General features: G+C 61.5%; 55 protein-coding genes (2 of these 55 running past the window's edge). 29 read left to right on the top strand and 26 right to left on the bottom strand.

All coding sequences use genetic code 11. The features are described from left to right. Positions 1–425, top strand: the 3' portion of a protein-coding gene (gene qatD / locus ACEK02_RS31315) for a Qat anti-phage system TatD family nuclease QatD (protein WP_211374472.1). 331 nt of this gene lie to the left of the window's left edge; 425 of the gene's 756 nt are visible here — the last part of the coding sequence; its start codon lies off the left edge, out of view; it ends in the stop codon at positions 423–425. A gap of 49 nt (positions 426–474) precedes the next feature. On the opposite strand, the gene ACEK02_RS31310 is transcribed toward qatD, so the two are convergent. Beyond that, on the bottom strand, positions 475–1,029 hold the full coding sequence (locus ACEK02_RS31310) for a hypothetical protein (RefSeq protein ID WP_371425475.1): 555 nt from the start codon (positions 1,027–1,029) through the stop codon (positions 475–477). Positions 1,030–1,220: 191 nt separating this feature from the next. Next, complete coding sequence (locus ACEK02_RS31305) at positions 1,221–2,279, bottom strand: site-specific integrase (protein WP_211374474.1); 1,059 nt, start codon at positions 2,277–2,279, stop codon at positions 1,221–1,223. A gap of 111 nt (positions 2,280–2,390) precedes the next feature. On the opposite strand from ACEK02_RS31305, the gene dusA reads away from it, so the two are divergent. Then, complete coding sequence (gene dusA / locus ACEK02_RS31300; protein ID WP_371425472.1) at positions 2,391–3,389, top strand: tRNA dihydrouridine(20/20a) synthase DusA; 999 nt, start codon at positions 2,391–2,393, stop codon at positions 3,387–3,389. On the opposite strand, the gene ACEK02_RS31295 is transcribed toward dusA, so the two are convergent. From ACEK02_RS31295 to ACEK02_RS31280, 4 genes are all read right to left on the bottom strand, one after another. Then, positions 3,390–3,902 carry a TIGR02281 family clan AA aspartic protease gene (locus tag ACEK02_RS31295; protein WP_371425470.1) on the bottom strand — a complete coding sequence of 171 codons (513 nt, stop codon included), beginning with the start codon at positions 3,900–3,902 and terminating at the stop codon, positions 3,390–3,392. A 10-nt stretch (positions 3,903–3,912) separates the two neighbouring features. Beyond that, positions 3,913–4,131, bottom strand: coding sequence for a DUF1289 domain-containing protein (locus ACEK02_RS31290; protein ID WP_371425468.1), 219 nt, complete (start codon positions 4,129–4,131; stop codon positions 3,913–3,915). 45 nt (positions 4,132–4,176) lie between these two features. After that, positions 4,177–5,778: a sensor histidine kinase gene (locus ACEK02_RS31285; RefSeq protein ID WP_371425466.1), complete on the bottom strand. Its 1,602-nt coding sequence runs from the start codon at positions 5,776–5,778 to the stop codon at positions 4,177–4,179. 184 nt (positions 5,779–5,962) lie between these two features. After that, the gene (locus ACEK02_RS31280) at positions 5,963–6,832 is read right to left on the bottom strand and encodes an NAD(P)-dependent oxidoreductase (protein WP_371425464.1); all 870 of its coding nucleotides are present in this window, start codon (positions 6,830–6,832) and stop codon (positions 5,963–5,965) included. 314 nt (positions 6,833–7,146) lie between these two features. Here ACEK02_RS31280 and ACEK02_RS31275 point away from each other — a divergent pair, with 314 nt between their 5' ends. Further along, the gene (locus tag ACEK02_RS31275; protein ID WP_371425462.1) at positions 7,147–8,313 is read left to right on the top strand and encodes an Mrp/NBP35 family ATP-binding protein; all 1,167 of its coding nucleotides are present in this window, start codon (positions 7,147–7,149) and stop codon (positions 8,311–8,313) included. 216 nt (positions 8,314–8,529) lie between these two features. Further along, a complete protein-coding gene (locus tag ACEK02_RS31270; protein ID WP_371425460.1) occupies positions 8,530–9,618 on the top strand; it encodes a TRAP transporter substrate-binding protein in 1,089 nt (362 codons plus the stop codon). Positions 9,619–9,713: 95 nt separating this feature from the next. Here the strand turns inward: ACEK02_RS31270 and ACEK02_RS31265 are convergent, their stop codons facing one another. Continuing rightward, a complete protein-coding gene (locus ACEK02_RS31265; RefSeq protein WP_371425458.1) occupies positions 9,714–10,469 on the bottom strand; it encodes a hypothetical protein in 756 nt (251 codons plus the stop codon). Between the two features lie 291 nt (positions 10,470–10,760). On the opposite strand from ACEK02_RS31265, the gene ACEK02_RS31260 reads away from it, so the two are divergent. Then, positions 10,761–11,504: a 2-keto-4-pentenoate hydratase gene (locus tag ACEK02_RS31260; RefSeq protein ID WP_371425456.1), complete on the top strand. Its 744-nt coding sequence runs from the start codon at positions 10,761–10,763 to the stop codon at positions 11,502–11,504. Positions 11,505–11,518: 14 nt separating this feature from the next. Here the strand turns inward: ACEK02_RS31260 and ACEK02_RS31255 are convergent, their stop codons facing one another. The 5 genes from ACEK02_RS31255 to ACEK02_RS31235 form a co-directional block, all read right to left on the bottom strand. Next, positions 11,519–12,928 carry a TRAP transporter large permease subunit gene (locus tag ACEK02_RS31255; protein ID WP_371425454.1) on the bottom strand — a complete coding sequence of 470 codons (1,410 nt, stop codon included), beginning with the start codon at positions 12,926–12,928 and terminating at the stop codon, positions 11,519–11,521. Between the two features lie 68 nt (positions 12,929–12,996). Next, positions 12,997–13,533, bottom strand: coding sequence for a TRAP transporter small permease subunit (locus ACEK02_RS31250; RefSeq protein ID WP_371425452.1), 537 nt, complete (start codon positions 13,531–13,533; stop codon positions 12,997–12,999). Positions 13,534–13,767: 234 nt separating this feature from the next. Beyond that, entirely contained in the window at positions 13,768–14,799 is a 1,032-nt protein-coding gene (gene moaA / locus ACEK02_RS31245; RefSeq protein ID WP_371425450.1) for a GTP 3',8-cyclase MoaA, read from the bottom strand. A gap of 112 nt (positions 14,800–14,911) precedes the next feature. Next, positions 14,912–15,358, bottom strand: a complete 447-nt coding sequence (locus tag ACEK02_RS31240) for a hypothetical protein (protein ID WP_371425448.1) — start codon at positions 15,356–15,358, stop codon at positions 14,912–14,914. Between the two features lie 149 nt (positions 15,359–15,507). Further along, the gene (locus tag ACEK02_RS31235) at positions 15,508–16,200 is read right to left on the bottom strand and encodes an HAD-IA family hydrolase (protein ID WP_371425446.1); all 693 of its coding nucleotides are present in this window, start codon (positions 16,198–16,200) and stop codon (positions 15,508–15,510) included. Positions 16,201–16,391: 191 nt separating this feature from the next. On the opposite strand from ACEK02_RS31235, the gene rpiA reads away from it, so the two are divergent. From rpiA to gor, 3 genes are read left to right on the top strand one after another with little or no spacing between them, the layout of a single operon-like run. After that, complete coding sequence (gene rpiA / locus ACEK02_RS31230; protein WP_371425444.1) at positions 16,392–17,090, top strand: ribose-5-phosphate isomerase RpiA; 699 nt, start codon at positions 16,392–16,394, stop codon at positions 17,088–17,090. A gap of 23 nt (positions 17,091–17,113) precedes the next feature. Beyond that, the gene (locus ACEK02_RS31225; protein ID WP_371425442.1) at positions 17,114–17,653 is read left to right on the top strand and encodes a DUF2059 domain-containing protein; all 540 of its coding nucleotides are present in this window, start codon (positions 17,114–17,116) and stop codon (positions 17,651–17,653) included. A 54-nt stretch (positions 17,654–17,707) separates the two neighbouring features. Then, a complete protein-coding gene (gene gor, locus ACEK02_RS31220) occupies positions 17,708–19,093 on the top strand; it encodes a glutathione-disulfide reductase (RefSeq protein WP_371425439.1) in 1,386 nt (461 codons plus the stop codon). 118 nt (positions 19,094–19,211) lie between these two features. On the opposite strand, the gene ACEK02_RS31215 is transcribed toward gor, so the two are convergent. Beyond that, positions 19,212–20,117, bottom strand: coding sequence for an alpha/beta fold hydrolase (locus ACEK02_RS31215; protein ID WP_371425437.1), 906 nt, complete (start codon positions 20,115–20,117; stop codon positions 19,212–19,214). A 175-nt stretch (positions 20,118–20,292) separates the two neighbouring features. On the opposite strand from ACEK02_RS31215, the gene ACEK02_RS31210 reads away from it, so the two are divergent. From ACEK02_RS31210 to ACEK02_RS31200, 3 genes are read left to right on the top strand one after another with little or no spacing between them, the layout of a single operon-like run. After that, positions 20,293–21,681, top strand: coding sequence for a class II 3-deoxy-7-phosphoheptulonate synthase (locus ACEK02_RS31210; protein ID WP_371425435.1), 1,389 nt, complete (start codon positions 20,293–20,295; stop codon positions 21,679–21,681). A 2-nt stretch (positions 21,682–21,683) separates the two neighbouring features. After that, positions 21,684–22,037 (top strand): diacylglycerol kinase, encoded by a 354-nt coding sequence (locus tag ACEK02_RS31205; protein WP_371425433.1) that lies wholly within the window; start codon positions 21,684–21,686, stop codon positions 22,035–22,037. Positions 22,038–22,080: 43 nt separating this feature from the next. After that, a complete protein-coding gene (locus ACEK02_RS31200) occupies positions 22,081–23,835 on the top strand; it encodes an NAD+ synthase (protein ID WP_371425431.1) in 1,755 nt (584 codons plus the stop codon). 12 nt (positions 23,836–23,847) lie between these two features. Here the strand turns inward: ACEK02_RS31200 and ACEK02_RS31195 are convergent, their stop codons facing one another. After that, positions 23,848–25,035 (bottom strand): DUF2865 domain-containing protein, encoded by a 1,188-nt coding sequence (locus ACEK02_RS31195; RefSeq protein WP_371425429.1) that lies wholly within the window; start codon positions 25,033–25,035, stop codon positions 23,848–23,850. A gap of 225 nt (positions 25,036–25,260) precedes the next feature. Beyond that, positions 25,261–25,566 carry a hypothetical protein gene (locus tag ACEK02_RS31190; protein ID WP_371425427.1) on the bottom strand — a complete coding sequence of 102 codons (306 nt, stop codon included), beginning with the start codon at positions 25,564–25,566 and terminating at the stop codon, positions 25,261–25,263. Positions 25,567–25,852: 286 nt separating this feature from the next. Here ACEK02_RS31190 and cysS point away from each other — a divergent pair, with 286 nt between their 5' ends. From cysS to ACEK02_RS31170, 4 genes are all read left to right on the top strand, one after another. Continuing rightward, positions 25,853–27,247, top strand: a complete 1,395-nt coding sequence (gene cysS / locus ACEK02_RS31185; RefSeq protein ID WP_371425425.1) for a cysteine--tRNA ligase — start codon at positions 25,853–25,855, stop codon at positions 27,245–27,247. A 115-nt stretch (positions 27,248–27,362) separates the two neighbouring features. Continuing rightward, the gene (locus tag ACEK02_RS31180) at positions 27,363–27,857 is read left to right on the top strand and encodes a GNAT family N-acetyltransferase (RefSeq protein WP_371425423.1); all 495 of its coding nucleotides are present in this window, start codon (positions 27,363–27,365) and stop codon (positions 27,855–27,857) included. Positions 27,858–27,887: 30 nt separating this feature from the next. After that, positions 27,888–28,277 (top strand): VOC family protein, encoded by a 390-nt coding sequence (locus ACEK02_RS31175; RefSeq protein ID WP_371425420.1) that lies wholly within the window; start codon positions 27,888–27,890, stop codon positions 28,275–28,277. Between the two features lie 258 nt (positions 28,278–28,535). Further along, on the top strand, positions 28,536–29,729 hold the full coding sequence (locus ACEK02_RS31170) for a Fic family protein (protein ID WP_371425418.1): 1,194 nt from the start codon (positions 28,536–28,538) through the stop codon (positions 29,727–29,729). 318 nt (positions 29,730–30,047) lie between these two features. On the opposite strand, the gene ACEK02_RS31165 is transcribed toward ACEK02_RS31170, so the two are convergent. Beyond that, positions 30,048–30,653, bottom strand: a complete 606-nt coding sequence (locus ACEK02_RS31165; protein WP_371425416.1) for a TIGR00730 family Rossman fold protein — start codon at positions 30,651–30,653, stop codon at positions 30,048–30,050. A 209-nt stretch (positions 30,654–30,862) separates the two neighbouring features. Between ACEK02_RS31165 and ACEK02_RS31160 the strand changes: the two genes are divergently transcribed. The 12 genes from ACEK02_RS31160 to ACEK02_RS31105 all read left to right on the top strand — a co-directional run bounded on the left by ACEK02_RS31160 (position 30,863) and on the right by ACEK02_RS31105 (position 44,967). After that, the gene (locus tag ACEK02_RS31160; RefSeq protein WP_371425414.1) at positions 30,863–32,818 is read left to right on the top strand and encodes an ABC transporter ATP-binding protein/permease; all 1,956 of its coding nucleotides are present in this window, start codon (positions 30,863–30,865) and stop codon (positions 32,816–32,818) included. 51 nt (positions 32,819–32,869) lie between these two features. Then, positions 32,870–33,568 (top strand): phosphatidylserine decarboxylase, encoded by a 699-nt coding sequence (locus ACEK02_RS31155; protein ID WP_068730577.1) that lies wholly within the window; start codon positions 32,870–32,872, stop codon positions 33,566–33,568. A 109-nt stretch (positions 33,569–33,677) separates the two neighbouring features. Further along, positions 33,678–34,553, top strand: a complete 876-nt coding sequence (pssA, locus tag ACEK02_RS31150) for a CDP-diacylglycerol--serine O-phosphatidyltransferase (RefSeq protein ID WP_371425492.1) — start codon at positions 33,678–33,680, stop codon at positions 34,551–34,553. A gap of 158 nt (positions 34,554–34,711) precedes the next feature. Next, a complete protein-coding gene (locus tag ACEK02_RS31145) occupies positions 34,712–35,431 on the top strand; it encodes an RraA family protein (protein WP_371425412.1) in 720 nt (239 codons plus the stop codon). A 131-nt stretch (positions 35,432–35,562) separates the two neighbouring features. Then, on the top strand, positions 35,563–36,309 hold the full coding sequence (locus ACEK02_RS31140) for a class I SAM-dependent methyltransferase (protein WP_371425410.1): 747 nt from the start codon (positions 35,563–35,565) through the stop codon (positions 36,307–36,309). A gap of 209 nt (positions 36,310–36,518) precedes the next feature. Continuing rightward, on the top strand, positions 36,519–37,292 hold the full coding sequence (locus ACEK02_RS31135; protein ID WP_371425408.1) for a motility protein A: 774 nt from the start codon (positions 36,519–36,521) through the stop codon (positions 37,290–37,292). A gap of 30 nt (positions 37,293–37,322) precedes the next feature. Then, on the top strand, positions 37,323–38,147 hold the full coding sequence (locus tag ACEK02_RS31130) for a flagellar motor protein MotB (protein WP_371425406.1): 825 nt from the start codon (positions 37,323–37,325) through the stop codon (positions 38,145–38,147). Positions 38,148–38,297: 150 nt separating this feature from the next. Then, positions 38,298–40,199 carry a potassium transporter Kup gene (locus ACEK02_RS31125; protein WP_371425404.1) on the top strand — a complete coding sequence of 634 codons (1,902 nt, stop codon included), beginning with the start codon at positions 38,298–38,300 and terminating at the stop codon, positions 40,197–40,199. Positions 40,200–40,326: 127 nt separating this feature from the next. After that, a complete protein-coding gene (locus ACEK02_RS31120; RefSeq protein ID WP_371425402.1) occupies positions 40,327–42,249 on the top strand; it encodes a potassium transporter Kup in 1,923 nt (640 codons plus the stop codon). 90 nt (positions 42,250–42,339) lie between these two features. Next, positions 42,340–42,696 (top strand): rhodanese-like domain-containing protein, encoded by a 357-nt coding sequence (locus ACEK02_RS31115; protein ID WP_371425400.1) that lies wholly within the window; start codon positions 42,340–42,342, stop codon positions 42,694–42,696. A 7-nt stretch (positions 42,697–42,703) separates the two neighbouring features. Further along, positions 42,704–43,858, top strand: coding sequence for an aminotransferase (locus tag ACEK02_RS31110; RefSeq protein WP_371425398.1), 1,155 nt, complete (start codon positions 42,704–42,706; stop codon positions 43,856–43,858). 14 nt (positions 43,859–43,872) lie between these two features. Continuing rightward, positions 43,873–44,967, top strand: a complete 1,095-nt coding sequence (locus ACEK02_RS31105; protein ID WP_371425396.1) for a polyamine ABC transporter substrate-binding protein — start codon at positions 43,873–43,875, stop codon at positions 44,965–44,967. Between the two features lie 3 nt (positions 44,968–44,970). Here the strand turns inward: ACEK02_RS31105 and ACEK02_RS31100 are convergent, their stop codons facing one another. The 7 genes from ACEK02_RS31100 to ACEK02_RS31070 form a co-directional block, all read right to left on the bottom strand. After that, positions 44,971–45,906 carry a lipid A biosynthesis lauroyl acyltransferase gene (locus tag ACEK02_RS31100; RefSeq protein WP_371425394.1) on the bottom strand — a complete coding sequence of 312 codons (936 nt, stop codon included), beginning with the start codon at positions 45,904–45,906 and terminating at the stop codon, positions 44,971–44,973. Beyond that, a complete protein-coding gene (locus tag ACEK02_RS31095) occupies positions 45,906–46,928 on the bottom strand; it encodes a zinc-binding dehydrogenase (protein WP_371425392.1) in 1,023 nt (340 codons plus the stop codon). The genes ACEK02_RS31100 and ACEK02_RS31095 overlap by 1 nt, the downstream gene beginning before the upstream one ends. A 103-nt stretch (positions 46,929–47,031) precedes the next feature. Further along, positions 47,032–48,312, bottom strand: coding sequence for a beta-ketoacyl-ACP synthase (locus tag ACEK02_RS31090; protein ID WP_371425390.1), 1,281 nt, complete (start codon positions 48,310–48,312; stop codon positions 47,032–47,034). A gap of 115 nt (positions 48,313–48,427) precedes the next feature. Further along, positions 48,428–49,630 carry a beta-ketoacyl-ACP synthase gene (locus ACEK02_RS31085; protein WP_371425388.1) on the bottom strand — a complete coding sequence of 401 codons (1,203 nt, stop codon included), beginning with the start codon at positions 49,628–49,630 and terminating at the stop codon, positions 48,428–48,430. After that, positions 49,623–50,096, bottom strand: coding sequence for a 3-hydroxyacyl-ACP dehydratase FabZ family protein (locus tag ACEK02_RS31080; RefSeq protein ID WP_371425386.1), 474 nt, complete (start codon positions 50,094–50,096; stop codon positions 49,623–49,625). The genes ACEK02_RS31085 and ACEK02_RS31080 overlap by 8 nt, the downstream gene beginning before the upstream one ends. A 9-nt stretch (positions 50,097–50,105) precedes the next feature. Next, positions 50,106–50,387 carry an acyl carrier protein gene (locus ACEK02_RS31075; protein WP_002711294.1) on the bottom strand — a complete coding sequence of 94 codons (282 nt, stop codon included), beginning with the start codon at positions 50,385–50,387 and terminating at the stop codon, positions 50,106–50,108. A 188-nt stretch (positions 50,388–50,575) separates the two neighbouring features. Then, on the bottom strand, positions 50,576–50,920 hold the full coding sequence (locus tag ACEK02_RS31070) for a hypothetical protein (RefSeq protein WP_371425384.1): 345 nt from the start codon (positions 50,918–50,920) through the stop codon (positions 50,576–50,578). A gap of 175 nt (positions 50,921–51,095) precedes the next feature. On the opposite strand from ACEK02_RS31070, the gene ACEK02_RS31065 reads away from it, so the two are divergent. Beyond that, positions 51,096–51,722, top strand: a complete 627-nt coding sequence (locus tag ACEK02_RS31065) for a ParB-like protein (protein WP_371425382.1) — start codon at positions 51,096–51,098, stop codon at positions 51,720–51,722. Here ACEK02_RS31065 and ACEK02_RS31060 read toward each other — a convergent pair. The 3 genes from ACEK02_RS31060 to ACEK02_RS31050 form a co-directional block, all read right to left on the bottom strand. After that, positions 51,683–52,192, bottom strand: coding sequence for an MgtC/SapB family protein (locus tag ACEK02_RS31060; RefSeq protein WP_371425380.1), 510 nt, complete (start codon positions 52,190–52,192; stop codon positions 51,683–51,685). The genes ACEK02_RS31065 and ACEK02_RS31060 overlap by 40 nt on opposite strands. A gap of 21 nt (positions 52,193–52,213) precedes the next feature. Next, positions 52,214–52,792 carry a peroxidase-related enzyme gene (locus ACEK02_RS31055; RefSeq protein WP_371425378.1) on the bottom strand — a complete coding sequence of 193 codons (579 nt, stop codon included), beginning with the start codon at positions 52,790–52,792 and terminating at the stop codon, positions 52,214–52,216. A gap of 89 nt (positions 52,793–52,881) precedes the next feature. Then, complete coding sequence (locus ACEK02_RS31050; protein WP_371425376.1) at positions 52,882–54,642, bottom strand: ATP-binding protein; 1,761 nt, start codon at positions 54,640–54,642, stop codon at positions 52,882–52,884. Positions 54,643–54,946: 304 nt separating this feature from the next. On the opposite strand from ACEK02_RS31050, the gene ACEK02_RS31045 reads away from it, so the two are divergent. Next, positions 54,947–55,807, top strand: partial view of a LysR family transcriptional regulator gene (locus tag ACEK02_RS31045; RefSeq protein ID WP_371425374.1) — the 5' portion only. It continues 36 nt past the right edge of the window; only the first 861 of its 897 coding nucleotides appear in the window; the start codon lies at positions 54,947–54,949; the stop codon falls past the right edge of the window.

Genomic DNA, 55,807 nt, shown 5'->3' with positions numbered 1-55,807 from the left:
GAGTCTTGAAGGCTTCGGCAGATGCTAGGAACAAGATACTCACCGTCCACAGCGTCAGGGCGGCCAAGGTCGTGCTCGATATGGTCGAAGCGCATCTGCCACCCACACGCGGTCGCGTGGTGTTGCACTGGTTCACCGGCACCGCAGCGGAGGCCAGGCGTGCCGTCGATCTGGGTTGTTATTTCTCAATCAACACGGAAATGCTAGCGAACGAAAAACGTAGTGCGCTCGTAAAGGCGTTGCCTCTCGATCGTCTCCTCACCGAAACCGACGGACCGTTCACCCAAACCGACAACCGGCCAAGTCGTCCGAGTGATGTCGGACGCGTCCTCGACGGCTTGGCGCTTCTGTTCGGTCAGGAACGCGGGACGGTCACCGCCGCCGTGCTCGACAATCTGAAAGTCCTGCTGTCCGATCGAGAATGAAGCAACTGACGTCAAAGCGTTGGCGTGATCGCGCGAAAGCAAAAACAAATCAGCGGATCGAAGCCACGCGTTTCCGTATCGCGAGCGCGTGGCCTTGGTAGATTCCGCAATCTAGCGCCAACTTGTAGAATTCCTCGGCGACTCCATCAGGACCGATGTGAACCGCAAGATGATATTTTCGGGTCATATCCCTGCTTAAGGTTCCGAGTTCCGACGCATCGCTCGGACCCACGTGACCAAATGAAAGCGCTTTGCCTGAGAATGCCTCGATGATGTCGTCCGGGAGCTCCGCGCCAAAAAGGAAATATCGGAGGTGTTGGAGGAAATTGGGGTGCCGAAAGATGTCGTCTCCGACAGTCTTGTTGCGCTCGAACAACTGCCGATATGACCCCTTGATGCGTCCGGTGCGGTAGGTCGGGTCCTCGAAATATTTCAGGCGCACCTCGGGAATAGCGGCACGCGCCAACAGCGACGTCATCAACGCCAACGCGAGTTCGCCATTTCTTTGAGCGCCGTCACTCTCATGGAAGAGCTCCTCCTGACGGAGCTTCGTCGCTGCCAGGATCGCGCCTTCGTCCGGCGTCAATGCAATGGGGCCGATCAACGGTCTTGGCGCTTCCATGCTGTGGATCACATCTGTCGAGAGTTTCACGATCGGACGTCGACCATTCTTGTATTCCAGCTTACATCAATTGAGCGAGTGCGAGACGTGCCAATCCAATTGCGACAGTTGAATGCGTCCATTGTTCGGTGGCCCGCGGCTCACGGCGCAGCAAGGTCTGGAGCCGTTCCTGGTCACGCCGCTCTCGTTCTTAGAACAGTATGCAATTTCTCGGGCTTCAGGTGAGTATATCGACGCAACATCTTCCAATCCTTGTGGCCGGTTACCAGCGCGACCTGTTCAATCGTGAAGCCGGCTTCAAATAGTCGACTCGTGCCTTCATGGCGAAGGTCATGAAAATGGAGGTCTTGTATCTTTAGATCTTTGCATTGACGGCGAAATGCGGTGCCGACCGAACGTCCGTTGTAAGGAAAAATGCGACCCTCTCGAATGTTTGAAAAGCGTCCTTGTTCTTCAATGATCTTGCACGCGTCATATCCCGACACGTCCAGTAGCGGGATGCGTTGATCGTTGCCTTTCTTCTTCCGAGGGTCCTTGCGATCTCGAATGAGGAGCATCTTGCCCTCGGGATCAAAGTCGCTCCATTCAATTCTAGCAATTTCGTCCTGCCGCATTGCCGTTGCGACGGCAAATCGAATGATCCGGTCAACGGGGATTTGTTGCCGATCATTGGCTTCGAGCCTCGCGATGATGAGATCGAGCTCCTTTTGTGTTGGACGACGGTCGCGCTCGTTGCCCTTGCCGACAAGACCAAGGCGTCCGAGAGCAATACGTGCGAGATTGATTGGTTCGATCGAAACGGTCACGCCATGCACAGCGGCGGCATGCGAGAGGATCGTTTTGATGTATCCCAAATCGATGCCAACCGTTACAGGACCCGCGCCCTCTTGCGCGCGCTCCTTTCCGAACTTGATGAGACGCTCGCGATCGAGTTCGCCCAAACGGAGAAGCCCGAGTCTCTCGTCAAGGAATTTTAGACTCGCGTCCTTCGACCGCCCGATTTTCCTGCTGACCTCTTCTAGGTCTTGGCGGTGTAGAGCGATGAGATCGCCAAAAAGCTTGGCCTCTCGGGCTCGCGAAGTTGCGGGCTCCTGACGATCAATTCTTCGCTCGATATCCAGTGCCCATTCCTCGGCGTCCTTACGGCGGACGAACGTCTCATTGACGTATTTTCCTTTACGCCGGACCTGCGCACGCCACGAACCCGACTTTAATCTGCTAAAGGTAGCCACGCGTGTGCGCTCCGTGTGCACTGAGGCGTCGAAAAGCCGGAAAAAACGTCGTGTCATGGCGTAAGATAGAGTGCACACAACGCGACCTAACGATTTGAATGTACTTGAAAAATGCAGCTAAATCAATCACACAGATTTGCCGTGGCGCCTATGATGGACTGGACTGACCGGCATTGCCGCGTCTTCCATCGTCTGCTGTCGCGGCGGACGCGGCTCTATACGGAGATGCTGACGACGGGCGCCGTGATCCATGGCGACCGCACGCGGTTGCTTGGCTTTGACGCCAGCGAACATCCGGTGGCGCTGCAACTCGGTGGCTCTGAGCCGGCACATCTTGCGGAAGCGGCGAAGATCGGCGTGGATTTCGGCTATGACGAAATCAACATCAATGTCGGTTGTCCCTCGGATCGGGTGAAGGACGGCCGCTTCGGTGCCTGCCTGATGGCGGAGCCGGATCTGGTCGCGCGCGGTGTGGCCGCGATGAAGCAGGCCGTGGACGTGCCGGTCACCGTCAAGTGCCGTATCGGCATCGACGATCAGGATCCCGAAGTGGCGCTCGATACGCTGGCGCGCGCGGTGGTCGCAGCCGGCGCTGACGGTCTCATCGTGCATGCGCGGAAGGCGTGGCTCAATGGTCTGTCGCCGAAAGAGAACCGCAACATTCCTCCGCTGAACTACGACCGCGTCTATCGCCTGAAGGCGGCAATGCCCGACGTGCCGATCATCATCAATGGCGGCATCGCGGGTATCACTGAAGCCGCTGCTCATCTCGCGCATGTGGATGGCGCGATGCTTGGCCGCGCGGCCTATCAGGAGCCATGGCGGCTATTGTCGGTCGATCCCGAACTGTTCGGCGAACCGGCGCCGCACGCGACGATGAAAGACGCCTTCGCGGCGATGATGCCCTATATCGAGGATCAGCTTGCGCAGGGCACGCGGCTGCATTCGATCACCCGGCATTTCGTCGGCGCATTCCACGGCGTGCGCGGCGCGCGCGCGTTCCGGCGCTATCTGGCGGAGAATGGCGTCAAGCACGGTGCGGGCATCAATGTGTTGCGTGAGGCAATTGCGCAGGTCGAGGATGAACCTGCGGAGTCGGTCGCGGCCTAGCTACGGATAGCCACGCAGCATCAGTCTATCTGCGCGCACTTCCCAGCTTTCCAGACGGTCGAGAAAGCTCATGCCGAGCAGGTTGGTTTTCATCTGTCCGCGCGGCACCACCAGTGCCGGGACGGATCGTTCCACCAGCTTGCCAACGGCGAGACGATCCAGCGTCAATCGCGCAGCCTTGGTACGACCGCCCGCAGTCTCGACGTCGACATTGTAGTCGAGCAATTCGAGCGGCAGACCCGCAGCCTTTGCGGTTTCATAAGTCAGCACCACCGAGGTTGCGCCCGTATCGATCACCATGGCCGTCTTCACGCCGTTGATCTTGGCCTGAAGTCCGAACTCGCCGGTATTGCCGCGCGGCACATCGACCAGCCGCAATGGCGGCGGGCTCTGCCTGCGCAGGATTTCCGTGACGAGATTGCCGGCCTTGGAGATCTGCTTGGGGTCGCCATAGGCGAGGGCGGCGCCAGCCGTCGCAACGATGACGATGACCAAAAGGAAGACCCGGCTCATGGCGAGCCTCTCAGGTCGTCGCTGCGGTCTTCCTTGCGGCGTATGTGGACGAAGGCTCCAGCCCGGCGTCGGCCATGCGGGCCGGCAGCAGCGCCATCGTATCCAGACGCTCCGCGCTGGCCATTTTTCCCCAGCGCGCGATCTCCGGCAGCGTGCGTCCGCAGCCGAGGCAGAGCTTGGTCTTGGGGTCGATGAAGCAGACGGCGATGCACGGTGTTTCTTTGCTCATCCATTAATATTGAAGCGGATAGGCTTGCTTGCGCAAGCGTCGAAATCACAGCCCGGTTCCTGCATTCATGATGGGCTTGTTGCGGGCCCGGCGTTTCTCATCGGCGACGTTCATCTCGTAATCGGGCTGCAACGGCGGCGCATCGGGCGCCATCGGAGCTAGTGCGGACATCACACGCTCCGGCGGGAAGGTGACGATCACCTCGGTGCCGATCCGCAGTTTGGATTTCAGCGTGAATGTGCCGCCATGCATGTCGATCAGGCTCTTGGCGATCGGCAGACCGAGACCGGCCCCCTGTTCGGCCGATTTGATTGAGTTCGATCCCTGGCCAAATGACGCCAGCACGATCGGAATCTCGTCTTCGGCGATGCCGGAACCGGTGTCCTTGCAGCTCAGATACTGGCCGCCGGAGGCGGTCCAGCCGACCTTGAGCCAGATCTCGCCGCCCTGCGGTGTGAATTTGATCGAATTGGACAGCAGGTTCAGCACGATCTGCCGGCAGGCGCGCTCGTCGCCCCAGACCCGCGGCATGCCGTGTTCGAAGACTTCATGGATGGTGATGCCGCGGCTCGATGCGCGCAGCTTCAACAGGTGATGGCAGTCGGCCACCACATGCACCAGCGAGACGGCTTCTTCGTTCAATTCGTAGCGGCCGGCTTCGATGCGTGACAGATCGAGGATCTCGTTGATGAGATTCAGAAGATGCACGCCGGAGTTATGGATGTCAGCAGAGTAGTCCTTGTAGACCGGCACGGCATGGCCGCCGAAGATTTCGCTCTTCATCACTTCGGAGAAGCCGAGAATGGCGTTCAGCGGCGTGCGCAACTCATGGCTCATCTGCGCGAGGAAACGCGACTTCGCGACATTGGCGGCTTCGGCGCGGTGGCGCGCTTCGTCGGAGATTGCCTTTGCCTGTTCGAGTTCGCCGATCAGTGCATCTTTCTCGGCGCGGGCTTCCAGTGTTGCGAGCGTGGTCGAATGCAGACGTTGCGCCAGCAGCGCGAAATAGCCTTCGGCTGCGACAGCCAGAACGGCCAGCACGTAGTTGTCGAAGTTGCCGCGCAGGATGAAGCTCAGCGCCACGCCCAGCGTCACCGGCGCGGTGGCGGCAAAGGCTGCTATGGGCAGGCTGGCGGCGAGCATGCTGGAGACCGCGACCACCAGCAGCATCAGGAACATCATCAGCGAATTGGAGACGACGTCGACACCGGTCGGATGCACGAGGATGACCGTCCAGGACAGGCCGTAGAGCAGGTCCAAAAAGATAAAGCGCAGCCGCCATTTGTGCGTGCTGCCGGGTGTCGGTGTTTCCGTTAGGTAGCGATTGCAGGCGCGCAGGATCACCGCGTGAATGCACAGCATTCCGCAAGACCATGCGGCGGCCGGCAGCGGCTGCATCCAGAACCCGAACAGGATGCCGGTGCCGACCACCAGCAGCATGATGACGAGCGAGGCGGAGAGGCGGGTCTGAGCGTATTGGCGGAGCAGTTCGCGATCGAAAGCGGGGCGCGTTCCCGAGGTCGAGGTCAGCCGGTCGCGCGCTTCGCGCACCCGCTGTTGTGCCGCCCGGCGATTGCGCGGCGGAACAGCGACGGGCGTTTCAGCCGGAAGCTGGACGACCTCGGGCCTGGCGGCGGGCTCACTCATCACTCGTACACAAATCCTGCACGCAAACGCGGGCGGTTTTTCACAGATCCTATCTGTGCCGCACAATCATTAAGAGGTGCCTTAGAGAACGAGGTAATCCGGTTAATATTCGATAAAAACAGAGGCGGCGGAGAATGCCCGGCCAGCATCACTCCGCCGCCTTTTATATTGCGAAATTAGATACTTAGCGCTGCAATCTTGCCAAAAGACTGGAAGTGTCCCAGCGCTTGCCGCCCATGGTTTCCACTTCTGCATAGAAGTTATCGACCACAGCCGTGACCGGCAGGCTGGCACCGTTGCGGCGGGCCTCCGCGAGACAGATCGAGAGGTCCTTGCGCATCCATTCGACAGCGAAGCCGAAATCGAACTTTCCGTCATTCATGGTCTTGTGGCGGTTCTCCATCTGCCACGATTGCGCGGCGCCCTTGGAGATCACCTCGACCACCGCATTGACGTCGAGACCGGCCTTCTTGGCAAAGTGGATGCCTTCGGACAGCGCCTCGACGAGGCCGGCGATGCAGATCTGGTTGACCATCTTGGTCAGCTGGCCGGAGCCCGCGGGGCCGAGCAGCTTCTGCATCTTGGCGTAGGACGTGATGATCGGCTCGACCTTGGCATAAACCTTCGAGTCGCCGCCGCACATCACAGTCAGGGCGCCGTTTTCGGCGCCGGCCTGGCCGCCCGAGACTGGCGCGTCGATGAAGTGGAAACCGGCCTTGGTGGCGGCGGCGTCGAGCTCACGGGCCACTTCGGCTGAGGCAGTGGTGTGGTCGACGAAGGTCGCGCCCTTGACCATGCCGGCGAAAGCGCCGTCGGAGCCGATGGTGACCGACCGCAGGTCCTCATCATTGCCGACGCAGGCCATCACGAAATCCTGGCCTTCGGCAGCCGCTTTCGGGGTCGGCGCGGACTTGCCGCCGAACTTCTCGACCCATGCTTTGGCCTTGGATGCGTTGCGGTTGTAGACGGTGACCTCGTGGCCGCCCTTGGTGGCAAGGTGACCGGCCATGGGGAAACCCATGACGCCGAGACCGATGAATGCAACTTTGGCCATGTCCGTACCCTTTGGATTCTGTCGGCTTTGCTGCCGAACGTCGACTCTTGGAAAGTGAGGGCGCCGCCCTGGTTGGTGGCGGCGAGATCGCTGGTGATGAGGAGCGTCAGCATAGTCGCTGCGCAGGACGCGGCAAAGCCCCCGTCACCACTCATGGCTGCAGCCGCTTATGGTGCGTTGCAAAACAGAATCCGGTGCGGGTCTTGCGCCAGAGCAATCTCGGAACTCTCAACATCGCCTCGAAACGCCATGGACTTAGGGCGGAAGTTCTCTATCTGTGCGGTTTGAATTGTCCGTCGATCGGGAGACACGCATTGAGCGTTTCGAAGCAGCAAATTCTGGATGGCCTGGCCAAGGTGACATCGCCCCGCGGCGTGCCGCTGATCCATGCCGATGTCTTGTCCGAGATCGTGGTGACCGACGGCAAGGTGCTGTTTTCGATCAATGTGGACGCCGCCGAAGCGCGGGCCTGGGAAAGCGTGCGCGCGCAGGCGGAAGCCGCGGTGCGCGCGCTCCCGGGTGTCACGGGCGCGATGGTTGCGCTGACGGCGGAGCGCAAGCCCGGCAGCGCGCCGGCCGCCACACCCGCGCATAGCCATGGTCCCGCTGCGCATTCGCGCGGTCCGCAGTCCGGCGGCGTACAGCCGGTCTCGGCGCATCGCCCGCACGCCAACCCGGCCAACTCGCCAATGTCAAAACAGGCTGAGATTCCTGGCGTTGCCGCGATCATCGCAGTGGCCTCGGGGAAGGGTGGCGTCGGCAAGTCCACGACGGCGCTCAACCTGGCGCTGGGCCTGCGCGATCTCGGCCTGAAGGTCGGTCTGCTGGACGCCGATATCTATGGTCCGTCGGTACCGCGGCTGACCGGTATCCACGAAAAGCCTGTTCTCGACGACAACAGGAAGATGATCCCGATCGCGCGTTTCGGCCTGTCCATCATGTCGATCGGCTTCCTGGTCGAGGAGGAAACCGCAATGATCTGGCGCGGACCGATGGTGATGTCGGCGATCACCCAGATGCTGCGCGATGTCGCCTGGGGCACGCTCGATGTCCTCATCGTCGATATGCCGCCGGGCACCGGCGATGCACAGCTCACGCTGGCGCAGAACGTGCCCCTGAAGGGTGCGGTCATCGTCTCGACGCCGCAGGATCTGGCGCTGATCGATGCGAGGCGCGGCCTTGCGATGTTTACCAAGGTCAATGTGCCCGTGCTCGGCATCATCGAGAATATGAGCTATTTCCAGTGCCCGGAATGCGGCACACGCTCCGACATCTTCGGCCATGGCGGCGCCCGTCACGAGGCTGAGCGGCTCAAGGTGCCGTTCCTGGGTGAAGTGCCGTTGCATATGTCCATCCGCGCGATGTCGGATGCCGGCACGCCCGTGGTGGTGAGCGAGCCCAACGGCCCGCACGCGGCGATCTATCGGGCCATCGGCACGCAGATCCGCGACCGGTTGCAGGGCGTTATTGCAGCTGCGTAAGCGGGCCGGTGGCCGGGGCCGGGATTAAGGCCGAGATGCCGCATAGAACTTTCGTTCAATTGGGCGGGCAACGACCTTCGTCGTGTTTTCCGCGGCTGAATAACCGTGTTAGACAGCCTCTGCACCAGAGCGTCTTCGGTTGAATCGCGCAACGATTTGCCGTCGAACATGCTCAAAGGAATTCTAGGGAAAACGCCCGCAAAAAGGAGAGCTTGAATGAAGCGTCGTGAGTTTTTGAAGGTTTCGACGGCAGGCGCCGCGGTGGCCGCCGTTGCCTCGCCGGCGATCGCGCAGTCCGCGCCCGAGATCAAATGGCGCCTCGCATCCAGCTTCCCGAAGTCGCTCGACACCATCTATGGCGGCGCCGAGATGATGGCGAAGCAGGTCGCCGAAATGACCGACAACAAATTCCAGATCCAGGTCTTCGCGGCCGGCGAACTGGTCCCCGGTCTGCAGGCGCTCGATGCGACCTCCAACGGCACCGTCGAAATGTGCCACACTGTGTCGTACTACTATGTCGGCAAGGATCCGACCTTCGCGATCTACGCGTCGGTGCCGTTCGGTCTGAACGCACGCCAGCAGAATTCCTGGTGGTACCAGGGCGGCGGCGAGCAGCTCGGTAACGAGTTCTTCAAGAAATTTGGCGTCATCGGTCACCCTTGCGGCAATACGGGTACGCAGATGGGCGGCTGGTTCCGCAAGGAGATCAAGACCGTTGCCGATCTCTCCGGGCTCAAGATGCGGATCGGCGGCATTGCCGGTCAGGTGCTGCAAAAGGTCGGCGTCGTGCCGCAGCAGCTTGCTGGTGGCGACATCTATCCGTCGCTCGAAAAGGGCACCATCGACGCTGCCGAGTGGGTCGGCCCCTATGACGACCAGAAGCTCGGCTTCCAGAAAGTCGCGAAGTACTACTACTATCCAGGTTTCTGGGAAGGTGGCCCGACGGTTCACGCCTTCACCAACCTCGAGAAGTTCAACGCGCTGCCGAAGAGCTATCAGGCGATCCTCGCCAATGCCTGCGCCAACGCCAACACCTGGATGGCTGCACGTTACGACATGCAGAACCCCGCTGCGCTGAAGCAGCTCGTTGCTGGCGGCACGCAGCTGCGTCCGTTCACCAACGAAGTTCTGGATGCCTGCCTCAAGGCGACCAACGAACTCTGGGCCGACATTTCGTCGAAGAATGCCGACTTCAAGAAGTCGATCGACGCGATGCAGGCCTATCGTTCGGACGAGTATCTGTGGTGGCAGGTCGCCGAATACACCTTCGACAGCTTCATGATCCGCTCGCGTACCCGCGGCTGATCCTCAGCTCGCGATTTTTGAAAGAAACCCGGCCTTCGCGAGAAGGTCGGGCTTTTTGTCGATCGACGGTCTGGGATTCGCGACGCGCCCGGCTTCTATGCCGATTGGGGATGTCGGCCTGCGCGCTGCGGAAGAACAAAGATGCAAGTCAGGATAATTGCAGCCAGAACGGCCGAAGCCAGCGGCCTGCTGATATTCAACCCACCGTTCGCAATTGGTTTGTCCAAGTAGTCGCCGATGGTGGCGCCGAGCGGACGGGTCAGGATGAAAGCTGCCCAGAACAATGCCACATGCGATAACGCGGACCAGAAGTACAGTGCGGCAACGATTGCCAGCAATGCGCCGAAGACAAGCGCTCCGCCGTCATAGCCTAGTCCGGAATCGGCGACCCAATCGCCAAGTGCGGTACCCAGCGTCTGCGAGAACGTAATTGTAGCCCAATAGAACAGCTCGATGCGCGGGCTCGTGATGGACTGCGTCGATACAGTTCCTTCTGACCGGTACCACATTGCAAGCGAAATCAAGACGCAGGCCATGAGGATCAACGTTCCGCCGGGATAACCGATTCCGAGTGAACGATCGGCGAAATCCGCGAGGGTCGTTCCCGCCGTGGTCGATGCGATGATGGTCGCCCAGTACAGCAGGGGATGAAATGTTTTCGCCCGCGTTTGAACGATCACCAGTATCGCGAGCGCCGCTATGAACGCCAACGTGCTGACTAGATAGCCGAGATTTAAGGTCATCGACAGCGTATCGCCGGCGGTCTCGCCGAACGTGGTGGCAAGGATCTTGATGATCCAGAAACCGAAGGTGATCGCGGGGACCTTGTTGGACGTGCCGTCGGATTCCATCGCGTATGACCTTTCGATGACGTCTGGCGCGGTTCAATGCGTCTGAGAGGCTGAATGCATGCGGTCGGCGATAACAACTCTCTGGCCAGACTGTTCGGCACATGCGGCCGATCCGTGACATTTGCTAGGCTGGAGGGATTATGGTGGCGACATTGCCAAGTTTTAATCTGACGGAGACATTGGGCTTTCATGACCGACTGTGCTGGTATCGCATGTTGAAATCCGTCAAAAAGGCTATGGATCGACCAGATTTCACGAAGCGACTTGCTTGATGCGTCACAAGGTACTGCGATGACTGAACAAGAAATTGCCGCTGCAGCCGAGATCCTCGCTCAGGCGCGCCAGAGCGGGATGCAGATCAACGGTTTGCCCGTCACGCCGTCTTCAGTGGCGCAGGCGCATGAGATTCAGGACCGCGTAGCTGTTTTGGTGGGCGAGCCGATCGGCGCTTTCAAGGCCGGCGCGCCGCCCGAAGGCGAACCGACACGTGGATTGATCGAGACGCGAATGATCCGTTCGAGCCCCGCGCATATGGCGGTGGCTGAAGTCCCGCATCTCGGCGTCGAGGGCGAGGTCGCCTTCCGTTTCATTCGCGATCTGCCGGCGCGCAGCGAGCCTTACACGCGCGAGGAGGTCGCGAAGGCCGTCGCGGTGCTGCCGGTCATCGAGGTCGTCTCAAGTCGCTTCCACGACCCGCTGAGTCGTCCAAAGCTCGAACAGCTCGCTGACTGCGGTATCAATGCCGGCCTGGTCACTGGACCTGAACTTGCCGACTGGTCGCATCTCGATCTGCCGAAACTGCAGATGACTTTCACCGTGAATGGCGAGACCCTCATTGAGCGTAGAGGTGGCCACCCCACCGATGATCCCATCGCGGGCGCCGTCGCTTTGGCGAACATGATGCGCGCTGGCGTGAAGGCAGGGCAGATCGTGACCACAGGCAGCTGGACCGGGCTGCCGTTCTTCAAACCGGGCGATCGTTGCACCGTTCGGTTCGAAGGGCTGGGCGAAGCCGAAGTGGTGTTCGACGGCTAGGCACGGCTTTCCCGTTACTTAGGCGGCCCAAAGTCCGGCATCGCCGGCATCTCGATCTGCGGGATCTCGATCTTCACGTTCGATGTGTCGATCGCCGTGTTGTCGATCCAGTAGGTCACGAGACCGGGCCAGTAGATCACGATGATCACCAGAATGATCTGCATGGCGACCCACGGCATGGCGCCGAGGTAGATATCGCGGCTCTTCACTTCCGGCGGCGCGATGCCGCGCAGATAGAACAGCGCGAAGCCGAATGGCGGGTGCATGAACGATGTCTGCATGTTCACGCAGAGCAGTACGCCGAACCAGACGAGGTCGATGCCGAGCTTGGCTGCAACGGGCGCCAGCAGCGGGATGATGATGAAGGCGATCTCGAAGAAATCGAGGAAGAACGCCAGAAAGAATACGAAGATATTCACGAAGACGAGGAAGCCGACCACGCCGCCGGGCAAGCCCGTCAGCAGATGTTCGATCCAGCGCGCGCCATCCATGCCCTGGAAGACGAGGCTGAAGCAGGTCGAACCGATCAGGATGAACACCACCATCGACGTCAGGCGCATGGTCGAGGTCATGGCCTGTTCGACCAGCGGCCAGGTGAGGCGGCGATGCAATGCGGCGAGAACCATCGCGCCGACCGCGCCCATGGCGCCGGCTTCGGTCGGCGTCGCGAGGCCGAGGCCGATGGTGCCGAGCACCAGGAAGATCAGCACGATCGAGGGGATCATGCCCCACAGCACGCGGCTGATGAGCTTCCAGTTCATCGGCTCGCGCGCATGTTCCGGAATCGGCGGCATCGCGTTCGGCTTCAGGATCGACAGAACCACGATGTAGAGAATGAAGATGACGACCTGGATGATCGAGGGGCCGATGGCGCCAAGATACATGTCGCCGACCGAACGGCCGAGCTGGTCGGCGAGTACGATCAGCACCAGCGACGGGGGGATGAGCTGCGTGATGGTGCCGGATGCGGCAATGACGCCGGTGGCCAGCTTCATGTCGTAGCCGTAGCGCATCATGATCGGCAGCGAGATCACGCCCATCGCGATCACCGATGCGGCGACCGTGCCGGTGATGGCGCCAAGGATCGCGCCGACGATGATCACGGCATAAGCGAGGCCGCCCGGGACCTTGCCGAACAGCTGTCCGGTGCCTTCGAGCAGGTCTTCTGCAAGCCCGCAGCGTTCGAGGATCGCGCCCATGAACGTGAAGAACGGGATCGACAGCAGCAGGTCGTTCGAGATCGTGCCGTAGAAGCGGAACGGCAGCGCCTGAAGGAAGGACGGATCGAAGTGACCGGTGAAGATGCCGAGAACACCGAAGAACAGGCCGACCGCGGCCAACGAAAATGCGACCGGGAAGCCGAACACCATGAAGATGATCATGGTGCCGAACATCAGCGGGGGGAACACGCCGTAGGAAAACATCGGTGGTCCTGACTATCGAACTGGTTCTGTCGAACGGATTGCCGCGAAAGCTGAAAAAACAAACGCCGCTATTGCAGCGGCGCTTCGTAATGGGTGTCGATCTTGACGACGCCGGCGAGCGCAGCGATGCGCTTGGCGAGTTCGGCGAGGCCCTGCAGCAGCAGCAGCCCGAAGCCGAGCGGCAGCACCAGCTTCACAGGCCAGAGGATCAGGCCGCCGGCATTGCTGGAGACCTCCTGCGAATTCCACGAATTCAGGAAGAACGGGAACGTCATGTAGGTGAGGTAGGTCATCGCCGGCAGCAGGAAGATGCAGAGACCGATGATGTCGATCCACAACCGTGCACGATCGGAGACTGCTGAATAGAGCAGATCGACGCGCACATGTTCATTGAGGCGCAGCGTCTGCGATGCGCCGAAGAACACGATGCCCGCGAACATGTACCACTGGATCTCGAGCCAGCCGTTCGACGAGTAGTTGAAGAGATAACGAATCGTGGCATTGCTGGCGCTGACGAGGCAGGCGAGCAGCACGAGCCACTTGGCGATGAAGCCAAAGACATCGCTCAGGCCGTCGATCACACGTGTGATTTTAAGTAGGTCCACCGGTTTCCCCCGTCGTCGCTCCAGCGCGTGCTCGTCTTGGCTTTCCCACTGAGAAAGCGCAGCTTTTTCCGCTGGGCGAAGTAACGCGGCGGCACCATTTCAGCGCGTCATGCAATCGTCAATCGGAAAATCGACAAATTGACGCACGGGCCAAAACGTGGGCGGGGCAGGAGAATCCTGCCGTGCGCTGGATCAGGGGAGGCTTCAGACGATCTCGCAGCGCAGCGTTATCGGCTATCCGCCGGTCACGCTCATATGCCGGCTGACGCTGGGTCGGTTGTGGCGCCGATCGATGATGAAGTCGTGGCCCTTCGGCTTCAGGCCGATGGCGCGGTCGATGGTGGCGTTGAGCAGTTCATTGCTCTCGGAGGCACGTAGAGGCTTGCGCAGGTCCGAGGCGTCTTCATGCCCCAGACAGGTATGGATCGTGCCGGTGCAGGTGATGCGGACGCGGTTGCAGGATTCGCAGAAATTGTGGGTCATCGGCGTGATGAAGCCGATCTTGCCGCCGGTCTCGCTGACGCTTACGTAGCGGGCGGGACCGCCGGTATCGTCGGGCAAATCGGTCATCGTGAACTGATTGGCGAGGCGCGCGCGTAGCAGCGACAGCGGCACATACTGGTCGATGCGGCCCTCGCCGATATCGCCCATGGGCATCACCTCGATCAGCGTCAGCGCCATATCGCGGCCGTGCGCCCATTCGACCAATGAGGGGATCTCGTCCTCATTCATGTTCTTCAACGCGACGGTATTGATCTTCACGGCAAGCCCCGCAGCCTGCGCCGCGTCGATGCCGGCCAGCACCTTGTTGAGGTCGCCCCAGCGGGTGATGGTGCGAAACTTCGCGGGGTCGAGCGTGTCCATCGAGACGTTGATACGCTTCACGCCGCAATCCGCCAGTTCAGCGGCATATTTGGCGAGCAGCGAGCCATTGGTGGTCAGCGTCAGTTCTTTCAGCGCGCCGGTCTTGAGGTGGCGCGACAGCGAACGCACGAGGCCCATCACATTACGTCGGACCAGCGGCTCGCCGCCGGTCAGCCGCAGCTTGGTGACGCCCTTGGCGATGAATGCGGAACAGAGCCGGTCGAGTTCTTCCAGCGTCAGCAGGTCAGCCTTGGGCAGGAAGGTCATGTCTTCCGACATGCAGTAGAAGCAGCGCAGATCGCAACGATCCGTCACCGAGACGCGCAGATAGCTGATCCGCCGGCCGAACGGATCGGTCATGGCGGAGGAGGCCAGAGCAGGGTTCAACTCGGATACGGTCATTCAAACGCCTTGCCGCAAATGACGTGTTTGTCGCGCGGCGTAAAACGCCGCACGATCAATCTAGTCACGTGTTGCAGCTGGCACAATCACGCCAACGTATATGTTTGGTGGATCAGCGAGGCGTCGGGAACGGCGAACCTGCCGCAGGTGCGGCCGCGACGGCCGGAGCAGCGGCAGGCGCCGCTGCGCGCTTGGCGGCCTTGCGGGCGCGGCGTGGCGGCGTCGCAGGCTGCAGTTCGGCGACGACCGGGCTCGGATCAACCGTAGTCCGTGCGGGCGAGGTGAAATCGCCGGGCACGCGGGTGATTGTCACAGGAATCGTCATCGGCTGGAATTTTGCGAGGGTAAAGGTCGCGCTGAACCCGGTTTCCGTCGCCAGAGGCAGCGAGCAGGGCGTCTTGCAGCTCGGGCCAATCGAGGTGACCACCTCTGCGCCGGGCGGCACGGAGTCAAACTGGACGGTAACCGGCTCCGGTGCCGACTTGAACGAGTCCATGGAGAACGAAGCGCAACCGGCCAGGCTCAGACCTGCTGCTGCCAAAACTATTACTCTACGCATGGTATCATCCGTCACTTTTGCGGCTAGCCGCCATCCCCACGCAACCATAAGAGCGTCGCACATATGACGCAACACGCAGGACACCTATAGTTAATTGATGGTTAATGGCGCCGCCGAAAAAACCTGAGAAGCTCAATTAAATGAACAGGCTAGGCGGCACATATGGGCATCAGACGCTCGATGGTCGCCGGCAGATCGCGGAAATGGTCGATCACGATGTCGGGCTTGAGTTCGGCAATTGGGACGTCCGTATAGCCAAATGTGACGCCGATTACCGGCACATTGGCGCGCCGTGCCACACCGACATCCGGGCCGGCATCGCCGACCATCACCACCAAAGACATCACGCCGCCAGCGCGCGCGACCGTCTGCTGCAGGATGACCGGATCGGGCTTCGAGACGCCGAATGTGTCAGCGCCGCAGACTGCCGCGAATCGGTCGGTCAGCTCCAGCTTTTCGAGCAGCAGCTTCGACAGCCATTCCAGCTTGTTGGTGCAGACCGCGAAGCGGTAGCCACGCCCTGCCATCTCGTCGAGCGCCGCGATCAGGCCCTCGAAGGGGCGGGACTCGTCGGCGATGTGTGTGGCGTAATAGTCGATGAAGTCCCTGGTCAGGCGGGTGACCTCATCCGGGGTCATTTCGCGCCCTTCCAGCTCGAGCCCGCGTTCGATCAGGCGCCGGGCGCCCTGGCCGATCATTTTCCGCGCGGATTCCAGCGGAACGGGGGCCAGCCCCTCTCGATGGAGCACGTGATTCAGCGCGCTGATGAGATCGGGGGCGGTATCGACGAGGGTGCCGTCGAGGTCGAAAACAACGAGGGGGGCAGGGGAAGCATCTGTCATGCGGGGATCGCTACCGGTCATCGACCGATCCCGCAAGGGGTGCCGGACGCGGTCCGGCATCCCCCTGGAATGCAGGCCAGCATTCCAGGGGGATGCACGTCCTTCGCCCTGTTCCTTGTCCCCAAACGTCGCTAGATATGCGGCGCATCCCGTCCGCGGGACCGTTTTGAACCGCAAGGACTGCTGCGCCGATGAATATGGACGAGCTGAAACGACAGGCTGCCGCCAAGGCGCTCGAACACGTGCGCGACGGCATGAAACTCGGGCTCGGCACGGGGTCGACAGCGAAACATTTCGTCGAACTGCTCGGTGAGCGCGTGGCGGGCGGTCTCAAGGTCATTGGCGTTCCGACGTCTGAGGCCACGCGTGCCGACGCCGAACGCTGCGGCGTGCCGCTGACCACGCTCGACGAGATCGATCGACTCGATCTCACGGTCGATGGCGCGGACGAAGTCGATCCGGCGCTCAATCTCATCAAGGGCGGCGGCGGCGCCTTGCTGCGCGAGAAGATCGTGGCGGCGGCGTCCGATCGCATGATTGTCATCGCCGACGATTCCAAATGGGTGCCGACCCTTGGTCGCTTCCCGCTGCCCGTGGAAGTGATCCCGTTCGGTCTGTCGGCCACGCGCCGCGCGATTGCCGACGTGTTCGCCAAATGCGGCCTGTCCGGCGAAATGTCCATTCGCAGCGGCAAGGACGGTCATGCTTTCGTCACCGATGGCGGCCACTGGATCATCGACGCGCGGCTCGGGACCATCACCGATGCGCCTCGCCTGGCCGGGCTGCTCGGCGCCATTCCGGGCGTGGTCGAGCACGGTCTGTTTATCGGTCTGGCAAGCACCGCGATGCTGGCCGGATCGCAGGGAATTCGCGTTTTCGAGCGTCCGTAACGGCGCAATCAGGGAGAATTGGAATGAAGAAGCTTTCGCACATGCTGCTGTCCGCTGGTCTTGCGCTCAGCGTTGCAGTGATCGCGCTGCCGGTCTCCGCGCAGCAGGCGTCTCCGGAAGGACAGGCCCGGCCGATCAAGCCGGCGTCGCCCGCCGCCATCGGCTACGCCAAGGAAATTCTGGCGATGAAGAACGCCAGCGCGATGTATGCCAATGCCGTGCCGAACATGGTTCAGCGCGTCAAGGATTCGCTGCTGCAGAGCAATCTGAACTATCAGAAGGATCTCAACGAGGTCGCGATCACCATCGCGCAGGCGATGGCCGGGCGCGACAAGGAGATCACCGAGCAGATGGCGAAGATCTATGCCAGCGACTTCACCGAGGCCGAGTTGAAGGACCTTGCAACCTTCTACAAGTCGCCGCTCGGCCAGAAACTTCTGGTGCAGGAGCCCCAGTCGATTTCTGCCAGCATGACCTATATGCAGCAGTGGGCGCAGCAGTTTTCGGAGCAGGTCAACGGCATGTTCCGCGCTGAAATGCGCAAGCGCGGCAAGGAAATCTAAGGGCGCAAGCTGAGGCCCGTCATCCCGGGTCTCAGCGCCCAGTTCGGAGCGATCATGGCTGACGTCGACGTTGATCTGTTTGTCATCGGTGGTGGGTCAGGGGGCGTACGCGCCGCCCGCATTGCCGCCGGCTACGGCGCGAAGGTCATGGTTGCCGAGGAATACCGCTTCGGCGGCACTTGCGTGATCCGCGGCTGCGTGCCGAAGAAGCTGATGGTCTATGCCTCGCACGTTCAGCGCGAGATCGACGATGCGGCCGGATTCGGCTGGACCATCCCGACGGCAACATTCGACTGGTCGACCTTCATCGCCAATAAGGACAAGGAGATCGCCCGGCTCGAGGGCATCTATCAGTCCAACGTGGAGAAGACCGGCGCGACGACCGTCAAGACCCGCGCGGTGTTCGAGGATCCGCACACGCTGCGCCTCGGTACCGGCGAAACGGTTCGCGCCAAACACATCCTGATCGCCACCGGCGGTGCGCCCAATCATGGGCCTGTGATTCCTGGCATCGAGCACGTGATCTCGTCCAACGAGGTATTTCATCTGCCCGAACTGCCGAGGCGCATCGTGATCCAGGGCGGCGGCTATATAGCGCTGGAATTTGCCTGCATCTTCGCAGGATTGGGCTCCGATGTGACGGTGATCTATCGCGGCGACAACATCCTGCGCGGCTTCGATGAAGACGTGCGGGCCCATGTCCGCAGCGAGATGGAGAAGGATGGCATCACCATCCTGACCGGCTGCACGGTGACCGGGGTCGAGAAGCACCGGCACGAATTCACGACGCATCTGTCCAGCGGCGCAAGCATCGCGTCCGATCAGGTATTGTTCGCGATCGGGCGCAATCCGAACACCGCCAATCTCGGCCTGGAGAAGGCTGGCGTTGCGCTCAAGCCAGCCCATGGCGGTATCATCGTCAACGAGTTCTCGCAGACCAATGTGCCGCATATCTATGCAGTCGGTGACGTCACCAACCGGATCAACCTGACGCCGGTGGCGATCCGCGAAGGCCATGCCTTTGCCGATACGGTGTTCGGCAAGAAGACCGTGAAGGTCGATCACAGCAATATCCCTACCGCCGTGTTCACCCAGCCGGAAGTCGGCACTGTCGGCATGAGCGAACAAGAGGCGCGCGCCACCTTCAGCCATGTCGATATCTACAAGACCAATTTCAGGTCGATCAAATCGACGATCTCGGGCAGCGAAAGCCGCGTGCTGATGAAGCTGGTTGTCGATGGCGCGACGGATATTGTCGTCGGCTGCCATATTGTCGGACCGGAAGCGGCCGAGCTCATCCAGGTGCTGGGCATCTGCGTGAAGCTGAAGGCGACCAAGGCCGATTTCGACGCCACGGTGGCGGTGCATCCGAGCGCCGCCGAGGAGCTCGTGACGATGCGCACACCGACCGCGCGCTACGTGCGCGAAGCCGCGGAATAGTTTGACCAGGGCGTCGTCGTTGCGATCGTGGGATGGGTAGAGCGTCTTCGCGAAACCCATCGCTTTCACCGAACAGATTGATGGATTTCGCTGCGCTCTACCCATCCTACGAACTGCGCTATTTCTCCATCTGAATCCATTCGGCCGCGCCACGCCACAATGTGTCGCGGTGTTCCGGCCGGAAGAATCCGAAATGCCCGATCTTCTTCGAGCCGGCCTCGATGGGGCGGATACTGTCGATCTCGGGCTTGATCGAGGTGAAGCCGGCACAGAGCATTTCCACGGCGGCGCGTGTTGCCCATGGATCGTCCGAGAAGCTCAATGCCCTCATCTCGCCGCGGTAGCGCGGAAAATTCACCAGCGCCCTGAGCTTGCGGTCGTCGAAGAAGTAGTGATCGCTGGTCACCCAGCCCGCCCATTCCAGAAATACGTCTTTCGGCAGATCATAGCCGAGGCCTATCCTGCCGGGCGCATAGCCGATGAAGCGCGCCAGAGGCGCGCCGACGAATTTCATCAGCGCATAGATGCGATAGCCCTCGGGCGGCGTCATCAGCCGCCAGGTGCCTGCCTGCGCGGCGATGAGCAGGGCGCGCGAGACTTCCGAATTGTTGGGGATCAGGCCGAGCGCCTGACCGCCGAAAGAATGACCGACAAAGGCGAGCGGCATCGCCTTGTAGCGCTCGCGCATCCAGTTCACCGCGGCGGTGACGTCGCGCGCGGCCCAATCGGTCATGGACGCCTTGAAGCCCACCAGCGCGTTCGACCGGCCGGACAGGGGACGGACCTTGGGCCGCGAATCTCCGGTGCCGCGATAGTCGTAGGTCAGCACCGCGCAGCCGCGGCTGGCGAGATAGCTGGCGAAGCCCCGGTAGATTTTCCGTGGGGCGGCAGTGGCGGAATTGATCAGAACGGCGTGGGTGCGGGCGCCACGGGGCAGGTATAGCGTTGCGCCCAGCGAATAGCCGTCGGTCGCCTGGAACGTGATGTCATCGGCAAATGCGTCGTCCAGTGCAGCCTCCGGCACCGCAGTTTCTCCCGTGGTGTCCCATATGTTCCTTACCCGAGCCTAGCAAATGCGAATTCGGCTTTGGCTGCAAGGGCTTGGGGCGCAATGTGGATTTCGAACTGGCGATCCCCATCTGTGCTGTGTATAACGCGGCCTCCGCAGCCATAAAGCGCGGTTTTCAGGAGTGATTTTCATGTCCGAGCGGTGGACGCCCGATAGCTGGCGCGGCAAGCCCGTGCTGCAAATGCCGGAATACCCGGATCAGAAGGCCCTTGGCGATGTCGAGGCGCAGCTTGCTACCTTTCCGCCGCTGGTTTTTGCAGGTGAAGCCCGCAATCTGAAGAAGCAACTCGCCCGCGTGGCGGCTGGCGAAGCTTTCCTGTTGCAGGGCGGCGATTGCGCCGAGAGCTTTGCCGAGCACGGCGCCAACAATATTCGCGATTTCTTCCGCGCCTTCCTGCAGATGTCGGTGGTGCTGACCTATGCCGGCGCGCTGCCCGTGGTGAAGATCGGCCGTATCGCCGGTCAGTTCGCCAAGCCGCGTTCTTCGCCGATGGAGAAGCTCAACGGCGTCGAACTGCCGAGCTATCGCGGCGACATCATCAATGACATCGCCTTCACGGCGGAATCGCGCGTGCCTGATCCGCAGCGCCAGCTGATGGCCTATCGCCAGTCGGCGGCGACGCTGAACCTGCTGCGCGCTTTCGCGACCGGCGGCTTCGCCAATCTCGGCAGCGTGCATCAGTGGATGCTCGGCTTCCTGAAGGATTCGCAGCAGTCGCGCCGTTACAAGGAGCTGGCCGATCGCATCTCGGACGCGTTGAACTTCATGCGCGCCTGCGGCCTCAATCTGGAAAGCCACCCGGAACTGCGCTCGACAGATTTCTACACCAGCCATGAGGCGCTGTTGCTCGGCTACGAGCAGGCCTTCACGCGCGTCGATTCCACGACCGGCGACTGGTACGCGACCTCAGGCCACATGATCTGGATCGGCGACCGCACGCGGCAGCTCGATCACGCCCATGTGGAATACTTCCGCGGCATCAAGAATCCGATCGGCCTGAAGTGCGGCCCGTCGCTGAAACCGGATGAACTGATCAAGCTGATCGACGTGCTCAATCCCGACAACGAGCCCGGCCGGCTGACGCTGATCAACCGCTTCGGTGCCGACAAGGTCGGGGACCATCTGCCGGCTCTGATCCGCGCGGTGAAGAAGGAAGGGCGCTCGGTCGTGTGGTCGTGCGATCCCATGCACGGCAATACCATCACGTCGAACTCGGGCTACAAGACCCGTCCGTTCGACCGCATCCTGTCCGAGGTCAAGTCGTTCTTCCAGGTTCATGCCGCCGAAGGCACTCATGCCGGTGGCGTGCATCTGGAGATGACCGGCCAGAACGTGACGGAATGCACCGGTGGCGCGCGCGCCATTTCGGACGAGGACCTCAATGACCGTTACCACACGGTCTGCGATCCCCGCCTGAATGCCGAGCAGTCCATCGACATGGCGTTCCTGATCGCCGAATTGCTGAAGACGTCACGCGTCGACAGGGCGGAGCCGCTGCCGGTGGCATCGGGTCTCTAGGCTTGTCGCGCCTCTGGCGGGCCTGCATCAACACCTGGAATGGCCTGACCTTCGCGACGCGATCGGAGCAGGCCATTCGCGAGGAGCTGTTTGCACTGCTCCTCGCGGTGCCGCTGTCATTCGTCATCGGCACCACTGCCGCGCGCCGGCTCGAGTTGGTGGCGGTGGTGCTGTTGCTGCTCACCGTCGAACTCCTCAACACCGCGATCGAGAAGCTTGCCGACCGGCTCACCACCGACCACGATCCGCAAATCGGGCGTGTGAAGGACATGGGCTCGGCGGCCGTCGGCGTGGCACTGGTGATCGCTGGCATGACCTGGCTGTTCGCGCTCGGTGAGCGCATAGGGCTCCTTTAAACACGCAGTTGCGAAGGGTGGGCCGGTAGGCTTGGATGTTTCCATGACAGAATCTGCCCGCTTCACCATCACGCTTGCTCAGCTCAATCCCATAGTCGGCGACATCGCCGGCAATGCCGCAAAGGCGCGTGCCGCAAGGACACAGGCCAAAGCCGACGGCGCGACGCTGATCGTGTTTCCTGAATTGTTCATCGCCGGTTATCCGCCGGAAGATCTGGTGCTGAAGCCGGCCTTCCAGGCGGCCTGCCGGGCGGCCATCGAAGAGCTTGCGCGCGAGACCGCGGATAGCGGTCCGGCTATGCTGATCGGTTCGCCCTGGGTCGATGGCGACAAGCTCTACAATGCCTGTGCGTTGCTCGACGATGGCCGCATCAGTGCCATCCGCTTCAAGGTCAACCTGCCGAATTACGGCGTGTTCGACGAGAAGCGCGTCTTCGCGCGCGGTCCGGTGTCGGGCCCGATCACCATCCGCGGTCTGCGCGTCGGCGTGCCGATCTGCGAAGACACCTGGATGGAGGAATCCGCCGACTACGAGAACGTGGTCGAGTGTCTTGCGGAGACCGGCGCCGAAATCCTGATCGTGCCGAACGGCTCGCCTTACGCCCGCAACAAGAACGATCTGCGTTTGTCGGTGCAGGTCGCCCGCGTGACCGAGAGCGGGTTGCCGCTGGTCTATCTCAATCAGGTCGGCGGTCAGGACGAACTCGTGTTCGACGGTTCGTCCTTCGTGCTCAACGCGGACCATTCGCTCGGCGCGCAATTGCCGGCCTTTGCTGAGAGCATCACCACGCTGACCTTCGAAAAGAGCGACGGTCATTGGCGCTGCAATGGACCGATTGCGCCGGTGCCGGAAGGCGACGAGGGCGATTATGCCGCCTGCGTGCTCGGCCTGCGCGACTACGTCAACAAGAACGGCTTCCCCGGCGTGCTCATGGGCATCTCCGGTGGCATCGACTCGGCGCTGTGCGCGGCTATCGCCGTCGACGCGCTCGGTGCCGATCGCGTGCGCGGCGTGATGCTGCCGTTCCGCTACACCGCGCAGGTGTCGCTCGACGATGCTGACAAGCTCGCGAAGGCGCTCGGCTTCCGCTACGAGATCCTGCCCATTGCGGACGCCGTCAACGGCTTCGAAAAAATCCTTGCTGACACCTTCAAGGGCCTCGAGCGCGACATCACCGAAGAGAATTTGCAGGCGCGCACCCGCGGCACGCTGTTGATGGCGATATCCAACAAGACCGGCGCCATGGTCGTGACCACCGGCAACAAGTCGGAAATGTCGGTCGGCTATGCCACACTCTATGGCGACATGAATGGCGGCTTCAACCCGATCAAGGATCTCTACAAGACCCAGGTGTTCCGCATCTCGACGCTGCGCAATTCATGGAAGCCGGACATCGCGATGGGCCCCGATGGCGAGGTGATTCCGAACAACATCATCGTGCGCCCGCCGACGGCTGAACTGCGCGAGAACCAGACCGATCAGGACTCACTACCCCCATACGATATTCTCGATGGCATTCTCGAACGTCTCGTCGAGCGCGAGGATCCGCTGTCGGAGATCGTCGCGGCCGGCTACGAGAAGGACGTCGTGACGCGGATCGATCGGCTGCTCAACATCGCCGAATACAAGCGCCGGCAGGCTGCGCCGGGCGTGAAAGTGACGCGGAAGAATTTTGGTCGGGATCGCCGCTATCCGATCACCAACAAGTTTCGCGACCTGGCCAATCCGTTGCCGAAGCCGGACGAAGGTCTTGTGACGCGCGCCGGCAAGGGCTCCGCGGAAGCGTTCGACGGGTAGGACGTGCGCCGCCTAGCGCGGCGCGTTGTTCGGCAGGAATTGCGGACCGACTGTGCGGATTTGACCCGGTGTGGACGGCGTCGCCGGTTGCGCAGGAGCTGCCGTTGCGGCAGGGGCATCGGTCGTCGCGCCCTTCTTCAAGGCGGCGGGTGTGCCCTTGGCCTGCGGTTGCGACATCCGTTTGGCACGTTCCTCGGTGACGATGATGTCGCCATTCTCCGCGGCCGATTTGTCGTCGACATTCTTCAGCGCCTCCGACCAGGTCTGGCCCTGCGCCTTGCAGGAGCACGACGGGTTGAACTCGGTGCGATACTTGAACGCATTCGGTGACGACGAGTAAGGCTGGCCCGAGATCGAGACGGCAGAGTTCATGTCTTCGCCGGGATTGCGATAGGTGAACAGGTTGGCGTCGGAGGCCGGGCAGAGATTCTTGCAGGTCCGCTCGTCATCGCCGAAGCGCGCCGGGATCGTCGCGAACGAAATCGGGAAATAGAAGCCGTCGCAGGTGCGTACGCAGACGGTGCGATAGGTGCCCGATGGCACGGGCGTCATATTTCCGTCCAGCGGCGGCGCGCCGGGGCTCGGCTCGTTATTGCCGAACAGGTTGCTCAGGAAACCGCCGGGACCGGAATTCTGCGGCGCCGCGCGCTGCGCAGCAGCGGCGTATTGCGGGCCACAATTGTTCTGGGCGAGGGCCAGCAGCACTGAGCGGCGCTGGGTATCGCGATCCGAACTGCCGGGCGTGCCGACGCGCAGGCGTTCGAGGCTTGTGGTGATCTGATCCAGATTGCCGCGCATCTGCTGGATCTGGGTGTTGACCGGGCCGCACTGTGCCGACTGCCCGTTGAACAGCGAGAAGAAGCCGGAACTGTCACAACCCATCCGCTTGGCCTGCGCCGAGACGCGATCGAGCTCGCTTTGCTGCTTGGACGCGGCCTCCTCATAGCGGCGGAGCTGTTCGGCGCGCGCAGGATCGAGGCCATTGCCGCGATCGATGGTCGAAAGCTGCGCTTCCAGGCGCCCGCACATCGGATTTGCAGAACCCTGCTGCTGCGCCTGACCCGGCGGATAGACCTGCTGCGCGGGATAGCTGGGAGGCCCATTCTGCGCCGATGCAGGAGTGCCCAGCGACAGCGCACCAATCAGTGCGGCACCAACGAAAACCCAGCGAGAGAGGGAAGCAGTCACAGTGTCAGACATATCCGGCCAATGCGCGAGTCAGAAGCGAGCGAGACAGAAACAAGCGAGGTGGATGCGCGCTTCGATGCCGCGGCCAGCCTCTCGCCGACGTTGCCAGACGCGCGCGATGAAAATGCGGCGGCGAACGCGGCTTTCCATAGCCGCTTCTCGCGGCAGGGTCACGTCGTTTCCGGGGCCTCACTGTGGCCGCAGGCGCGACGCAACAAGGTCGCAAGCCGCCGCATGTCAGCGCTGGCAGGTAATCGCGACGAATTCGTCGCATTTGCCGTGATGGCAGGCGCTGCCTGATGTCGGGACCGATCCGGTCACTTCATCGGGATCGACACGGCGATAGGCGACGGCCTGGTCGAAGGCGCGCGATTTGCAATAAGACGCTGCGGCATGCGCGCCGCACTTCTCGCCGCGGGCGAGGCACTGGTCGATGCCGTAACCGTCAGACTGGTTGGCGATGATGAAGACGCGGGAATCGGCAAACGCCGAGGAAGCAGCCAGAACGAAGACCGCCGTCAGAACGACTGAAATGGATTTCATAACTCACCGAATGAATGAGGAAATTCGCCCTCATTCGATATGCCCCAAAGATTAACAATCATTAACCATGGGCGACGTAGCCGTGGATTAAGGCCGAAATCAGCCCTTTACGGCATTGTTCCACGCCCTTGACGGGCCACCTGGGGTTGCCCCATGGTGCCCCGATGAACGGTTCTCTCGCCATTTGTGGCATTTGCCGCGAGATTAAGAGCTAGCGATTCGCTGGCTGAGGCCGTCTTTTCTCACGTGAGATAATCGGACGCCCGGCCGCTAGGGACGGACATCCATGGAACTGCGCCTTTACGACACTCTGACCCGCGAAAAGCGCGTCTTCACGCCGATCGATGCCGACAACGTCCGGATGTATGTCTGCGGGCCGACGGTCTACGACTTCGCCCATATCGGCAATGCGCGTCCGGTCATCGTGTTCGACGTGCTGTTCCGGCTGCTCCGGCACGTCTACGGCGCCGACAAGGTCACCTATGTCCGCAACATCACCGACGTCGACGACAAGATCAACGACCGCGCGTTGCGCGACTTTCCGGGCCTGCCGCTGAACGAGGCCATTCGCCGCGTCACCGAGACCACGTTCAATCAGTTCGAGACTGACGTTCATGCGCTGGGCTGCCTGCCGCCGACCCATCAGCCGCGGGCGACGGACTTCGTGCTTCCGCGGTCCGACGGCAAGACCGACATGGTGACGCTGATCAAGGAATTGATCGCGCGCGGCCACGCCTATGAGGCTGCGGGCGAAGTGCTGTTCGACACCCAGTCGATGGCCGACTATGGCGCGCTCTCCGGCCGTAAGCTGGAAGATCAGCAGGCCGGTGCGCGCGTCGCCGTCGATGCGCACAAGAAGCATCCGACCGACTTCGTGTTGTGGAAGCAGTCATCCGCGGAAGAGCCCGGCTGGGAAAGCCCGTGGGGCAGGGGCCGTCCGGGCTGGCACATCGAGTGCTCGGCGATGGCGGAGGCCTATCTCGGCACGATCTTCGACATTCATGGCGGCGGCCTCGATCTGATCTTCCCGCATCATGAAAACGAGATTGCCCAGTCACGCTGCGCGCACGGTACGCATGCGATGGCGAATTACTGGATGCATAACGGCTTCCTGCAGGTCGAAGGCGAGAAGATGTCGAAGAGCCTCGGCAACTTCTTCACCATCCGGGAATTGCTGAACGACTGGCCGGGCGAAGTGCTGCGCCTGAACATGCTGAAGACACACTATCGCTCGCCGATCGACTGGACCGTGAAGGGTCTTGAAGAAAGCGCCAAGACGCTCGATGACTGGTATTGGGTCGCGGCGGATGCAGCAGGTGGCAACGTCTCCGACAAGGTGATGGAGCCGCTGTTCGACGATCTGAACACGTCGCTGGCGGTTGCGGCGTTGCACGGTCTTCGCAACAGTGCGGCAGCAGGCAATGACGGCGACCGCAGCCAATTTGCAGCGTCGCTGCGTGCGCTCGGTTTCCTGTCGGAAACGGCTGCTGCATGGAATGGACGCAAGCAACAGGCTAGCGGGATCGACGCAGCAAAGGTTGATGGTTTGATTGCGGATCGTACAGCCGCGCGAGCCCGCAAGGATTTCAAGGAGTCCGATCGTATCCGCGACGAACTTGCCGCCATGGGCGTCGTCATCAAGGACTCGAAGGAAGGCACCACCTGGGAGATCGCGCGATGAGCCGACCCGACACACCGTTTCCAAAACACTGGAAATATTACATTGCCCTCAAATGGGCATTGATCGTCGGCGCGATCGCGCTGGCACTGAAGCTGGTGGATTTCTGGTGAGCGCCATGGGTGAAGCAAAACCGGCATTGCGGCCGTTCCTGCCGGATGACACCGCGATTGCGGCTGCGATCTATGTGGCCAGCATCGAAGAATTGACGGGCGACGACTACAGCGAAGCGCAGCAGGAAGCCTGGGCTGCCACGGCCGACGATGAAGTGGCGTTCGGCAAGCGGCTGGCGTCGCAACTCACGCTGATCGCGACACTGGACGGCGTGCCGGTCGGCTTTGCATCGCTGAAGGGCGCCAACCACATCGATTTGCTTTACGTGCATCCCAATGCCACCCTGCAGGGTGTGGCATCGCTGCTGATCGATGCGATCGAGAGGCTGGCAGGTGCACGCGGCGCCAAGCTGCTGACCGTCGATGCCAGCGACACCGCCGAGCCCTTCTTCAGGAAACGCGGATATATCCCCACACAACGCAACAGCGTGCCGCTGAATGACGAGTGGCTTGCCAACACCACGATGCAGAAAACGCTGGGCGAAGCTGGGGCGTCCTAACTCAAATGAGAAGGCGGGGGAGGAAGACCGATGATCGATCACATCTCCATCGCGGTCAGCAATCTCGAACGTGCCGTGCCATTCTACGAGCGCAGTTTCGCGCCGCTTGGTATGTCCCGACTGGTCACACGTCCGGCAATGGTCGGGTTCGGTAAGGCCTATCCGGAAATCTGGCTCAATCTGCGTACAGGCATGGCGCCTCTATCCCTTGATAGCGGTGTGCATCTTTGCCTGCGCGCGAGGACGATGGATGAAGTGGATGCGTTTTATGCGGCGGCCATGGCCGCTGGCGGCGTCTCGGAAAGTGCGCCCTCGCTGCGGCCGCATGATCGCGTGCGCTACTACGCAACTTTCATCGCCGATGCCGATGGCAATCGCATCGAGGTGGTGACGTTCCCGAAGGACGATATTGCGCCGTAGTTTTGCTCCGCGAACCCGCTTTCGAGAAAAGCGATTTCGGGAGCCTCATCGTGTTTTCCGCCTTGCACAGGACCGGCCAAAACATCGGCCAAAATCTACCCGGAAAACAAATTTGTGCTGTAAGATCAATTGCTTACGATGTCGAAAGAGCGGTCGGTAATCAACCTCAAGATCGGCCAAGAAATCGGCCAATATTAATGGTAATTTCGTATTTTGTATGAATTATCAATATCTTGCGATATCGTATGATCGGCCAAAATGACAGAAGAAACCCCACAGCGCATTGAGCCTGCGAGGCTGGAAGAGACATCCGAGGCCATCGCCGACGTGATCGCCGATCTGTCTGTTGCCTCCACGAAACTCGGTGTCGGGTTGCATCCGCGCACGGCTGCTAACCTTGCCGACCTCGTGCGGCTGATGAACACCTACTACAGCAACCTGATTGAGGGCCATAACACGCGCCCGAAAGATATTGCCCGTGCGCTGGAAGGCAAGCTCGACCAGGACGAGGGCCGCAGGAACCTTCAGCTCGAAGCTGCCGCGCATGTGCGCGTGCAAACCGAGATCGACCGTCTTGCCTCCGACGGCAAACTCGGCGAGCCGGCCTCAATCGAATTCATCAAATGGCTCCACCTCGAATTCTATCGCCACGCGCCGGAAGATATGTTGCGCATCAGCGGCAAGGATTCCGAATTCATCATGGTGCCAGGTGCGTGGCGCTCGAAGCCGCAGCACGACGTGGCAGTTGGACGGCATGTCCCGCCATCAAGCGCGCGCGTCGATGACTTCATGAAATATTTCGAGCAGCGTTATGCGTTCAAATCTTTGAAGACTGCGGGCCGCATCATGGCGATTGCCGCCGCCCATCATCGCTTCAACTACATCCATCCTTTTCCGGATGGTAACGGTCGCGTCAGCCGCCTGATGAGTCATGCTATGGCGCAGCTTTCCGGAATAGGATCGCATGGCCTTTGGTCAATCTCACGCGGTCTTGCCCGCGGTCTGAAGACGCCAAGCGAGTACAAGCGAATGATGGATTTGGCGGACACGCCGCGTCAGGGCGATCTCGACGGACGCGGCAATCTCTCGCTCAAAGCGCTCAGCGAATTTATCCTGTGGTTCCTGCAGGTCTGTCTCGATCAGGTGAAGTTCATGGACAGCCTGTTCGAGCTCGATAGTCTGGGCCAGCGCCTGCGTACCTATGTCGAGCGCAGCAGCACACTGAAGCCAGAGGCCATACGCCTTCTGGAGGAAGCGCTCATTCGTGGACAGTTTGAACGTGGCGATATTTCTCGTATCACGGGACTTCCGGATCGCACGGCGCGACGGGTATTGGCCGATGTCATCGCCGACGGCCTGCTCGCATCGGAGACGCCAAAAGGTGCGGTCTCGTTGCGCTTCCCGGTCGAGGCGCTCGACGTGCTGTTTCCGAGGTTATTTCCAGAGACGTAAAAGAGAGCAGGCGCCCGCGCAAGCCGAGGCAAGGTTTGCATTCCGTGTGGCGCGACAGAGCGTCCAACAAATTCGTTGCAACATTGCGTCCAACAAAAAAGAATTTCTCATCGGTGCTGCCCAAACGAGCTTGGCAGCGACTCGTGGAGTTCACATTAGAAATCAGTCTGTCCGATTAGTTCGTATTGAAGCCGAGGCTCCGAAAGGTCATTCAAGCCTGGTGAGAGGGAGCCGGTGAGTGAAACGCTGGCTCCTCCTCATCTGAGGCGTTATTGGCGCTTGGCTTCGACCGCTTCCCCACAAGCGGAGAGAGGTTAGTCAGAGCCGTGTCGCGACGTCCGGAGCCAGCTTCCTGGCTTCGTCCGAGGCCAGCGCCGCAGCGGTGCGGAGCCGGGGCAGGATGTCTTCCGCGCGGTCGGCCGTCAGCACATTTAGCGGCAGTGTCGGCCGGATGAAGGCTGTCGAGCGCATGTGTTTGAGCAGTTCGAGCAGCGGCTCCCAGAAGTTATCGATATTGGCCATCAGGATCGGCTTGCTGTGGCGCCCGAGCTGCTGCCAGGTGAGCTGTTCGACCAGCTCTTCCAGCGTGCCGATACCGCCGGGGAGGGCGACGAAGGCGTCGGAGCGCTCGAACATCAACCTTTTGCGCTCATGCATGTCATGGGTAATGATGAGCTCCTGGGCGCCCGTCATCGCGTTTTCGCGCTTGGTCAGGAACTCCGGGATGATGCCGGTAACCCGGCCCCCATTGTCCAGTACGGACTTGGCTACCGCACCCATCAGTCCGATGGAGCCGCCGCCATAGACCAGACCGATGCCTTGCTCGGCCATGATCTTGCCGAGCGCAACTGCTGATTCGACGAAACTGGGATTGGTACCGGGGCCGGAGCCGCAATAGACGCAGATCGTTTTAATTGTGCTCATAGAATCCATGTGGCACTGCGGGATAACAGCGTCAAGACACGGAATGAACGCGATACGGGAAATTCCTGCCCGGGACACCTCTGCGCAGGGAAAAGAATGCTCCCCGAGGGTGCGACGTTCCGACAAAGCGCCTATATGCATTCAAATGAAATCGACCTCCATTTTGAGCCGGCCCCGGGCCGCCGCTCCGTTCGTTCCAGGCGCCGTGCATGTCTGATTCCGATCCCGCGCTGAACGGCGAGACAACTCCTAACCCGGCCTATATCGAGCGCGGCACGCTGTTCGGGACGCTTGCGCATTTGTGGCCCTATATCTGGCCGGGCGACCGCGACGACCTGAAGATGCGCGTCGTCTGGTCGATGCTGCTGCTGCTGGTCGCCAAGGCGGCCACACTGACGGTGCCGTTCACCTTCAAATGGGCGATCGATGCGCTGACCGGCGCTGATACGGCTCCCGTCCAGTCCTCGAACTGGACGCTGTGGCTGATCGCATCGCCGGTCGCCATGACCGTCAGCTACGGTGCCACCCGCGTACTGATGGCGGTCTTCACCCAATGGCGCGACGGCATCTTCGCCAAGGTAGCGATGCATGCGGTGCGCAAGCTCGCCTATCTCACTTTCGTCCATATGCATGAACTGTCGCTGCGCTTCCATCTGGAGCGCAAGACCGGCGGTCTGACCCGCGTGCTCGAACGTGGCCGCGCAGGCATCGAAGTCATCGTGCGCATGGTCATCCTGCAACTGGTGCCGACCATCATCGAATTGTTGCTGGTGATGGGCGTGCTGCTCTGGCAGTTCGACTGGCGCTATGTGCTGGTGGTGGCGATCACCGTGGTCGTCTACATGTACTACACGTATCTGGCGACCGAGTGGCGCATCGCCATCCGTCGCAACATGAACGAGTCCGATACCGAGGCGAATACCAAGGCGATCGACTCGCTGCTGAACTATGAAACGGTCAAATATTTCAGCGCCGAAACGCGTGAGGCTGAACGTTACGACAAGACGGTCGAACGCTTCGAGCGCGCCAGCGTCAAGACCTATACCTCGCTGGCTGTCCTCAATACCGGGCAGGCGATCATCTTCACGCTCGGTCTGACATCGACGATGCTGATGTGCGCGGTTGGCGTCCGCAACGGCACCCACACGGTGGGCGATTTCGTCATGATCAACGCCATGATGATCCAGCTCTACCAGCCGCTGAATTTCATGGGCATGGTGTATCGCGAGATCAAGCAGGCGATCATCGACATCGAGAAAATGTTCGGTGTCCTCAACCGCAATCCGGAAGTGAAGGATATTCCAGGCGCCCCGCCGCTGCTCGTGACATCGGGTGCGGTGCGTTTCGACGACGTGCGCTTCGCCTACGATCCGGAGCGGCCGATCCTGAAGGGGCTCTCCTTCGAGGTGCCGGCCGGCAAGACGGTCGCCATCGTTGGTCCGTCGGGTGCCGGCAAGTCAACGATCTCGCGGCTGCTGTTCCGGCTGTACGATGTATCGGGCGGTACGATCTCCATCGATGGCCAGAACATTCGCAATGTCACGCAGGCCTCGTTGCGCCAGTCGATCGGCATGGTCCCGCAGGACACCGTGCTGTTCAACGACACCATCCGTTACAACATCCGCTATGGCCGCTGGGACGCAACCGACGCGGAGGTCGAGGAAGCTGCCCGCATGGCGCAGATCGACCCGTTCATCCGGATGTCGCCGAAGGGCTACGAGACCGAAGTGGGCGAGCGCGGCCTGAAACTTTCCGGCGGTGAAAAACAGCGTGTGGCCATTGCGCGCACAGTGCTGAAAGGCCCGCCGATTCTGCTGCTTGACGAGGCCACATCCGCACTCGACAGCCATACCGAGCAGGAGATCCAGGACGCGCTGGAAAAGGTCTCGCAGGGGCGCACCTCGCTGGTGATCGCGCATCGGCTGTCCACTATCGTCGGCGCCGACGAGATCATCGTGCTCGATCAGGGCCGCATCGCCGAGCGGGGCACCCATGGCCAGCTGCTGGCTGCGGGCGGTCTCTATGCCAGCATGTGGAACCGGCAGCGCGAGGCCCAGGAGGCCCGCGAACGGCTCGCCCAGATCGATGACGATGCTGCGGCCCCCAATCGCGCCCCGCCCGTTGTGGACGACGATCGCCTGATGACGCCTGACGCGGCGGAATAATCTCTGCTAAAGCAGGGCCAGATTCTGCCCAAACCCAGGTTTCAAGCACCCATGTCCATCGCAAATTCCATCCGTGGCCAGATCCCGCCAATCCACAAGGAAGGCTATCCGTTCATTGGCGCCTTTGCGCTGGCGAGCTTGGTGCTGTTCTGGATCTGGACGCCGCTGGGCTGGATCGGCACGGTCCTGACGGTCTGGTGCGCATTGTTCTTCCGCGATCCGGTACGCGTGACCCCGACCCGCGAGGGCGTCGTGGTGTCGCCCGCCGACGGGAAGGTGTCGATGGTGCAGCCGGTGCTGCCGCCGGCCGAACTCGGCCTCGGCGACCAGCCGCTGCTGCGCATTTCGGTGTTCATGAGCGTCTTCAACGTCCACGTGAACCGCAGCCCGGTGGCTGGCCGGATCGAGCGCATCGCCTACCGGCCAGGCAAGTTCATCAATGCCGAGCTGGACAAGGCCAGCGAGGACAACGAGCGCAATTCGCTGGTCATTTCGACCCCGGGTGGCCGGATCGGCGTGGTGCAGATCGCCGGGCTCGTGGCGCGCCGGATCGTGTCCTTCGTGCGCGAGGGCCAGACCCTGAGCGCCGGCGAGCGCTTCGGCCTGATCCGCTTCGGTTCCCGGCTGGATATCTACCTGCCGGAGGGCAGCAAGGCGCTGGTGGCCGTGGGCCAGACCGCGATTGCCGGCGAAACCGTGCTGGCCGATTTCCGGATCGGTGACGGCGGCCGGACCTACCGCGTCGATTAAGCCGGGTTGGTAGACCGAGGGGTAATTAACCCCGTTGTCGCGCCGTTTTGGGCTGCAGGACGCCACAATGGCGGAGCAGGGTGGGGTTTGCTAAGGTTGACCCATGCATATGCCAGATAGCCCATCGCCCGAGACGCGCCGTCGCCGGTTCCGGACCATTCCGATCCGGATGCTGGTGCCGAACATGATCACGCTGCTGGCGATTTGCGCCGGCCTGACGGCGATCCGCCTGTCCACCGAAGGACGGATGGAACTCGCGGTTGCGGCCATCGTGTTCGCCGCCGTACTCGACGGCGTCGACGGCCGTGTCGCCCGCATGATCAAGGGCCAGTCGAAATTCGGCGCTGAACTCGACAGTCTGGCTGACTTCGTCAATTTCGGCGTGGCGCCGGGCCTGATCCTGTACTTCTGGCAGCTCCACGATCTCAGCAATGCCGGCTGGATCGCCGCGATGGTGTTCGCCATCGCCGGCAGCCTGCGGCTGGCGCGCTTTAACGCTACCATGGATGATCCAGACAAGCCGGCCTTCGCCGCCAACTTTTTCACGGGCATGCCGGCGCCGCTGGGCGCGCTGACCGTGATGCTGCCGATCTATCTGGGCTTCCTGGGCATGCCGATGCCGCCGGCCATCCTGACGACCCTCTACACGCTGCTGGTCGGCTTCCTCATGGTGTCGCGGTTGCCGGTGTTCTCCGGCAAGGCGGTCAATATGCGGGTGCCGCGCGAGATGGTGCTGCCGGTGTTCGTCGGCGTCGTGCTCTTCATTGCGCTGCTGATTGGCTACCCCTGGCACATCCTGTCGGCACTCTCGATCATGTATCTGCTGAGTCTGCCGCTGGGCTGGAAGTCGTATCGCGATCAGGAACGCGCGCTTACCGCGCAGTCGGTGGTGCCGGTCGATGCGGCGGCGCCCGATGCATCGGCGCCCTATACGCCGGGTGCACCAGAGATCGCACCGGACGAGCGGCCCGCCCGCCTGAACTGATTGTTCATCTCACGAACAATTCATGCGGTTGTTGTCCGGAAGGAGAGCAGCCGTATTTCGTTTTGGGCGTGCAGCGAACTCGGCTATATCCGGAGTCACTCAGCTACGACGACGTCCCGCGAAGACGGGATGCGATAATCACACACAGGAGAAACGCCGTGACGAATTCCGCGACCGGTCCGCTGCCCGCATCCGTTCTGGAAGCACTGGGCCGCTATGACACGCCGACCATCTGCAATGCGATGGAGATCGTAGCACCCGAGCGCCGGCTGATCGGCTACACCACGCGTCCGCTGGTTTGTCCGTTTCCCAATCTCCCGCCGATCGTCGGCTATGCGCGCACCGCGACCATTCGCGCGACCATGGCTTCCGGCCTTCCTGCCGCCGAACAGAAGGCGCGGCGGCTCGCTTACTACGAATATGTCGGTACGGGCATCGGTCCGCGCATCAGCGTGATCCAGGATATCGACGGGCCCAATGTGGGCTATGGTGCGTTCTGGGGCGAGGTGAACAGCGCCGTGCACAAGGCGCTTGGTTGCCTCGGTGTTGTCACCGACGGTTCGATCCGCGACATCCCGCAATGGGCGCCGGACTTCCAGGCCCTCGCCGGCACCATCGGCCCGTCGCATGCCTATGTGCATGTGAGCGAGTTCGGTCAGGAAATACGCGTGGCTGGCATGAGTGTCCGTTCGGACGATCTGATCCATGCCGATCAGCACGGAGCGGTCGTGATCCCGCTCGATGTCGCCGCGAAACTTCCGGAGGCAGCTGAGCTGTGCGGACGCCGCGAGACACCCATTCTCGATATCGCGCGCAGCCCGTCATTCACGCTCGAGAAGCTGAAAGAGGCGATGGCGCGCTCGTCGGAAATACACTGAAATGCAGGGCTATTAAGACTAATAATAAAGGTTAGATGCCGACCATACCGAACCAGCTCCGGTTGCTTGCGCGGCCGGAGGCTTCGGGCTAATTGCCGGTTCCGCCGTTAAAACGGACATTGGAGACGGTATTGCCTCAGACCAAGGATATGAAGAAAGCTTGGAATGAGCGCGCAAATCGTGACCCGTTCTTTTACGTCGAGACCGAGCTGTGGGATCACGATCCCGAAAAATTCTTCGCGCTCGGTCGCGACCGCGCGACGCTGCTGATCGATCCCGTTCTCGCAAAATATGCAGTTGATCCCGCCGGCAAGACGGCGGTCGATATCGGCTGCGGCGTCGGGCGTTTCACACAGGCCCTGGGGCGGCGTTTCACCAGGGCTGTCGGCATCGACGTGTCCGACGTCATGGTTGAGAAGGCGAAGGCGGCGGCCGCAGCGTTCAGCAATCTCGACTTCGTCGCAGGCGATGGCGTCGTGTTTCCCCTGGTATCCGAGACCGCCGACTTCGTATGGTCATATGAGGTCTTTCAGCACATGCCATCGCATGATGTCGTGAAGGCCAATCTGGTCGAGGTTGCCCGCATCCTGCGTCCATCGGGGCTCGGACTCATTCACTTCCGAACGGCGCATGAGTATCCGACGATCCTCTGGCATATCGCCAAGTTCGTCCCGACGCCTGTCATCCAGAGGATCAAGGCGCTGCTCGGCAGGGATCCGTTGACGGCGGATACGTCGTGGCGCGGTGCAAAGCCCTTGCCGAAGAACACGATCGCAGACTTCTGCGTGGCCGCCGGCCTCAAGCCGATCGAGTTTCTCGATGACCCGACCCACGCGCCGGAATCACGTACCTTCGTGGTCGTCCGGCGCGCTGTCTGACGCCGCACAATCGTCCCAATCTGTCTACTGAACGAACTCGCCGTATCCGTCCCACGGACGCGCGCGCCATTAATCTATCATTAACAGGCGGTGAAGCGGTAACGCGTCCTTAATCGCGATATCGCTAAGGTAGCTTTGCGCGGCCTGATTTCGAGGCGCGCCGCCGTCCAGGACGGGCGTTGCTCGATACGCGTAGCGTCGGAGTTGATATGGATATCACAACACTCGTCGGTCTCGTCGCTGGCATCATCGTGCTGTGTACCCTGGTCCTCATGGGCGGCGATTTCCGGATGTTCTACGACATCCACGCCGTCATCATCATCTTCGGTGGCTCGTTCGCCGCGACATTGATCCGTTTTCCGCTCTCGGCCATCATTCATGGTCTGCCGCTCGGCGCCAAATATGCATTCACGCTGAGCCGTCTGACCGCGCGCGATCTTGTCGACGAACTCGCCCGCATCGCTGAAATCGCCAGAAAGCAGGGGCCGGTCGGACTTGAAAAGGTCGAGACGGACGAACCGTTTCTCGCCAAAGGCATCCGCTTCGTCGCTGACGGTTACGACATCGAATTCATCCGCGACAATCTCGAGCGCGACCGCGACAACTTCCTCATGCATCTCGATGAAGGCTCGAAGATTTACCGCGCGATCGGCGACTGTGCGCCGGCCTTCGGCATGATCGGTACACTCCTGGGCATGGTGCAGATGTTCTCGAATATGTCCGATCCGTCCAAGCTGGGTCCCTTCATGGCGGTCGCGCTGCTCGCCACGCTGTATGGCGCGCTGGTTGCAAACCTCATCTGTCTGCCAATCGCCGACAAGCTGCACGTCAAAGTGCTCGACGAGGAAACCAACCGCACGCTTATCATCGACGGGATTCTCATGATCCGTGACTCGAAGAGCCCGGCGCTGGTCCGTGAAATGCTGCTCGCCTATCTGCCCGAAAAGCATCGCCATGAAGAGGGGGAGCCGGTCCCCGCATAAGACGCAGGGGCGGGCCCGGAGCAACCACCGATGGCGAAGAAAAAACGCGGAGCAGCACACGGCGGCCATGGCTGGTTCGTGACCTTCGCCGATCTCATGGCGCTGCTGCTCAGTTACTTCGTCATGCTCGTGGCGTTCTCCAGCCCGGATGGCGCCAAGCTCAAGGTCGTCGCCGGCTCGGTCCGCGAAGCGTTCGGCGTGCAGTCGGACTCACGCTATTCCGGTGTGATCGAATCCGATGGCCTGCCGACGCGCGGTCTGACGAAGAACAAGGACCATGTATCTCCGGAAGATGCGTCGAACGTCACCAGTCCGAGTGAGAAGGGCGGTCGCCCGGCCGGCGCCAAGCTGAAGATGGATCGCGAATTCGCGCTCGCTTCTGCCTCGTTACGGCAGGCGTTGCAGGACATGCCGGAGATCAACGAGATCTCCAAGAACATCATGTTCGAGGAAACCAAGCAGGGCCTGAATCTGGAGATCATCGACCAGAACGGCCGCTCGATGTTTGCGGATGGATCAAAGGTTCCCTATGAGCGCACACGTCAGTTGCTGCAGAAGCTTGCCGGACCGCTGAAGGCGACGCCGCTGCGCGTGGCCATCGTCGGTCACACCGCCGCAGGCTTCGTGCCTGCGCGCAGTGAATATGATGCATTCGATCTGTCGGCCGATCGCGCCAATGTCGTTCGGCAGATTCTGGAAAGGGAAGGCTTGCCGCCGTCCCATATCTTCTCGGTATCGGGCAAGGCAGACAGCCAGCCATTGTTCCCCGATGATCCGACCATGGCCGCCAACCGGCGGGTGACCATTACGCTGATGCGGGAAGACCCGCCTCTGCCGCCAAACCTCAAGCCGTAGAACAGTCAATTCCTTTTTTTGCTGCTCCACCTCCATTTTGCCGCGTCCGGCATAAGCGACGGGCGGCAGGATAGGCTAGTGTCCCGGTTGACTGGCATTGCCCGGCACGCCATAGCCGGGTCTGGATTGTCCAGAGGCGTTACGAGCAGAATGGCCGTTACGGAAACAACAGGTGAGGGAACGATCGAAGTTCCGGTTCATACCGGCTTCTGGTCGCTCACGGTCGGCAGTATCGGCGTCGTGTTCGGCGACATCGGAACGTCGCCGCTCTACGCGTTCCGCGAGGCGGTACACGGCGCGACGCATGGCGCCCCGGTTACGCCCGTCATCGTGCTCGGCGTGCTCTCGCTGATCCTGTGGGCGCTGTTCATCGTCGTGACGGCCAAATACGTGCTGTTCCTGCTCCGCGCCGACAACAATGGCGAGGGTGGAACACTGTCGCTCATGGCGCTTGGCCAGCGCGCTTTGGGGCGGCGGAGCTTGCCGCTGATGGTGCTGGGCGTGATCGGCGCCTCGATGTTCATCGGCGATTCCATGATCACCCCGGCGATCTCGGTGCTCTCGGCGGTGGAAGGCCTCAAGCTCAAGGCACCTGCGCTTGAGCCTTATGTCGTGCCGGTCACTGTCGCGATTCTCGTCGTGTTGTTTTCGGTGCAGCGGATTGGCACTGCCAAGGTGGCCTCCGCCTTCGGTCCGGTGATGATCATCTGGTTCACGGCGCTCGCGCTGATGGGTGCCTCGCACATCTTCGATGATCCGACGGTGCTGAAGGCGATCAATCCGTACTATGCCGTGCAGTTCATGCTGACCCACGGTACCATTGGTCTCGTGACCCTGGGCGCGGTCTTTCTCGCCGTGACCGGTGGCGAGGCGCTCTATGCCGATCTCGGCCATTTCGGCCGCAGGCCAATTCAGTACGGCTGGTTCTTCTTCGTGTTGCCGGCGCTGCTGATCAACTATTTCGGGCAGGGCGCACTTGTACTGTCGAACCCCGCCGCGATCGAAAATCCGTTCTATCGGATGGCACCGGAATCGATGCTGTTGCCGCTGATCGCGCTGGCGACGGCTGCCACCGTGATCGCGAGCCAGGCGGTGATCACCGGTGCCTATTCACTGGTGCGTCAGGCGGTGCAGCTCGGGCTGCTGCCGCGCTTCGAAGTGCGCTTCACGTCGGAGACCCATGCTGGCCAGATCTATCTGCCGCGCGTCAACCGGCTGCTGCTGATCGGCGTATTGCTGCTGGTGCTGCTGTTCAAGTCGTCGAGCGGTCTTGCGTCTGCCTATGGCATCGCCGTCTCCACTACCATGGTTGCCGACGGCATCATGGGTTTTGTGGTGATCTGGAAGTTATGGAACTGGAAGGCGGCGACTGCCGCTGCTGTTATCGCGCCGCTGGTGTTCGTCGATCTGGCCTTCCTCAGCGCCAATCTCCTGAAGCTGCTGGAAGGCGCCTGGGTGCCGCTGCTGTTCGGCGTGCTGATGGCCGGCATGATCTGGACCTGGCGCCGCGGCGCTGCGATCCTCATCACCAAGACGCGTCGCACCGAAGTGCCGCTGCGAGATCTCATCAAGAGTCTGGAAAAGCGCCCGCCGCATGTGGTGAAGGGGACCGCGGTGTTTCTCACCAGCGATCCCGAATTCGTGCCGACCGCGCTGCTGCATAACCTGAAGCACAACAAGGTTCTGCACGAACACAACGTGATCCTGACCATCGAGACTGCGCAAACGCCGAAGGTCGATCTGGCAGAACGCGTTCGCATGGAGAATATCAGCGACAAGTTCTCGATGGTGAAGCTGCGCTTCGGCTTCATGGAATCGCCGAACGTTCCCAAAGCGCTCGTCGTCGCCCGCAAGCTCGGCTGGCAATTCGACATCATGGCGACGTCGTTCTTCGTGTCGCGGCGTTCGCTGAAGCCATCGGCGCAATCCGGGATGCCGCTGTGGCAGGACCATCTGTTCATTGCGCTCAGCCGCTCGGCGAACGACGCCACCGACTATTTCCAGATCCCCACAGGACGTGTGGTGGAAGTCGGTACTCAGGTGACGATCTAAGTCCAACCTTTTATCATGTCTGGTTCCCGGATTTGCGCTACAATGGGCGTGATCATCGGGGCCGGGAACGGCCTCGCTGCCCCGCTGTTCAGAGACCTTCCAATCAGAAGTTGTCGAGGCCGTTTCCATGACTAGCGATAGCGCTTCTCCCGCCGCGGCATCCCCGGCGGACCCCTCCCATGGGCACTCCACGGCCGGTTTCGGCTCGCTCGTGATGGGCAGCATCGGGGTCGTCTATGGCGACATCGGCACCAGCCCGCTTTACGCGCTCCGTGAGGCGCTGATCGCGGCCGGAGGCCACAAGGCGCCGGGCGTGGACAATGAAGCGATCCTTGGCGTTCTCTCGCTGATCCTGTGGGCCCTGATCATCGTGGTCACGCTTAAATATGTCGTGCTGCTGCTGCGCGCCGACAATAACGGCGAGGGGGGCCCGCTGGCTCTGATGGCGCTGGCCCAGCGCGCAATCGGGTCGAGCGGAACCGTGGTGGTGATGCTCGGCATCATTGCCGCGGCGCTGTTCTATGGCGACGCGGTGATCACGCCGGCATTGTCCGTGCTCTCGGCCATCGAGGGCGTCAAGCTCGCCACCACCGCCTTCGATCCCTATGTTGTACCGATCACCATCGTGATCCTGGTGGCGCTTTTCGCCGTGCAATCGCGCGGTACCGCGAAGGTCGCGACGTTCTTCGGACCGATCATGTGCCTATGGTTCATCGTGATCGCGGTAGCGGCCATTCCGCAGATCATGAAGCATCCTGAAGTCCTCGCGGCACTCAATCCCGTGCATGCGATCTATTTCATGTTCCATCACGGCATCATCGCCTTTGTGACCCTGGGCGCAGTGTTTCTCGCCGTGACCGGCGCCGAGGCGCTCTATGCTGATCTCGGTCACTTCGGCAAAAAGCCGATCCAGCTGGCCTGGCTGTTTCTCGTGCTGCCATCGCTGGCCATCAACTATTTCGGCCAGGCCGCGCTGGTGATGCACGATCCTACTGCGCTGGAAAATCCGTTCTATCTGATGTTTCCCGACTGGGCGCTGATCCCGATGGTGATCCTCGCAGCGACTGCGACGGTGATCGCCAGCCAGGCTGTGATCACCGGTGCCTATTCGCTGACGCGGCAGGCGATCCAGCTCGGCCTGCTGCCGCGCTTCGAGATACGCCATACGTCCGAGAGTCATTCCGGCCAGATCTATATTCCGCGCGTCAACATGCTGCTGCTGATCGCGGTGATCGTACTTGTCGTGCTGTTCAAGTCGTCAAGCTCGCTGGCCTCGGCCTATGGCATCTCGGTCACCGGCACCATGGTGGTCACTGCGATGATGGGCTTTGTGGTGATCTGGCGCGGCTGGAAGTGGTCGCCGATCGCGGCTGCAGCATTGATTGCGCCATTTCTGGTGATCGACGTCACGTTCCTGTCCGCGAACCTGCTGAAAGTTTTCGACGGCGGCTGGGTGCCGCTGGCGATGGGCGGCGTGATCATTCTCTTGATGTATACGTGGCGCCACGGCAGCCGGCTGTTGTTCGAGAAATCGCGCAAGCTGGAATTTCCGCTGGCTGATCTCGTTGCCATGCTGGAGAAGCGTCCGCCGCAACGCGTTGCCGGAACGGCGGTATTTCTCACCAGCGATCCCGACTGCGCACCGACGGCGCTGATGCATAGCCTGAAACACTACAAAGTGCTTCACGAGAAGAACGTTATTCTCACCATCGAGACGGCGCCGACGCCGCGTATTGACCCCAGCGAACGGATCCGCATGGAGGAGATCAGCGCGACCTTCTCCAAGGTGACCATGCGCTTCGGCTTCATGGAGACACCGAACGTACCGAAAACACTGGCGATCGCGCGCAAGACCGGCTGGCAGTTCGACATCATGTCGACGTCGTTCTTCCTGTCGCGGCGCGCCCTGAAACCGGCGGCGCATTCCGGTATGCCGCGCTGGCAGGATCATCTGTTCATTGCGCTCAGCCGCACCGCCAATGACGCCACGGACTATTTCCAGATCCCCACGGGGCGGGTGGTGGAGGTGGGGACGCAAGTGACCATTTAACCCCTCCTGACGCTTGATTTTCGCCGCGCGAGAGGCGACTTTGGCGCCCGAAAACAGGGGCCATTTGGGCCCCTTCGCGTTTGCTCCGGGATGCCGGGGCACCAGGAGGTTGTGGTGGCAGGTGAAGCTCATACCGTTCACGATTTGACGCCGGAGGAAGTCTCCAAGGGTATCGCCGACGGCAAGTATTTGCTGGTCGACGTGCGCGAGCCCAACGAGGTTGCGGTCGAAGCCTATCCGGACGCCGTCGTCGTACCGCTCTCGGGCTTCGACAGCGCCGATCTGCCCGATCCGGCCGGCAAGCAGATCGTCTTCGCATGTCGCTCCGGCAAGCGCTCGGTGACGGCTTCGCTGGCCGCGCAGGCCGATGGCTTTGCCTATGACAAGCACCTTGCCGGCGGCATTTTGGGCTGGAAGGCTGCAGGCCTGCCGACCAAGGCTGGCTGATCCCTCGATGAACAAGATCTTCTCTGAGCTGCCCGTCACGGTGTTCGAGGCGATGTCGCAGCTTGCGCGCGACCACAACGCCATCAATCTCGGGCAGGGCTTTCCCGATCATCCCGGTCCGGACGATATCCGGCAGGCGGCGGCGGACGCGACGCTGCACGGCTATAACCAGTATCCGTCCATGATGGGTATCCCGGAGCTGCGTCAGGCGATCGCCACGCATTATCAGCACTGGCACAAGCTCACGCTCGATCCGATGACCGAGGTGATGGTGACCTCCGGTGGTACCGAGGCGCTGACCTCGTCGATCCTCGCAGTGGTCGAGCCCGGCGACGAGGTCGTGTGCTTCCAGCCGGTCTATGATTCCTATCTGCCGATTATCCGTCAGGCTGGCGGCATTCCGCGTCTGGTCAGCCTGAAGCCGCCGCACTGGCGTCTCACGGAAGAAGACCTGCGCGCGGTCTTCAATCACAAGACCAAGGCCGTGCTGTTCAACAGCCCGCTCAACCCGGCCGCGGTGGTGTCGCCGCGCGAGGATCTCGAACTGCTGGCGAAGTTCTGTCAGGAATTCGATACGATTGCGATCTGCGACGAGGTCTGGGAACACGTGACCTTCGATGGCCACGACCATATCCCGCTGATCACCATTCCCGGCATGCGCGACCGCACCATCAAGGTCGGGTCCGCCGGGAAGATCTTTTCGCTAACCGGCTGGAAGATTGGCTTTGTCTGCGCAGCACCTCATCTGCTGCGAGTCTGCGCCAAGGTGCATCAGTTCCTGACCTTCACGACCGCGCCGAACCTGCAGGTCGCGGTCGCCTATGGCCTCGGCAAGTCCGACGACTATTTCAAGACGATGCGCGCTGATCTCGCACGCAGCCGTGATCGACTGGCGGCTGGTCTGGAAAGCATCGGCTTTCCCGTCATCAAGTCGCAGGGCACGTATTTCCTCACCGTCGATCTGTCGCCGCTAGGGCTGAACGAGACCGACGAGGAGTTCTGCCGGCGTCTCGTCTACGACTACAAAGTCGCGGCAATTCCGGTGTCGGCCTTCTACGAGCAGGACAAGGTGACGTCCGTGGTGCGGTTCTGCTTTGCGAAGAATGACGCGACGCTCGACACCGCGCTGGAGCGCCTGTCCAACGCCGTTCACCGCCGCTAGGGAAGTTGACAAACATGGGCAAGCACGGGATCGCGTGGGTCGTCGGCGCGGCGCTGCTGTGGTCCTTGCCTGCATATGCGCAAGAGCGTGTCGTCAACTTCTATAACTGGTCGAACTACATGGCGCCCGGCGTGCTGGAGGCGTTCACGAAAGAAACCGGCATCAAGGTCGTCTACGACACGTTCGACGCCAATGAGACGCTGGAAACGCGGCTGCTAGCCGGAAAATCCGGCTATGACGTCGTGGTGCCGACGGCGTATTTCCTGCAGCGCCAGATCACCGCAAAGGTATTCCAGAAGCTCGACAAGGCGAAGCTGCCGAACCTCGCCAATGCCTGGCCGGAAGTGACCAAGCGCCTCGCGATTTACGATCCCGGCAATCAGTTTGCCGCGAACTACATGTGGGGCACCACGGGCATCGGCTACAACGTCAAACAGGTCGCGAAAATCCTAGGGCCGGATGCGAAGATCGATAGCTGGGACATCATCTTCAAGCCGGAGAATTTGGCGAAGTTCAAGGATTGCGGTGTCCATATGCTGGACTCCGCCGATGACATTCTGCCGGCGGCGTTGAATGCGCTCGGCCTCGATCCCAATTCAACCAAACAGCCCGATCTCGAAAAGGCCGCCGATCTTGTCGGCAAGATCAGGGGCAATGTTCGCAAGTTTCACTCATCGGAATATCTGAGCGCGCTGGCAACCGGCGAGATCTGCCTCGTGGTCGGCTGGTCCGGCGATATCATTCAGGCGCGGGCGCGGGCCGATGAAGCGAAGAACGGCGTCGAGATCGGCTATGCGGTGCCGAAGGAGGGCGCGCAGATGTTCTTCGACAACCTGGCGATCCCGGCCGATGCGAAGAACGTCAATGAAGCCTATGAACTGATCAACTATCTCTACCGACCGGATGTCGCGGCGAAGAATTCGAACTTCCTCGGCTATGCCAACGGCAATCTCGCCAGCCAGAAGCTGATCGATCCGAAAGTCCTGAACGACAAGACGATCTATCCGGACGACGCTATGCTGCAGAAGCTGTTCGTCATCACCGCACGCGATCCCGGCACGCAGCGGGTGATCAACCGGCTGTGGACGAAGGTAAAAACGGGACGCTGAGCGCTACCGCCAGCGCCGATGCAGCCATAGCCACTGCTCGGGATACTCCCGGATCCAGCCTTCCAGCACCGACGTCACCGCCTGCATGGTGCCCTGAACGTCGACCTTGCCATTGGCGTCGCGCACCGGTTTCACCTCTTCGGAAACCTCGATGCGGAAGCGGTGGTTTGGCAGACGGATGATGCGGACACCGTGGATCGGGCAATCGACCTGACGCAACAGCCGCGCCAGCATCGGATTGGCATTGGTCTTGCGACCAAAGAAGTCCACCGGGACGCCATTGGTGAACCACTGATCCACCAGCATGGCGACGTGCTTGCCCTCGTTCAGGGCGTGCGCAAGCTTGAGCGGCGCATCATGGCTGGCCGGAATGAGATTGCCCATGTTGATTGCGCGCGTCTGATGGATGGCGCGGTCAGCGGCAGCACTGTTCGGCCGGCGATACAGCACGGCTGCGTCGAGGCCATGAGCAACGGCTGCAAGTGCTGGAATTTCCCAATTGCCGAGATGGCTGGCGAAAATCAGCGCCGGCTTGCCGTCGTCACGGAGCTGATCGAAAATTTCTGCCGTCCGTGCCGAGAACTCGACATTGCTGGGCTTGGTCGGATTTGCCGGGTCGTAATCCCAGATCTGGTCGAGATGCGCGAATTCCGCGCCGACGCGGCCCATATTGTCCCAGACACCGGCGAGAATCTTCTCGATCTCTTCCGGAGATTTTTCGGGGAAGGCGGCTGTGAGATTGGCGCGACCGATCTTGTCTTCGCGAAACAGCGGCCCGATGCGCTGCGTGATCTTGCCGAACCGGTTGGCGGTCTTGACCGGATCGAAATAGCGCGTGGTGCGCAGGATGGCGATCGTCAGCGCACCGACAGCGGCGTCGCCTGCAGGCTTCAGGGCATCGCGAATGCGGGCCTTGGTGCGAAGCAGCAGGCGGAGCATCAGAAGTGAACGATGATCTTGCCGAACACCTGGCGGGTTTCCATCCGCCTCAGCGCGGTCTCGACGTCGGTGATCGGCACTTCGGTGTCGATCACCGGCAGCATGCCGTCAGCCATCTTGTCGAGGCTCTCGGCAATGTTCTTCATGGTGGCGCCGAACGAACCGAAGATGCGGTATTGCTGCTGGAATAGCTGCATCAGGTTGATCGTGGTGGTCGGGCCCGAGGTCGAGCCGCAGGTGACCAGACGGCCGCCGCGCTTCATCACCAGCAGCGAACCATTGAAGGTGTCGGCGCCGACGTGTTCGAACACGACATCGACGCCCTTCTTCTTGGTGATCTTGCGGGTCTCGCCCTCGAAGCGATCCTTGCGATAGTTGATGACGTGGTCGGCGCCGAGCGCCTTCACGCCTTCGATCTTGCTGTCGTCGCCCACAGTGGTGATGACGGTGCAGCCGATCTTCTTCGCCATCATGATCGCCACCGTGCCGATGCCGGAGCCGCCGGCATGGACGAGAATGGTCTCGCCGGGCTGCAGTTTGGCATTGTCGAACAGCATGTGCTGGACGGTCGAGAAGGCGATCGGGGCGCAGGCGGCGTCGCGGAAGCTGACGCCGTCGGGAACGGGAATCACCAGACGTGCCGGCATATTCATCAGTTCGCGGGAGAAGCCGTCGATGTGGAAGCCATAAAGACCGCCGACATTCTCGCAGAAATTGTCGCGCCCTTCCTGGCAGGCCTTGCAGTGCCCGCAGGTCAACGCGCCATACATCACGACCTTCTGGCCCGGCTTCACATTGGTGACGCCTTCGCCAACCGAGGCGATTTCGCCGGAGGCTTCAGCGCCGATCGACAGCGGCAGCTTGCGCTTGGCGAAGGCCATGCCGCGGAAGCCCCAGACGTCGATATGGTTCAGGCCGACAGCCTTGACGCGGATCTGCACTTCGCCGGCAGCAGGCGGCGGGGGCGGGGGCACGTCGACGACGACAAGCTCGCGATCGGCAACAAGATTGAGCGCACGCATGAACCGCGTCTCCGGCAAGAAAGGTTGATTTCGGATGGCCTGCGTATCGCCGGTTCACGTCATGACGTCAACCGGCGAGGGGGGCAACGGGGCCGGGGAGCCCTTAAACGGGCTCGCCGGTGAGGATCAGCGAGGCATTCTGGCCACCGAAGCCGAAGGAATTCGACATCACGGCCGTTACGCGTGCATCGCGGGCGGTATTGGGAACCACGTCGAACGGAATGGCCGGATCGGGAACATCGTAATTGATGGTCGGCGGGATCCGCTGGTGTTCGAGGGTCAGTAGCGAGAACACTGCCTCGACCGCACCGGCGGCGGAGAGCGTGTGGCCGACCATGGACTTGTTCGACGAGACCGGGATTTCCTTGGCGCGCTCACCGAACACGCTGGAAATGCCGAGATACTCCATCTTGTCGTTTTCCGGCGTGCCGGTGCCATGGGCGTTGATGTAGTCGATCTGGTCCGACGTCAGGCCGGCATCCACCAGCGCATTGTTCACGCAGCCGATGATCGGCTTGCCGTCCGGGCTGGAGCGGGTGCGGTGGAAGGAGTCAGCGAGTTCGCCGCAGCCCGCGACAATGCCGAGGATCTTGGCGCCGCGCGCGGTCGCGGCTTCCAGGCTTTCCAGCACCAGTGCGCCGGCGCCTTCGGCCATCACGAATCCATCGCGGTTTTTGGCGAAAGGACGGACAGCCTTTTCCGGCGGATCGTTATGGGTCGAGAGTGCTGACAGCAGCGAGAAGCGAATCAGCGCTTCCGGGTTCACCGAGCCGTCGGTGGCCACGCACAGCGCCGCGTCGGCTTCGCCGCGGCGGATCGCTTCGACGCCAAGCTGGATCGCAGTGGCGCCGGAGGCGCAAGCGGTCGACAGCGAGATCGGAGAGCCCTTAGTACCGAACGTGTCCGCGAGATGGTCGGCAACCGAGCCGAACAGGAAGCGGCGGTGATACTGAACGAACTTGCCGCCGCCGGCGACGCGCAGCAGCGTGTCGTAATTGATGTCGCTATTGGCGCCGGCGGCCTTTGCCAGCACCTGGCGCTGCGGCCACTCGACTTCGACGGGAGCGACCGCGAGGAACAACGGGCCGGGGAAGTCGCCCTTGCGGCCGATATTGGCCTGCGCGATCGCTTCCTCGGTGACGAGTTCGCCGAGCTTCTCGGAGAGATCGGTGGAGGAGAACGGCTCGACCGGCACGAAATCGATCGTGCCAGCCATCGTCGTCTTCATGCCGTCGACAGGAAAGCGCGTGATAGTGCGAATGCCGGATTCGCCAGCGGTGAGCTTGGCCCAGTTGTCCTGCTTGCCGGCGCCGAGCGATGTCACGACACCCATGCCTGTGACAACAACGATCGGTCGGCCGAATTTATCGCGCGTTGCAGTCATGCTCTCTCCGTCGGTCGCATCGACCGCTTAACTTGAGCATGATCCCGAAAAGTGGATGCCGGTTTTCGGATAGGATCTTGCTCAACCATAAGAAAAATCCAGAGCCAGTAGGACTCTAGATGGCTTCAACCAATGCCATGCCTTCGCCGCGCCAATGGCCGGCGCCGATTACGACAATCTGGGTGGGCTTGCCGGACTTTTCAATCTCGAGGCCGGTTGAATCGTGCGGCGGAAACATCGCGCCGCGCGAGATCGCAAGGGCCGCAAGGCCGAGGCCGAGCGGGAATTGGGTTTCGAGCGTATGACCGAACAGGGTGCCGGTGCCGCGGATGGCGACATCGGCATGATCCTTCAGGAAGGCGCGCTCTTCGGATGTCACGGGCTCGGCACCGGTCGCACCGGTGATGATCGCTGCGTCGTTCCTGGCGCCGAGCTGCGACCACAATTTTTGCAGCGACGTTGTGACTTCGCCCGGCGTTTTGCGACGGGCTTGATCTGCAACGACACGCTTCAACCGTGCCAGCGGCTTGGCGCCGCGCGCTTCGGCATGCGCCCTCGATTCGATGACGAGGAACGCGCCGGCAGAGCCGAGCGCAAAGCCGGAATTCTTCTCGCGTGCCCACACGGTTTCGAACTTGTTCTTCAGGTTGAAGTCGTCGAATTCGTATAGCAGCAGCAGATCCTTGCGCTCGCCGTTATGCGCGGCGCCGATCAGTGCGATGTCGCTCTGGCCCGAGGCGATGCGTGCCAGCGCAATGCGCGCAGCGTCGACGCCGGCCGCTTCCTCGCCCATGAAGGTGCGCGAGGAGCCGGTGACACCGTGCACGATGGCGATGTTGCCGGCCAGCAGGTTCGAGAGCTGCGCCAGAAACAGGGTCGGACGAAGATCGTTCAGGAGCTTTTCGTTCAGCAGGCCCGGCGATGCCGCGCCGTAGCCTTCCGAATTCAGAATGCCGGAATCCACGGCCAGATCTCGCTCACCGCCACCGGCGGCGACGATCATGTCCATCCTCGACAGGATGTCCTTGTTGCCCTTCACGCCCGCGGCATCGAGTGCGAGGCCGGCTGCATAAGTGCCGATCCGCTGCCACGCTTCCATCTGCCGCTGATCACCCTTCTTGGGGATCTGCGCGTCATAGGAGACCGGCGCGAGGGGGTGGACGATGTTCGGTGCGAAGCCGGTTTCATCGACATTGATGCGCTTGTTGTTCAACGCATCCCAATGGGCGTCAGGGCCTTCGCCCAATGAGGTGGCGAGGCCGATCCCGGTGATCCACGCTTCCACCGGCTCGGATGTCATCGGTCGGGTTTCAGCCATTGGTGATCGCCTGTAGGGGAAATCCGATGCGCTTGGCCACGATATCCATGTGCCCGCGCAAATCCGGATGGGGGAACGGGACGGTCTTGAAGGTGAGCTGTGCGTTGCAGGTCAGCTTGCCATCGACCTTGATCTTGACGGTGGTCATGTAGAAGCCGTCGCCTTCGTGCAGTACGCTGGCATTGATGTCCAGCTTCGTGCCCGGCGTGATGAAGGTGCGCATCTTGGCTTCCTTCACCGCGGCCAGGAACGGCATACGCTCGAACTTCATCAGCGCGATCAGCAGCCAGCCCGACGTCTGAGCCATCGATTCGATCAGCAGAACGCCGGGCATCAAGGGGTAGCCCGGGAAGTGGCCCTCGAAGATGGTGCTCTTTTCAGGGACGTTCGCTTCAACCGCAATCGTCCGTTCACCGACATTGAGGTCGGTGATGCGGTCGATCAGGTGAAAATATTCGAGGTTCATGGCGGGGCGTTACGCGCCCTTGGCCGCGACCAATTCGTCGATGCGCGCGCTGAGGTTCTTCAGGACGAAATACTGCTCGGTGGTCGCCTTGCCGTCGTTGACCTCCTGGGTCCACTTTTCGAGCGGCAGCTTGATCCCGAACGCCTTGTCGATCGCGAAAGCGATATCCAGGAAGTCGAGGCTGTCGATCCCCAGATCGTCGATGGCGTGGCTTTCCGGCGTGATCGTGTCGCGGGGGATGTCGCAAGTCTCGGCGATGATTGTGGCGACCTGATCGAATGTGGAGGACATTACTAAGCCTTTGATATATTGAAGATAATGTTCGATCGGCGCGCGCAAACACAGGGCTTCGCCCCGGGTAGTCCCGGTCCGCCGTATAGAGTCGATTGCCCGTATATCGGAGCGGGGGCGGCAGTTCAATGCAGTTGAGCGCCCGCTCACCAGCCCCTGTGGGATGTGGAAAGAGGGTTTGGCGCGCCTCAGCTGTGCGGCGCAACAATGTGGGCGCAGTCCCGACGGCCCATCAGGACACAATCCTGGGTTTTGCGGAGATCGGCAATGCTGATCGCGAGCCAGATCCCGACACCCACGAGGATCACCGTAAAGCCGAAGGCTGCGCTATTGGCCAGCATCCGGTGGCGGAAGTCATCGGGGTCGTCCTGGGCCTGTTGATAGCGGGACAGGTCGCTGGCGCCGGTGGTCTGGCGGCGGGGGTGTTCGGCGGGAGTGGTGGGATGGTGTGGCAGTGTATCCGAGGTGCGCGGCACGAAACGAAGCACGCGGTGCTCTTCATCCTCTCTGACAATCGGCTGCTGGGTCTTCATTGTCGGTGGTCTGCGCATACAATGGTGCATTGTAACACGAGGCGGCTGCTTTGCGCAGCGAAAGTCCGCATGGCACGGATGCGGCAATTGCCCGAGATGACGTGGAACTGATCAGTATCAGCCCGGCGGCCATGCCATAGTTGGTTCTGGACAAACGCCAGATATGGGAGGCCACATGCCAAACACACGCGAACCGCTGCTGCATCCGGTCCCGATCCTGTCGCTGCGGCCAACGCAGATGACGGTGGGCATGCGCGAGGTGAAGGAGAAGCGCCAACGCTGGCGCGCGCACAAGTCAAAGCGCAAACAAGCCGAACTGCTCGGCCGGCACATGATTCCCGTGGTGCTGGGGCCGGATCAGCTCCATTACGTGGTCGATCACCATCATCTCGCACGGGCGCTGCACGACGAAGGCGTGAAGGATGTGCTCGTCACCGTGATCGCGGATCTCACGATGGTCGATGTGAAAGCATTCTGGGGCGTGCTCGATCACCGCCGTTGGGCCTATCCCTATGACGCCAAGGGCGAACGGCGGCACTTCAAGGACATTCCGAAATCGGTGACGGGCTTGAAGGATGATCCGTTCCGCAGCCTTGCCGGTGAAATTCGCCGCGCCGGCGGCTATGCCAAGGACACCACGCCGTTCAGCGAATTCCTGTGGGCGGACCTGTTTCGCCGCCGGCTCTCCACAAAGGAGGTCGAGGCCGATTTCGCCAAGGCATTGGAGAAGGCGCTGGCGATCGCCAAGAGCAAGGATGCGATCTATCTGCCGGGCTGGTGCGGACCGGCGTCCGACGACTGAGGCACATCCGTCGGAAGCGACGCGGGATCGCCCTTGCCGCCGAGCACGCGATGCAGGGCCCGTTCGAGCTTGCCGCCAAACAACAGGACAAGGAAGGCGATCGCCACCGAGACCGTGACGATACGCCAGTGGCCGGCGCCGCACATGATGCCGACACAGGCGGTCAGCCACACGCAGGCGGCGCTGGTCAGGCCGCGGATGCGGAAATGGTGCTCGGCGTGAAAGATCACGCCGGCACCGAGAAAGCCGACGCCTGTGAGCACACCCTGAATGACCCGGCTCCCGGCATCCGTGAAGCCGCCCTGGCCGAGCGGATCGGCCAGCACCACGATCATGGCGGTGGCCAGACTGACCAGCGCCAGCGTGCGCACGCCCACGGGCTTGCCGTGCAGGTCGCGGTTGAGGCCGATGGCACCGCCGACGAGGGTGGCGACGCCGAGGCGCAGGATGATGTCCGACCAGTCGAGCAAAGGAGTATCCCTATCGCGCCGTTATTTCGGCAGCCGGCCCATCATATAGAACTCGTCGTTCGGCTTCATATTGGTGACATTGGCCATGCGGTTCGACAGTGCAAAGAAGGCCGAGATCGCAGTGATGTCCCAGATGTCGTCGTCGCTGAAGCCGTGGCTGCTTATTTCGGCGAAGTCCTGCTCGCCGATGGTCTCGGCGGACCGGCTCACCTTCATGGCGAAATCCAGCATAGCACGCTGCTTCGGCGTGATGTCGGCCTTGCGATAGTTGACGGCGATTTGATCGGCGATGGTTGGGTTCTTGGCGCGAATGCGCAGGATCGCACCATGCGCGATGACGCAATAATGGCACTGATTGGCGGCTGACGTCGCGACCACGATCATCTCACGCTCGGCCTTGGTCAGCCCGCTATCCTTGTCCATGAGGGCATCGTGATAGGCGAAGAACGCGCGGAATTCGTCAGGTCGATAGGCCAGCGACAGGAACACGTTGGGCACGAATCCGGACTTTTCCTGCACGCCCATGATGCGCGTGCGGATGTCCTCGGGCAGCTTGTCGAGGGCGGGTGTCGGAAAGCGTTTCGCAATCGGCTGTGTCATCTGGCGTTCCCGTGAATGTTTCTGTTTCACGGGATCATAGGCGATCGTGCCGCCACCGCAAAGCGGCTGCGGCACGTGAGGCGATGCGATTAGCGCAGCGGCTTCTTGAGCAGGGAGAAGCGATCCGGATCAAGGCCCAGCGAGGGCTGCAGCATAGGGGCTTCGACGCTGCGGCTCGGCGTCGCCAGCGGGCGTTCGGTGAAGCCGGGATCGTTCGGCACATCGCGATGCGATGTAGCGCCGCGCCAGCGTTCCAGCACGGCGCTGACGAAATGCATGTCGTGACCGGCAGCCACTGACGGCACCGTGGCGATCGTGGCTTCGGAGCGCGGCAGCTGGTGCGGCGGCACTTCCTTGAAACGCAGACGGGTCGGCAGAGCGACGCCTTCGCCAAAGGCGAGGACTTCGCGGGTGCCGAGTGACGGGACGAAGGACAGCAGATTGGCTGCGGCATCCGACACCGCGGAGCGTAGCAGCGCCTGGTCGCGCTCGTTGGCGAGGCGCATCGCAAACAGGGTGTTGCACTGGGAAATGATCGTGGCGTCGAGTTCGGCGGGCCGCTGCGTCACGAGACCGAGATAGACGCCGTATTTGCGGCCTTCCTTGGCGATGCGCGAGACGGCCTTGCGGGTCGGACCGAAGCCGATATTGCGGTCGGCAGACGCATAGCGATGCGCTTCCTCGCAGACGAATAGCAGCGGCGAGGCGCCGTCGCTCCACAGGCCGAAATCGAATGCCATGCGGCACAGCACCGACACCACGGAGTCGACCACTTCCGCGGGGAAGCCGGCGAGCTGCATGATGGTCATCGGCTTGCCATTGGCGGGCAGGCGGAACAGATGGCTGATCACTTCCGCCATGGTGTCGCCGCCGACATTGGCGTTGTCGAACATGAAGGCGTAGCGCGGATCGTTCTTCACCGCTTCGATACGCGAGATCAGCTTGTGATACTGGATGCGCGACGAGCGGTTCTCGAGCTTGCCCATGCGCTCGTCGATCAACGAGATCAGATCGACCAGGCGATAGGGCACCGGCGTATCGACGGTGTAGCCGATAGTCTTCGGGTCGATGCGCTTGAGGCCAATGCGGTCGGCGTTCTGGTATTGCGTGTAGACGCCTTTGGCGATCGGGATGACCTCCGAGAGGATTTCGAGTTCTTCAGGCACGCCGGGGCGGCCGCCGAACAGCACGTCGACGATTTCCTCAAAATTGAACAGCCAGAACGGCAGTTTCAGATTGCGCGGGTTCAGCACCAGCGCCTTGTCGCCAAAACAGCGGCCATATTCGTTATGCACGTCGAGCAGGAAGATGCGCAGATGCGGGCGCGATTTCAGGATTTCATTGAGCAGCAGCGACACGCCGGTGGATTTACCGACCCCGGTGGAGCCGAGCACCGCGAAGTGCTTGCTCAGCATTTCCTCGACGTCGACATAAGCGGCGACTGACTTGTCCTGCTGCAGCGTGCCCACGTTGATCTGCTCGGAGCCGGACGGTGCATAGACCGTGCGCAGATCGTGATTGCTGATCAGATCGACGATGTCGTCGATCGTGGGATAGTTGGTGACGCCGCGCTGGAACTTGGCCTTGTCGCCGTGCCCCATGATCTCGCCGAGCAGATCGACCGAGGCGCTCGCGATATACATGTCCGATGCATGCATGTTCTCGGCGGACACTTCCGTGATCATGGCAATGATGGTCGAGGAGGCGCAACGGATGCTGACGAAGCGGCCGACGGTGCCGCGCATCTCCGAAGGCGTCATCGGGCTCACGGCGAGCAATCCGACGCGGGCCAGCGAGCCCCGTACCGAGATAATGCGCCCGAACGACGCCGCTGCGTTTAAACTGGTCATTGATGAATTCGCGTCTCGCACCCGGTTTGGGTCGAATATGCAGGTCAGGGACTGCACAAATTGTTAAGGCGTGTCCGCGGGCTATCGGTAGGCTCTGCTCGTCAAACTTGCATTGCGGAATTAGCTCCGCATTGGACTGCGAAAACGCCAGCACCGGATACCTCGCCGTTCACGGCTGCGAAGTCGGCTTTACGTGGTTTTAACCAGCCCGCCAGATCGGGAGGCGCGGACGTCCTGACCTTGCATGGGTCGCTGCCGCTGCGTTATCTCAACGCGGTGCCCTTCGGCCGTGTTCGGACCTCTTATGCGCATTGATTTTCCCGGCCTGCAGGCGTTTCTGAGCATCGCGGAGCGGGGTAGCTTTTCGCGGGCGGCCGCGCACCTCAATCTGTCACAGACGGCGCTGAGCCACCGGATCAAGAAACTGGAAGAGGATCTCGGCTTTCAGTTGCTGGCCCGCACCACGCGGCAGGTGGCACTGACCCCGGCCGGACTGGAACTGCTGCCTACCGCGCGGCGGATGATCGGGGAACTCTCCGACTCCATCGACTTGCTCCGGGCGAGGGGCCGCAAGCGACAGGAACACATCGCGCTCGGCTGCCTGCCGACCATCGCCGCCTATCATCTGCCGCGGGTGCTGAAGCAATTCACCGCGCTCCATCCCGGGATCTCGATCAAGATCCATGACAATTCGGCGGGCGAGATTGCCACTCTGGTGCAGTCCGGGCAGGCAGAGTTCGGCATCACGATCACGGCGACCAGTATATGGGATCTGGCTGTCACCCCGCTGATCAAGGAACGCTTCGTCTTGTTGTGCACGAAGGACCATGCCTTTGCGCAACGCAAATTCGTGGCCTGGTCGCACCTTGAGGACATGCCGCTGATCCGTATCAGCCCGCAGGCCGGCAACCGGGCGCTGATCGACGATGCGCTCGGCCACCGGCGCGATGCGCTGAACTGGCGTTATGAGGTGCAGCATCTGCAGACTGCCGTGGGCATGGTGTTCGAAAAGCTTGGCATCGCCGTCGTGCCCAGCATCGCGGTGGCGACGCAAGGGACTGCCGGACTGGTCGCGGTGCCGCTTCGCAATCCGAGCGTCAGCCGAACCGTAGGGATTATCGTCAAGCGCGGACAGCCGGTGAGCAAGCCGGCGCAGGCGCTGATC

The organism is Tardiphaga sp. (genome assembly GCF_041424195.1).
Classification (GTDB): Bacteria; Pseudomonadota; Alphaproteobacteria; order Rhizobiales; family Xanthobacteraceae; genus Tardiphaga.
The sequence above is the reverse complement of the archived record's forward strand: the minus strand, read 5'-3'. Positions and strand labels throughout refer to the sequence as shown.

What these genes read in the sequence shown, in the direction of transcription:
- dusA (WP_371425472.1), top strand. Translation starts at nt 2,391, where the DNA reads ATGCAGCTAAATCAATCACACAGATTTGCCGTGGCGCCTATGATGGAC.
- ACEK02_RS31295 (WP_371425470.1), bottom strand. Translation starts at nt 3,902, where the DNA reads ATGAGCCGGGTCTTCCTTTTGGTCATCGTCATCGTTGCGACGGCTGGC.
- ACEK02_RS31290 (WP_371425468.1), bottom strand. Translation starts at nt 4,131, where the DNA reads ATGAGCAAAGAAACACCGTGCATCGCCGTCTGCTTCATCGACCCCAAG.
- ACEK02_RS31285 (WP_371425466.1), bottom strand. Translation starts at nt 5,778, where the DNA reads ATGAGTGAGCCCGCCGCCAGGCCCGAGGTCGTCCAGCTTCCGGCTGAA.
- ACEK02_RS31280 (WP_371425464.1), bottom strand. Translation starts at nt 6,832, where the DNA reads ATGGCCAAAGTTGCATTCATCGGTCTCGGCGTCATGGGTTTCCCCATG.
- ACEK02_RS31270 (WP_371425460.1), top strand. Translation starts at nt 8,530, where the DNA reads ATGAAGCGTCGTGAGTTTTTGAAGGTTTCGACGGCAGGCGCCGCGGTG.
- ACEK02_RS31265 (WP_371425458.1), bottom strand. Translation starts at nt 10,469, where the DNA reads ATGGAATCCGACGGCACGTCCAACAAGGTCCCCGCGATCACCTTCGGT.
- ACEK02_RS31260 (WP_371425456.1), top strand. Translation starts at nt 10,761, where the DNA reads ATGACTGAACAAGAAATTGCCGCTGCAGCCGAGATCCTCGCTCAGGCG.
- ACEK02_RS31255 (WP_371425454.1), bottom strand. Translation starts at nt 12,928, where the DNA reads ATGTTTTCCTACGGCGTGTTCCCCCCGCTGATGTTCGGCACCATGATC.
- moaA (WP_371425450.1), bottom strand. Translation starts at nt 14,799, where the DNA reads ATGACCGTATCCGAGTTGAACCCTGCTCTGGCCTCCTCCGCCATGACC.
- ACEK02_RS31240 (WP_371425448.1), bottom strand. Translation starts at nt 15,358, where the DNA reads ATGCGTAGAGTAATAGTTTTGGCAGCAGCAGGTCTGAGCCTGGCCGGT.
- ACEK02_RS31235 (WP_371425446.1), bottom strand. Translation starts at nt 16,200, where the DNA reads ATGACAGATGCTTCCCCTGCCCCCCTCGTTGTTTTCGACCTCGACGGC.
- rpiA (WP_371425444.1), top strand. Translation starts at nt 16,392, where the DNA reads ATGAATATGGACGAGCTGAAACGACAGGCTGCCGCCAAGGCGCTCGAA.
- ACEK02_RS31225 (WP_371425442.1), top strand. Translation starts at nt 17,114, where the DNA reads ATGAAGAAGCTTTCGCACATGCTGCTGTCCGCTGGTCTTGCGCTCAGC.
- gor (WP_371425439.1), top strand. Translation starts at nt 17,708, where the DNA reads ATGGCTGACGTCGACGTTGATCTGTTTGTCATCGGTGGTGGGTCAGGG.
- ACEK02_RS31210 (WP_371425435.1), top strand. Translation starts at nt 20,293, where the DNA reads ATGTCCGAGCGGTGGACGCCCGATAGCTGGCGCGGCAAGCCCGTGCTG.
- ACEK02_RS31200 (WP_371425431.1), top strand. Translation starts at nt 22,081, where the DNA reads ATGACAGAATCTGCCCGCTTCACCATCACGCTTGCTCAGCTCAATCCC.
- ACEK02_RS31195 (WP_371425429.1), bottom strand. Translation starts at nt 25,035, where the DNA reads ATGTCTGACACTGTGACTGCTTCCCTCTCTCGCTGGGTTTTCGTTGGT.
- ACEK02_RS31190 (WP_371425427.1), bottom strand. Translation starts at nt 25,566, where the DNA reads ATGAAATCCATTTCAGTCGTTCTGACGGCGGTCTTCGTTCTGGCTGCT.
- cysS (WP_371425425.1), top strand. Translation starts at nt 25,853, where the DNA reads ATGGAACTGCGCCTTTACGACACTCTGACCCGCGAAAAGCGCGTCTTC.
- ACEK02_RS31180 (WP_371425423.1), top strand. Translation starts at nt 27,363, where the DNA reads ATGGGTGAAGCAAAACCGGCATTGCGGCCGTTCCTGCCGGATGACACC.
- ACEK02_RS31175 (WP_371425420.1), top strand. Translation starts at nt 27,888, where the DNA reads ATGATCGATCACATCTCCATCGCGGTCAGCAATCTCGAACGTGCCGTG.
- ACEK02_RS31170 (WP_371425418.1), top strand. Translation starts at nt 28,536, where the DNA reads ATGACAGAAGAAACCCCACAGCGCATTGAGCCTGCGAGGCTGGAAGAG.
- ACEK02_RS31165 (WP_371425416.1), bottom strand. Translation starts at nt 30,653, where the DNA reads ATGAGCACAATTAAAACGATCTGCGTCTATTGCGGCTCCGGCCCCGGT.
- ACEK02_RS31160 (WP_371425414.1), top strand. Translation starts at nt 30,863, where the DNA reads ATGTCTGATTCCGATCCCGCGCTGAACGGCGAGACAACTCCTAACCCG.
- ACEK02_RS31155 (WP_068730577.1), top strand. Translation starts at nt 32,870, where the DNA reads ATGTCCATCGCAAATTCCATCCGTGGCCAGATCCCGCCAATCCACAAG.
- pssA (WP_371425492.1), top strand. Translation starts at nt 33,678, where the DNA reads ATGCCAGATAGCCCATCGCCCGAGACGCGCCGTCGCCGGTTCCGGACC.
- ACEK02_RS31135 (WP_371425408.1), top strand. Translation starts at nt 36,519, where the DNA reads ATGGATATCACAACACTCGTCGGTCTCGTCGCTGGCATCATCGTGCTG.
- ACEK02_RS31130 (WP_371425406.1), top strand. Translation starts at nt 37,323, where the DNA reads ATGGCGAAGAAAAAACGCGGAGCAGCACACGGCGGCCATGGCTGGTTC.
- ACEK02_RS31125 (WP_371425404.1), top strand. Translation starts at nt 38,298, where the DNA reads ATGGCCGTTACGGAAACAACAGGTGAGGGAACGATCGAAGTTCCGGTT.
- ACEK02_RS31120 (WP_371425402.1), top strand. Translation starts at nt 40,327, where the DNA reads ATGACTAGCGATAGCGCTTCTCCCGCCGCGGCATCCCCGGCGGACCCC.
- ACEK02_RS31115 (WP_371425400.1), top strand. Translation starts at nt 42,340, where the DNA reads ATGCCGGGGCACCAGGAGGTTGTGGTGGCAGGTGAAGCTCATACCGTT.
- ACEK02_RS31110 (WP_371425398.1), top strand. Translation starts at nt 42,704, where the DNA reads ATGAACAAGATCTTCTCTGAGCTGCCCGTCACGGTGTTCGAGGCGATG.
- ACEK02_RS31105 (WP_371425396.1), top strand. Translation starts at nt 43,873, where the DNA reads ATGGGCAAGCACGGGATCGCGTGGGTCGTCGGCGCGGCGCTGCTGTGG.
- ACEK02_RS31100 (WP_371425394.1), bottom strand. Translation starts at nt 45,906, where the DNA reads ATGCTCCGCCTGCTGCTTCGCACCAAGGCCCGCATTCGCGATGCCCTG.
- ACEK02_RS31095 (WP_371425392.1), bottom strand. Translation starts at nt 46,928, where the DNA reads ATGCGTGCGCTCAATCTTGTTGCCGATCGCGAGCTTGTCGTCGTCGAC.
- ACEK02_RS31090 (WP_371425390.1), bottom strand. Translation starts at nt 48,312, where the DNA reads ATGACTGCAACGCGCGATAAATTCGGCCGACCGATCGTTGTTGTCACA.
- ACEK02_RS31085 (WP_371425388.1), bottom strand. Translation starts at nt 49,630, where the DNA reads ATGGCTGAAACCCGACCGATGACATCCGAGCCGGTGGAAGCGTGGATC.
- ACEK02_RS31080 (WP_371425386.1), bottom strand. Translation starts at nt 50,096, where the DNA reads ATGAACCTCGAATATTTTCACCTGATCGACCGCATCACCGACCTCAAT.
- ACEK02_RS31075 (WP_002711294.1), bottom strand. Translation starts at nt 50,387, where the DNA reads ATGTCCTCCACATTCGATCAGGTCGCCACAATCATCGCCGAGACTTGC.
- ACEK02_RS31070 (WP_371425384.1), bottom strand. Translation starts at nt 50,920, where the DNA reads ATGAAGACCCAGCAGCCGATTGTCAGAGAGGATGAAGAGCACCGCGTG.
- ACEK02_RS31065 (WP_371425382.1), top strand. Translation starts at nt 51,096, where the DNA reads ATGCCAAACACACGCGAACCGCTGCTGCATCCGGTCCCGATCCTGTCG.
- ACEK02_RS31055 (WP_371425378.1), bottom strand. Translation starts at nt 52,792, where the DNA reads ATGACACAGCCGATTGCGAAACGCTTTCCGACACCCGCCCTCGACAAG.
- ACEK02_RS31050 (WP_371425376.1), bottom strand. Translation starts at nt 54,642, where the DNA reads ATGACCAGTTTAAACGCAGCGGCGTCGTTCGGGCGCATTATCTCGGTA.